51 protein-coding genes and 1 tRNA gene (1 of these 52 running past the window's edge) are annotated in these 56,365 nt (G+C 62.1%); 27 read left to right on the forward strand and 25 right to left on the reverse strand.

What is annotated here, in order from left to right; all coding sequences use genetic code 11:
• Window positions 1-128 precede the first annotated feature (128 nt).
• Window positions 129-1,445, forward strand: coding sequence for a tetratricopeptide repeat protein (locus tag LJE98_RS01655; RefSeq protein WP_229572986.1), 1,317 nt, complete (start codon window positions 129-131; stop codon window positions 1,443-1,445).
• 47 nt (window positions 1,446-1,492) lie between these two features.
• On the forward strand, window positions 1,493-1,975 hold the full coding sequence (locus tag LJE98_RS01660; protein ID WP_229572987.1) for a hypothetical protein: 483 nt from the start codon (window positions 1,493-1,495) through the stop codon (window positions 1,973-1,975).
• Between the two features lie 71 nt (window positions 1,976-2,046).
• On the opposite strand, the gene LJE98_RS01665 is transcribed toward LJE98_RS01660, so the two are convergent.
• A complete protein-coding gene (locus tag LJE98_RS01665) occupies window positions 2,047-2,847 on the reverse strand; it encodes an alpha/beta hydrolase family esterase (RefSeq protein WP_229572988.1) in 801 nt (266 codons plus the stop codon).
• Window positions 2,848-2,947: 100 nt separating this feature from the next.
• Here LJE98_RS01665 and LJE98_RS01670 point away from each other — a divergent pair, with 100 nt between their 5' ends.
• The 3 genes from LJE98_RS01670 to LJE98_RS01680 are packed head-to-tail and all read left to right on the forward strand — an operon-like array spanning window position 2,948 to window position 6,962.
• Complete coding sequence (locus tag LJE98_RS01670) at window positions 2,948-4,582, forward strand: thiamine pyrophosphate-binding protein (RefSeq protein ID WP_229572989.1); 1,635 nt, start codon at window positions 2,948-2,950, stop codon at window positions 4,580-4,582.
• On the forward strand, window positions 4,560-5,720 hold the full coding sequence (locus LJE98_RS01675; RefSeq protein WP_267498920.1) for an OpgC family protein: 1,161 nt from the start codon (window positions 4,560-4,562) through the stop codon (window positions 5,718-5,720). The genes LJE98_RS01670 and LJE98_RS01675 overlap by 23 nt, the downstream gene beginning before the upstream one ends.
• 30 nt (window positions 5,721-5,750) lie before the next feature.
• Window positions 5,751-6,962, forward strand: coding sequence for a CaiB/BaiF CoA transferase family protein (locus LJE98_RS01680; protein WP_229572991.1), 1,212 nt, complete (start codon window positions 5,751-5,753; stop codon window positions 6,960-6,962).
• 17 nt (window positions 6,963-6,979) lie between these two features.
• Here the strand turns inward: LJE98_RS01680 and LJE98_RS01685 are convergent, their stop codons facing one another.
• The 6 genes from LJE98_RS01685 to LJE98_RS01710 all read right to left on the reverse strand — a co-directional run bounded on the left by LJE98_RS01685 (window position 6,980) and on the right by LJE98_RS01710 (window position 11,247).
• A complete protein-coding gene (locus tag LJE98_RS01685; protein ID WP_229572992.1) occupies window positions 6,980-7,195 on the reverse strand; it encodes a hypothetical protein in 216 nt (71 codons plus the stop codon).
• Complete coding sequence (locus LJE98_RS01690) at window positions 7,192-7,965, reverse strand: hypothetical protein (RefSeq protein ID WP_229572993.1); 774 nt, start codon at window positions 7,963-7,965, stop codon at window positions 7,192-7,194. The genes LJE98_RS01685 and LJE98_RS01690 overlap by 4 nt, the downstream gene beginning before the upstream one ends.
• Window positions 7,962-9,062: a Rieske 2Fe-2S domain-containing protein gene (locus LJE98_RS01695; RefSeq protein WP_229572994.1), complete on the reverse strand. Its 1,101-nt coding sequence runs from the start codon at window positions 9,060-9,062 to the stop codon at window positions 7,962-7,964. The genes LJE98_RS01690 and LJE98_RS01695 overlap by 4 nt, the downstream gene beginning before the upstream one ends.
• 159 nt (window positions 9,063-9,221) lie before the next feature.
• Window positions 9,222-9,440 carry a hypothetical protein gene (locus LJE98_RS01700; protein ID WP_229572995.1) on the reverse strand — a complete coding sequence of 73 codons (219 nt, stop codon included), beginning with the start codon at window positions 9,438-9,440 and terminating at the stop codon, window positions 9,222-9,224.
• 10 nt (window positions 9,441-9,450) lie between these two features.
• Window positions 9,451-10,158 carry an SDR family NAD(P)-dependent oxidoreductase gene (locus tag LJE98_RS01705; RefSeq protein ID WP_229572996.1) on the reverse strand — a complete coding sequence of 236 codons (708 nt, stop codon included), beginning with the start codon at window positions 10,156-10,158 and terminating at the stop codon, window positions 9,451-9,453.
• Window positions 10,159-10,428: 270 nt separating this feature from the next.
• On the reverse strand, window positions 10,429-11,247 hold the full coding sequence (locus LJE98_RS01710) for a bifunctional allantoicase/(S)-ureidoglycine aminohydrolase (RefSeq protein WP_229572997.1): 819 nt from the start codon (window positions 11,245-11,247) through the stop codon (window positions 10,429-10,431).
• Between the two features lie 296 nt (window positions 11,248-11,543).
• Here LJE98_RS01710 and LJE98_RS01715 point away from each other — a divergent pair, with 296 nt between their 5' ends.
• Together LJE98_RS01715 and LJE98_RS01720 are read left to right on the forward strand one after the other, a co-directional pair.
• Window positions 11,544-12,287, forward strand: a complete 744-nt coding sequence (locus tag LJE98_RS01715; protein WP_229572998.1) for a cytochrome c oxidase assembly protein — start codon at window positions 11,544-11,546, stop codon at window positions 12,285-12,287.
• Window positions 12,287-12,787, forward strand: a complete 501-nt coding sequence (locus LJE98_RS01720; RefSeq protein ID WP_229572999.1) for a CopD family protein — start codon at window positions 12,287-12,289, stop codon at window positions 12,785-12,787. The genes LJE98_RS01715 and LJE98_RS01720 overlap by 1 nt, the downstream gene beginning before the upstream one ends.
• Here the strand turns inward: LJE98_RS01720 and LJE98_RS01725 are convergent.
• Complete coding sequence (locus LJE98_RS01725) at window positions 12,765-13,271, reverse strand: DUF2231 domain-containing protein (RefSeq protein ID WP_229573000.1); 507 nt, start codon at window positions 13,269-13,271, stop codon at window positions 12,765-12,767. The genes LJE98_RS01720 and LJE98_RS01725 overlap by 23 nt on opposite strands.
• 42 nt (window positions 13,272-13,313) lie before the next feature.
• Between LJE98_RS01725 and coxB the strand changes: the two genes are divergently transcribed.
• The 5 genes from coxB to LJE98_RS01750 all read left to right on the forward strand — a co-directional run bounded on the left by coxB (window position 13,314) and on the right by LJE98_RS01750 (window position 20,822).
• Window positions 13,314-14,012, forward strand: coding sequence for a cytochrome c oxidase subunit II (gene coxB, locus LJE98_RS01730; protein WP_229573001.1), 699 nt, complete (start codon window positions 13,314-13,316; stop codon window positions 14,010-14,012).
• Window positions 14,009-16,534: a cytochrome c oxidase subunit I gene (ctaD, locus tag LJE98_RS01735; protein ID WP_229573002.1), complete on the forward strand. Its 2,526-nt coding sequence runs from the start codon at window positions 14,009-14,011 to the stop codon at window positions 16,532-16,534. Before coxB ends, ctaD begins: the two co-directional genes overlap by 4 nt.
• A gap of 1 nt (window position 16,535) precedes the next feature.
• Entirely contained in the window at window positions 16,536-16,868 is a 333-nt protein-coding gene (locus LJE98_RS01740) for a hypothetical protein (RefSeq protein WP_229573003.1), read from the forward strand.
• A gap of 126 nt (window positions 16,869-16,994) precedes the next feature.
• Complete coding sequence (locus LJE98_RS01745; protein ID WP_229573004.1) at window positions 16,995-17,948, forward strand: FecR domain-containing protein; 954 nt, start codon at window positions 16,995-16,997, stop codon at window positions 17,946-17,948.
• Window positions 17,949-17,987: 39 nt separating this feature from the next.
• Window positions 17,988-20,822, forward strand: a complete 2,835-nt coding sequence (locus LJE98_RS01750; protein ID WP_229573005.1) for an EAL domain-containing protein — start codon at window positions 17,988-17,990, stop codon at window positions 20,820-20,822.
• Here the strand turns inward: LJE98_RS01750 and LJE98_RS01755 are convergent.
• Window positions 20,797-21,159: a YbaN family protein gene (locus tag LJE98_RS01755; protein ID WP_370660374.1), complete on the reverse strand. Its 363-nt coding sequence runs from the start codon at window positions 21,157-21,159 to the stop codon at window positions 20,797-20,799. The two genes, LJE98_RS01750 and LJE98_RS01755, sit on opposite strands and share 26 nt — an antisense overlap.
• A 166-nt stretch (window positions 21,160-21,325) precedes the next feature.
• Here LJE98_RS01755 and LJE98_RS01760 point away from each other — a divergent pair, with 166 nt between their 5' ends.
• From LJE98_RS01760 to aguB, 4 genes are all read left to right on the forward strand, one after another.
• On the forward strand, window positions 21,326-22,579 hold the full coding sequence (locus LJE98_RS01760) for an NAD(P)/FAD-dependent oxidoreductase (RefSeq protein WP_229573007.1): 1,254 nt from the start codon (window positions 21,326-21,328) through the stop codon (window positions 22,577-22,579).
• 285 nt (window positions 22,580-22,864) lie between these two features.
• A complete protein-coding gene (locus LJE98_RS01765) occupies window positions 22,865-24,223 on the forward strand; it encodes a glutamine synthetase family protein (protein WP_229573008.1) in 1,359 nt (452 codons plus the stop codon).
• A 10-nt stretch (window positions 24,224-24,233) separates the two neighbouring features.
• Entirely contained in the window at window positions 24,234-25,532 is a 1,299-nt protein-coding gene (locus LJE98_RS01770) for an NAD(P)/FAD-dependent oxidoreductase (RefSeq protein ID WP_229573009.1), read from the forward strand.
• Between the two features lie 11 nt (window positions 25,533-25,543).
• The gene (gene aguB / locus LJE98_RS01775; RefSeq protein ID WP_229573010.1) at window positions 25,544-26,413 is read left to right on the forward strand and encodes an N-carbamoylputrescine amidase; all 870 of its coding nucleotides are present in this window, start codon (window positions 25,544-25,546) and stop codon (window positions 26,411-26,413) included.
• A 7-nt stretch (window positions 26,414-26,420) separates the two neighbouring features.
• On the opposite strand, the gene LJE98_RS01780 is transcribed toward aguB, so the two are convergent.
• Window positions 26,421-26,786 carry a winged helix-turn-helix transcriptional regulator gene (locus LJE98_RS01780; RefSeq protein ID WP_229573011.1) on the reverse strand — a complete coding sequence of 122 codons (366 nt, stop codon included), beginning with the start codon at window positions 26,784-26,786 and terminating at the stop codon, window positions 26,421-26,423.
• Window positions 26,787-26,958: 172 nt separating this feature from the next.
• On the opposite strand from LJE98_RS01780, the gene LJE98_RS01785 reads away from it, so the two are divergent.
• On the forward strand, window positions 26,959-27,798 hold the full coding sequence (locus LJE98_RS01785) for an SDR family oxidoreductase (protein WP_229573012.1): 840 nt from the start codon (window positions 26,959-26,961) through the stop codon (window positions 27,796-27,798).
• A 30-nt stretch (window positions 27,799-27,828) separates the two neighbouring features.
• Here the strand turns inward: LJE98_RS01785 and LJE98_RS01790 are convergent, their stop codons facing one another.
• The 3 genes from LJE98_RS01790 to rirA form a co-directional block, all read right to left on the reverse strand.
• Window positions 27,829-28,377, reverse strand: coding sequence for a gluconokinase (locus LJE98_RS01790; protein ID WP_229573013.1), 549 nt, complete (start codon window positions 28,375-28,377; stop codon window positions 27,829-27,831).
• A gap of 50 nt (window positions 28,378-28,427) precedes the next feature.
• Complete coding sequence (locus LJE98_RS01795) at window positions 28,428-30,095, reverse strand: GMC family oxidoreductase (protein WP_229573014.1); 1,668 nt, start codon at window positions 30,093-30,095, stop codon at window positions 28,428-28,430.
• Window positions 30,096-30,278: 183 nt separating this feature from the next.
• Window positions 30,279-30,755 carry an iron-responsive transcriptional regulator RirA gene (gene rirA / locus LJE98_RS01800; RefSeq protein ID WP_229573015.1) on the reverse strand — a complete coding sequence of 159 codons (477 nt, stop codon included), beginning with the start codon at window positions 30,753-30,755 and terminating at the stop codon, window positions 30,279-30,281.
• A gap of 169 nt (window positions 30,756-30,924) precedes the next feature.
• Between rirA and LJE98_RS01805 the strand changes: the two genes are divergently transcribed.
• Window positions 30,925-31,962, forward strand: a complete 1,038-nt coding sequence (locus LJE98_RS01805) for a Fe(3+) ABC transporter substrate-binding protein (RefSeq protein ID WP_229573016.1) — start codon at window positions 30,925-30,927, stop codon at window positions 31,960-31,962.
• Window positions 31,963-32,066: 104 nt separating this feature from the next.
• On the opposite strand, the gene LJE98_RS01810 is transcribed toward LJE98_RS01805, so the two are convergent.
• From LJE98_RS01810 to LJE98_RS01825, 4 genes are all read right to left on the reverse strand, one after another.
• Complete coding sequence (locus tag LJE98_RS01810; protein WP_229573017.1) at window positions 32,067-33,125, reverse strand: M48 family metallopeptidase; 1,059 nt, start codon at window positions 33,123-33,125, stop codon at window positions 32,067-32,069.
• The gene (locus LJE98_RS01815) at window positions 33,115-34,182 is read right to left on the reverse strand and encodes a YjgN family protein (RefSeq protein ID WP_229573018.1); all 1,068 of its coding nucleotides are present in this window, start codon (window positions 34,180-34,182) and stop codon (window positions 33,115-33,117) included. Before LJE98_RS01815 ends, LJE98_RS01810 begins: the two co-directional genes overlap by 11 nt.
• Before the next feature lie 219 nt (window positions 34,183-34,401).
• Window positions 34,402-35,898: a CoA-acylating methylmalonate-semialdehyde dehydrogenase gene (locus tag LJE98_RS01820; protein ID WP_229573019.1), complete on the reverse strand. Its 1,497-nt coding sequence runs from the start codon at window positions 35,896-35,898 to the stop codon at window positions 34,402-34,404.
• A 106-nt stretch (window positions 35,899-36,004) separates the two neighbouring features.
• On the reverse strand, window positions 36,005-36,910 hold the full coding sequence (locus tag LJE98_RS01825) for an NAD(P)/FAD-dependent oxidoreductase (protein WP_229573020.1): 906 nt from the start codon (window positions 36,908-36,910) through the stop codon (window positions 36,005-36,007).
• A 131-nt stretch (window positions 36,911-37,041) separates the two neighbouring features.
• On the opposite strand from LJE98_RS01825, the gene LJE98_RS01830 reads away from it, so the two are divergent.
• The 4 genes from LJE98_RS01830 (at window position 37,042) to LJE98_RS01845 (ending at window position 40,380) form a co-directional block, all read left to right on the forward strand.
• Complete coding sequence (locus LJE98_RS01830; RefSeq protein WP_229573021.1) at window positions 37,042-37,503, forward strand: Rrf2 family transcriptional regulator; 462 nt, start codon at window positions 37,042-37,044, stop codon at window positions 37,501-37,503.
• A gap of 33 nt (window positions 37,504-37,536) precedes the next feature.
• Window positions 37,537-38,418 (forward strand): LysR family transcriptional regulator, encoded by an 882-nt coding sequence (locus LJE98_RS01835; protein ID WP_229573022.1) that lies wholly within the window; start codon window positions 37,537-37,539, stop codon window positions 38,416-38,418.
• A 94-nt stretch (window positions 38,419-38,512) separates the two neighbouring features.
• Window positions 38,513-39,118, forward strand: a complete 606-nt coding sequence (locus tag LJE98_RS01840; protein ID WP_229573023.1) for a HupE/UreJ family protein — start codon at window positions 38,513-38,515, stop codon at window positions 39,116-39,118.
• 158 nt (window positions 39,119-39,276) lie between these two features.
• Window positions 39,277-40,380: a branched-chain amino acid aminotransferase gene (locus LJE98_RS01845; protein WP_229573024.1), complete on the forward strand. Its 1,104-nt coding sequence runs from the start codon at window positions 39,277-39,279 to the stop codon at window positions 40,378-40,380.
• A 34-nt stretch (window positions 40,381-40,414) separates the two neighbouring features.
• Here the strand turns inward: LJE98_RS01845 and LJE98_RS01850 are convergent, their stop codons facing one another.
• The 3 genes from LJE98_RS01850 to LJE98_RS01860 all read right to left on the reverse strand — a co-directional run bounded on the left by LJE98_RS01850 (window position 40,415) and on the right by LJE98_RS01860 (window position 41,681).
• Window positions 40,415-40,780 carry a PilZ domain-containing protein gene (locus LJE98_RS01850; protein ID WP_229573025.1) on the reverse strand — a complete coding sequence of 122 codons (366 nt, stop codon included), beginning with the start codon at window positions 40,778-40,780 and terminating at the stop codon, window positions 40,415-40,417.
• 219 nt (window positions 40,781-40,999) lie between these two features.
• Window positions 41,000-41,076 (reverse strand) — tRNA-His (locus LJE98_RS01855).
• A 164-nt stretch (window positions 41,077-41,240) separates the two neighbouring features.
• Window positions 41,241-41,681 (reverse strand): phasin, encoded by a 441-nt coding sequence (locus LJE98_RS01860; RefSeq protein WP_229573026.1) that lies wholly within the window; start codon window positions 41,679-41,681, stop codon window positions 41,241-41,243.
• A 246-nt stretch (window positions 41,682-41,927) separates the two neighbouring features.
• Between LJE98_RS01860 and LJE98_RS01865 the strand changes: the two genes are divergently transcribed.
• From LJE98_RS01865 to LJE98_RS01875, 3 genes are all read left to right on the forward strand, one after another.
• Entirely contained in the window at window positions 41,928-45,656 is a 3,729-nt protein-coding gene (locus LJE98_RS01865) for an ATP-binding protein (RefSeq protein ID WP_229573027.1), read from the forward strand.
• A gap of 34 nt (window positions 45,657-45,690) precedes the next feature.
• A complete protein-coding gene (locus LJE98_RS01870) occupies window positions 45,691-46,332 on the forward strand; it encodes a LysE family translocator (protein WP_229573028.1) in 642 nt (213 codons plus the stop codon).
• 204 nt (window positions 46,333-46,536) lie between these two features.
• A complete protein-coding gene (locus LJE98_RS01875; RefSeq protein WP_229573873.1) occupies window positions 46,537-48,111 on the forward strand; it encodes an ABC transporter permease in 1,575 nt (524 codons plus the stop codon).
• 245 nt (window positions 48,112-48,356) lie between these two features.
• Here LJE98_RS01875 and LJE98_RS01880 read toward each other — a convergent pair whose 3' ends face one another.
• The gene (locus LJE98_RS01880) at window positions 48,357-50,309 is read right to left on the reverse strand and encodes an acetoacetate--CoA ligase (protein WP_420710096.1); all 1,953 of its coding nucleotides are present in this window, start codon (window positions 50,307-50,309) and stop codon (window positions 48,357-48,359) included.
• 150 nt (window positions 50,310-50,459) lie between these two features.
• Between LJE98_RS01880 and LJE98_RS01885 the strand changes: the two genes are divergently transcribed.
• On the forward strand, window positions 50,460-52,340 hold the full coding sequence (locus LJE98_RS01885; protein WP_229573030.1) for an AsmA family protein: 1,881 nt from the start codon (window positions 50,460-50,462) through the stop codon (window positions 52,338-52,340).
• Window positions 52,341-52,430: 90 nt separating this feature from the next.
• The gene (locus LJE98_RS01890; RefSeq protein WP_229573031.1) at window positions 52,431-52,673 is read left to right on the forward strand and encodes a DUF6460 domain-containing protein; all 243 of its coding nucleotides are present in this window, start codon (window positions 52,431-52,433) and stop codon (window positions 52,671-52,673) included.
• Between the two features lie 20 nt (window positions 52,674-52,693).
• Here LJE98_RS01890 and LJE98_RS01895 read toward each other — a convergent pair whose 3' ends face one another.
• From LJE98_RS01895 to LJE98_RS01910, 4 genes are all read right to left on the reverse strand, one after another.
• Window positions 52,694-53,515, reverse strand: coding sequence for an ABC transporter permease (locus LJE98_RS01895; protein ID WP_229573032.1), 822 nt, complete (start codon window positions 53,513-53,515; stop codon window positions 52,694-52,696).
• Between the two features lie 10 nt (window positions 53,516-53,525).
• Complete coding sequence (locus LJE98_RS01900; protein WP_229573033.1) at window positions 53,526-54,431, reverse strand: ABC transporter permease subunit; 906 nt, start codon at window positions 54,429-54,431, stop codon at window positions 53,526-53,528.
• 12 nt (window positions 54,432-54,443) lie between these two features.
• Window positions 54,444-55,598: an ABC transporter ATP-binding protein gene (locus LJE98_RS01905; protein WP_229573034.1), complete on the reverse strand. Its 1,155-nt coding sequence runs from the start codon at window positions 55,596-55,598 to the stop codon at window positions 54,444-54,446.
• Window positions 55,599-55,683: 85 nt separating this feature from the next.
• Window positions 55,684-56,365, reverse strand: the 3' portion of a protein-coding gene (locus LJE98_RS01910; RefSeq protein ID WP_229573035.1) for a polyamine ABC transporter substrate-binding protein. Its footprint extends 419 nt past the window's final position; only the last 682 of its 1,101 coding nucleotides appear in the window; the start codon falls outside the window, past its right edge — the gene reads right to left on this strand; it ends in the stop codon at window positions 55,684-55,686.

Raw genomic sequence — 56,365 nt, forward strand, 5'->3', positions numbered from 1 at the left:
GTCGGCGGGCTGAAGATCACCAGGACCCTGATCTCCGAGAGTGTTCGGGGACCCGTGGCCGACGAACTCCTGCAAACGCTTGGTCTCAAAGATCCGGATCGCGATGGTTCTTTCAAGGAGCCGAACGAATGAGACTAGATGCCTATAATTTATCGACGAGCACGGTAAGCTCAGACGCTGAAACGGCTTTCGAGGCGGCGGTCCATGGTCTCGCCGCCCATAGCCCAGACACCGGGGTCGCACTCCAGTCGACCCTCACGGCGGACCCCGATCACGTCGCAGCACTTGCGCTCAAGGGTTTTGCAAACCTCATTCTCGCGCGGTCTGAACTGGCAATGCCGGCGGCCGACGCACTGGCTGCGGCGCGAAAGGCCATGGCCTATCGTGATGGCGGAACACGGGACGAGCAGGTCCTGGTGCATGCGCTTGCGGCGGCCGTGGATGGCTCCTTCGCAACCGCCGCCCACCGGCTGGACGAGGGCTTTGCCGAGCGGCCGGCCACCTTTCTCCCGTTCAAGATTTCGCACGCCCTTCGCTTCATGCTGGGCGATGCCAGCGGAATGCTGTCGGCAAGCAACCGTGTGATGGAAGTCTGGAGCGACGACTTGCCGGCTGCCGGCTTCCTGCTCGGCTGTCATGCATTCGCACTCGAGGAGCATGGCTTCTATCAGGCCGCCGAAGCGGCCGGACAGCGCGCAGTTCGCCTGCAGCCGGATGATGCCTGGGGCCTGCATGCCGTGTCCCATGTCCACGAGATGCGCGGCGATACAGCAGCGGGCATAACCTGGCTTGAAGAGGGCCGGAGCGCCTGGTCTCGCTGCAACAACTTTGCCTTCCACATGGCCTGGCATCTGGCGCTCCTGCATCTGGAGCGCGGCGACCACGAACAGGTGCTGAAGATCTATGACGAAGAAGTGCGCCCGCAACAGACGGACGACTTCCGTGACGTGGCAAACGCAGTCTCGCTTCTGTGGCGACTCAATCAGACCGGTGTGGACGTCGGGACCCGATGGGCCGATCTGGCGGAGATTGCGCTGAAGCGGCGACATGATACGACGCTGGTGTTTGCCTCGCTGCATACACTGGCCGCTCTGGCCGCCCTTGGCGAATACACCGGCGTGCGCGACCTCATCAGCGGGCTGGAGGTGAAGGCCGCCGGCAACGGCGACCAGGCGCAGGTTGCCGCCAAGGTCGGATTGCCTCTGGCCCGCATCATCGCCGGGATGAGCACTGCGGCCGATCGGCAGAAGCTGGATCAGCTCGTCCTCGACATGCCGATGATCGGTGGCAGCAATGCCCAGCGCGACTTTTTCCTTCTCGCAGTCGCCAAGGCTGCGGGCACGAATGGTGACAGCGCGGGCTTCTCCCGGATCCGCGCCGTGCGCGGCCTGCTGCGCGCCGAAGATCGCCTGATCGGGTCGATCGAAATGCACAGAACACTCTGATTTTCCAGGCTGGACGCTATTTTCGCTCAACAAAGGGGGGAACGACAATGACCATGATCGAGACCGACAAGGCGCCTGTTCTGCCACGGCTTTCAGGGAGACTGCTGACCACCATCGTCATTGCTGGACTGGCTGCAGACATGACTTGGGAAATCTGGGCAAGAGGGATCACGCCGCTGCTCGTCGGCGGCCCGCTCGAACCGGCCGGGCTCATCCAGAGCGTGTTCGGCTTCCAGAACCGCTTTGCCGCCGAAATCATCCACGCGATCGTCGGGATCATCCTCTACCCGATCGGCTATCTGTTCATCGCGCGGCCGCTCCAGCGGATGATTTTCCCGCGTCTGCCTCTTTTCCTGACCGGGCTCGGTTTCGGGACAGGCCTGTGGATCTTCGCCCTCTATGTGATGGCGCACCTGATCGCCGGCTTCCCACCGTTTCTCGGCTTCATTCCTCTGACCTGGGTATCCCTGGTGGGCCATTGGCTCTTCGGGCTGATCGTTGCCTATGTCGTCTGGTTTCGTGAGCGCTAATCCTCGTGCCCGGGCAAGATCTTGAGACTGGACATTCCGCACACCGTTTCGGGGGCGTGCGGATTTGCGCCTCAGAAACCGATCTCCCGGAGAGCGACGTCAAGATGCTCCGGGCTGACCTGATGCCCGCCATCATGAATGCACAGCGCGACTTCACCGCGGTTGCAGTCAGGCGTCACCTCGCAGGGAATACCGCCGATGACCTTCTGGATAGTGGTCTCGGGCTTGCAAAGCTTCTGTTCGCGAATGATGGCCATGCTCTTGAATGTGTTCCCCTGTTGGAAACCCGAGCCGATGGCGCGGCCGCTCAAGGGAAATGTCTTGTCCGCCGAGCCGTGAATCTGCACCAGCGGCGGCATGTCCGCGACACAGTCCGTCGGGGCCGGCAGCGGATCCCAGAACACTCCGGAAAAGGTCACCGCGCCCGCGGTGCGGTTTCCCTGCTGGCACAGCGTGTACCAGGCCATAGAGGCGCCCTGGGAGAAGCCGCCGACAAGCGTGTTGGTCCGATCGAAGCCAAATCGCACCCCCAAATCATCGAAGACGTGACCGACGAAGCGCTTCTCGTCGCGAAAACGTCCAGGAGCGTTGGGATGAGACCATGTCCCGTTCAGTCCATCGACCGCCGCAAAGGCCAGCCCGCGGGCATGGGCGACGTCCACCAAGGCCCGATGCTGCATCTGCTTCTCGGCCGAACTCTTATATCCATGGAAGTACACCAGGACGCCTTTGGGCGAACCGGCCGACGGCATCTCGATCCTGTAGGAGCCGTCCTCCACGACGCAAGGGACGCTGTCTCCGCACTCGTCGGCGTGGGCCGCATGAGGCACGAGAAGCCCGGCCGCGATCAGCAGATACTGCGGAATAGTCACCTTGGCGCCTCCTGTCGAAACCCTTCATTTCCCGTACAGTCTTTGGTGGAGCGCTGCAATTTGGCGACGCTTCACGATAATGAGAGAGGCTTTTTGCCCAATGCCAGATGAAATCAGAACGACGCCGGCGCGCGTTGTCGAAGCGGTTGCAGCTACACTGCACGCATACGGAGTTCGCCACGCCTTCGGCATGCCGGGCGGTGAGGTCGTCACCTTGATCGACGGGCTGGAGAAGGCCGGGATCGCGTTCCATCTCGCTCGCCACGAGACGGCGGCAGCCTCGATGGCAGCGGGTGCTAGCCTCACCACCGGTACACCCGGCCTGCTCGTCACCACCGTCGGACCAGGCCTTGCCAATGCCGTGAACGGGATTGCGGACGCAGCGCAGGAGCATGTGCCGCTGGTCGTCATCTCCGGTATCGTCGATCGCGCGACACGCGCACGCTACACGCATCAGGTCATTGACCACGCCCAGCTTCTGCGGCCTTTGGTCAAGGCGAGTTTCGAGATCGAATGTGAAAGCGCCGGACCGACAGTTGCCCGCGCCCTCGCTCTTGCCCTGACAGAGCCGATGGGGCCGGTTCATCTCGATCTTTCCCCGGCTGTCGCGGCGATGATTGACCCCAATCCGAGGGTGATCACCCCAACCACCGTTCTGACACCTGCGGTTGGGGCAGCCGATCCGTCGATACTCATCCTGGCGGAGCATCTGGCAAAGGCCGAACGACCATTGATCTTGGCCGGCTTCGAGGCGGCCAGAGCCGATGCGGGGCCGCACATCCTGCGCCTCGCCGAGGCGATCGGTGCGCCGGTGGTGACGACCTACAAGGGCAAGGGACTGATCCCGGAAAGCCATCCCCTGGCGCTTGGCGGTGCGGGCCTGTCGCCGCTGGCGGACGCCATCATGCTCGACCTCATGCGGCGCGCCGATCTGATCCTGATGATCGGCTACGATCCCATCGAAATGCGTCTCGGTTGGCTAGACCCCGTGATCGATTCCGACAGGATCCTGGAGATCACGAATGCCGCGCCCGATCACGCCATGCATCACGCGGCCAACCGGCTCCTTGCCAATACTGCCGCTGCGACAGCGGCGCTGGCGGCGGCCGTCGAACCCCGACAATCCTGGCCTGACGGCGAGCACCTCAGCGCCAGGGATCGGGTGGCAGCGACCTTTGCGACGCGATCGGACTGGGGACCCCATGTCATCATCGACCTGCTCAACGAGGCCGCTGGCGCGGATGGGCTTGTGACGGTCGACAGTGGTGCGCACCGGATATTGCTGTCGCAGAAATGGATTGCCGAGCGCCCCTTGTCCCTGCTGCAGTCCGCCGGCTTCTGCACCATGGCGGCCGCGCTACCCTTGGCGATCGGCGCCAAGGTCGCCGATCCCGAACGCCGCGTCTTTGCCGTGATGGGCGATGGCGGGCTAGAGATGGGGATCGGGGAACTGGCTACATTGCGCGACAACGGCCATCCCGTCACTGTGGTCGTCTTCCAGGATCAAAGCCTGGCGCTCATCGCATTGAAGCAGTCCTCTGCGGGTCTTGCTTTCGCAGGCGTTTCGCTGGGAGAAACGGACTTTGCCACCATTGCAATGGGATTTGGTGGACACGGCGTTCGCGTCGAAACCGCCGACGATCTCCGCCGCGAGCTCGCTGCCGCAGACGGCCGGGCGAATTTCACTCTGATTTCATGCAAGTTTGATGCCGATGCTTACGAAAACGCATTCTGAACCGGCCGCCAGCTCCGACCTCCCGCCACGCATCAAGCGCCCCCGCGACCCCCGTCTCGACTTGTTTCGCGGGATCGGAATGCTGATCATACTGCTCGCGCATGTGCCGAACGACCATTGGGCCCTGTGGATCCCGGCGCGTTTCGGATTTTCGGATGCCACCGAAATGTTCGTCTTCCTGTCGGGCATGGCATCGGCGATTGCGTTCGGTCGCCTTTTCGACCGGGAGGGGATCGTCATGCTGTCGGCACGGGTGGTGCAGCGCATCTGGCAGATCTACTGGTCGCATATCTGCGTTTTCATCGTGGTCGCAACGCTGATGGCCGCCGCCGGCAACAAGCCGGACGGTACCTCCTACATACAGAGCCTCAATCTCGTCCGGCTGTTCACCGACCCCGCCCCGCTTCTTCCGGGACTGATGACCCTCACCTATGTGCCGAACTATTTCGACATCCTGCCCATGTATATGGTGATCCTGGCCCTCATGCCGCTCATGCTCTTGGCTGAGCGAGCGAACCGGTATCTGCCGATACTGCTGATGGTCATGCTTTGGCTGTCCGCTCAGTTTTCCCTGGTGCATTTTCCAGCGGAACCGTGGTCCGATCGCCGCTGGTTCTTCGACCCCTTCGGCTGGCAGCTCATCTTCTTCCTCGGCTTCTTTCTGATGCGCGGGACAATCGTTCCGCCGCCAGACAATCGATGGGTCATGGCTCTGGCCGTCGTGGTCGTTCTCGTGACCATCCCCTTCGCCTGGTACATGGTCCTCGACGCATCCGCATTCTTCCGGGATGCCGCTCAGGCCATCCGGCCTTTGACCAACAAGACCACGTTCGGTCTGTTGCGGCTCGTCCACTTCGTGGCACTCGCCTATATCGCCTTCCATGCCGTCGGCGTCGGGGGGCAGAGATTGATCCACCCGCGCGTCTATCCCGCCACGCGCGTGTTGATGAAAGTGGGGCAACAATCCCTGGCCGTCTTCACCACAGGCATGGTCGTCGCACAGATGATCGGCATCTGGCTCGATCATGTCGGACGCACGCCTGTGTGGATGGCGGTTGCCAATCTCACCGGCTTCGCCCTGCTCATCGGTACCGCTTATCTGGTGGCCTGGTTCAAGGCCGCGCCCTGGAAGGCATGACACGACATAGCATCTGAGAAGTTTGACACAATGAGCAAACAAGACACACAAGTTGCACCTGGCAGCCTTGAAGGACTGCGCGTGCTGGACCTGTCCCGCATTCTGGCTGGCCCGACGGCAACCCAGCTCATGGCCGATCTCGGCGCCGAGGTGATCAAGGTCGAAAAGCCCGGGAGCGGAGACGATACCCGCAGCTGGGGGCCACCCTTTCTGCCCGACGCCGATGGCAATGACAGCGACCTGAGCGCCTATTTCCTCTCTGCGAACCGGAACAAGAAATCGATCGCCATCGACATCACGTGCGAGGAAGGCGTTGCGTTGCTGCGCCGGCTGGTGGCCATTTCAGACGTCGTGGTCGAAAACTACAAGCCGGGAGACCTCGCGCGCCGCGGTATCGGCTATGAGGACCTGAGGCTCATCAAGCCCGACATCATCTGGTGCTCGATAACAGGATTTGGCCAGACGGGTCCGTATTCCGACCGCATCGGCTACGATTTCCTCATCCAGGCCATGGGCGGGATCATGAGCATTACCGGCGAACCGGAGGCAGCCGGGGGCAAACCCGTCAAGGTGGGCGTCGGGATCGCCGACGTCATGTGCGGCATGTATGCAACCGTCGGCGTTCTGGCGGCGCTCAGGCACCGCGACCGCACGGGACAAGGGCAGCATATCGACCTTGCTCTTTATGACAGTCAGGTCGCCTGGCTCATCAACGCAGCCACAAATCATCTGGTTTCAGGCCGCGTGCCCAAGGCTCTCGGCAATGCACATCCCAATATCGCGCCTTACCAGACATTTGCGGCATCCGATGAGTATCTGGCCGTTGCTGTCGGCAATGACCAGCAATTCGCACGCTTTGCCGAGGCAATAGGACTTGCAGAACTCGCCCTCGACGACCGGTTCAGGAGAAACCGGGACAGGCTCGCCAATCTTGAAGATCTGCAGGCCCTGATCCAGGCGGAAATTTCCAGGGATACCGCGCTGTCCTGGGAGCAGCGTCTGCTCGGCGCCGGTGTGCCGGCCGGCCGCGTCGCGACCATCGATACCGTCCTCACCGATCCCCATACGCTGGCGCGCGGAATGGTGGTGGAACTGCCGGGGGATGAGGCCGAGGATCCGGTTCGCCTTCTTGGAAATCCGCTCAAGATGTCGGTGACGCCTGTTCACTACCACACTCGCCCCCCGCATCTCGATGCCGACCGCGAGGCAGTCCTGCGACTTCTGGAACCAGACGCGGATTGAGCGGGAGCCCGCCTGCTTCAGCGCCTGGTCCAGACGCTGGCAATCCGCTCGGCCAGGGTCAAGGTTGCGAAAGCGGCGACGACATAGGCGATCACGGACAGATCCTGGAAGATCGTGCCGCGCAGGTAGATCGGGCCATTAGTCCACAGGATCCACAGGGACCAGACGAGGCCCGCAACGAAGACAAGGCCCAAGAGATGGCGCAAACGCGATGGCCGCGTATCCTCGCTCATGAGCCCACCCCAGGTCCGGCGGGCGTTTCGACCTTGAAGATCATGATATCGTCGCGCTGCTCGATCTCACCCTCGAGCTCGATCAGCAAACCCGTGTGATCGAGCAGTGCGCGCGGCAAGGGTCCTCCATCAGCGCCTGCCATCAGCAGGAAGTTGTGGCCTTCCACGGGCGAAGTCGTCACGAAAACGGGCGGCACGCCGCCGGTGATGCAGAGATTGGCGCAGGCCTTGTGCGCAAGCCCGGTTCCCGGCCGCATGGCACCGGCGTAACACTTGCCGTCGCAGATTTCGCCCGTCAGACGCCAGCGGCCAAGGGCGACCGGGGCTTGAGGCTGGACGGCACCTGCCGGTGGCTCCACGCCTGCCAGCCCGTTGCGGCCACCTACCAGCAGCATGTCAAGCTCACCGCGCTTGACGAAGATGCCGGAGACTTCGGCCCACTGCCCAGCGAGAGGATCAGCGGCGTTGGCGACACCCGTCTTTCCCTGCCCGGACAGCATGATGGCGCGTGGGCCTTTGCCATCCTGTGCGGGTACGCGCAGGATCGGATAGGGCAGCGTTTCCAGGACGCCAGCCAGACGCCCGCCCTTCAATTCGTCGACATAACCACCGGAGCCGGGATCCTGGGCCGAGAGCGAGAAGGCCAGTGACGCCGAGACAAGGCCCAGGAGGAAGAACACACTGACGAGAAGCGCACACTGCGCGATTTCCGGTGGGACCTTCTTCGCATAGCCAATGAAAAATCCGGGATCTGGCGGCCGAGGCATCATGGCGAAGTCCTTCTCGACGGCAGTGGTGGAGAGGCAGGGGGCAGCGCACCGTCGATCACGACGGGCTCGATCCTCGTCCCGAGCGGCACGGCGACCGGATCGACCAGGACACGCGCACCGGAGATCTTCACACGATATTTGCGCACTCTCTCCCTGAAGGGCGGCGGGGCGCAACCGTCCTCCAGACGATATTGATAGCCGTGCCAGGGGCAGGTTGCAAAACCCATGACCACCTTGCCCTCCCCGATCGGACCATTCTGGTGCGAGCACAGGTTGGAAAGCGCCGACAACTGGTTCTTGAACCGGAATACGGCAACCCGCTCCCCTCGAGGAAGCACGCCGACGATGGCCCGTCCCTCCTGAATGGCATCCAGTGCGCCGACATCCACCCAGCCAGTCTCTGCGTCGATCCGAGACGCTGCGTCATCGATCGCCATCTCCCGGCGCCCGGCAAGCAGATGGAGGACCGACAGAGCGGCGAGGCTTGCACTCAGGAACAAGGCCGTCATCGGGTTCGTCCCATCGATTGCCGTCCCCAGGCCCACATGCAATACGGCGGCTGCATAGGCCGCATAGATGCCCATATGCATGGCCTTCCAGACCGGAGGCGACAGGAAAGACAGCCAGAAGTCGTGGCTCGTTGCGGCCAGCACCAGCAGGATCACGAGAGCAAAGATGCCGAACAGTTCGAACGGAAAACCGGCAATGCTGCCGAAGCTCGTATTGCTGGTGAAAAGCGCCGTGAGTTTTGGCGTGGCGCTGAAGGCGAAATACCAGTCCAGCACGAACATGGCATGGGTAAAGGCGACCGCCGCCGTCATGACGCCAAGATGGCGCCGGTTGTAGAGCAATGGCAGAAAACGGGAGTCGAGCCTGGCGAGCGGACCGATGGCCAGCACCACGGTCAGCAAGAGAAAGGCCAGCGAGCCGAAGGCGCGCATGCGCAAGATCGGTGTATCAACCGCGCGGACGGAGGAAGAGAGAAGTGGCGCGAGCTTGAGATAAAGCAGGATGTAGGCGACCAACCCGCACAAGAGGATGGCGTCATAGATGAGCTTGTTGCGGTTCCAGCCGACGGGCTTGTATGCCGTGCTCATGACTGCTCCTGCCGGTCGCCGGCATCGAGCCGTATGGGTGGCGCGTCCCTCGAAAGCTTCGGTTTCGATATGAAGGCAATCGCCAGGGCAAGAGGCAGGGCGATCGCGAGCACAGTCCATATCCACCCATGAGCCTTGCGATGCGCGCGTTGCATCGGCCTAGCCTCCCCTGCTTCGGGCGAGCACAACCCATCGCCACACCACCAGAGGCCATAGGAGAACAATGCCCGGGATCAACAAGGGACGAAACGCATAGGCCCCCACGGCGGCATGATCGATCCGGTCGATACCGACAGACAGGAAAGCCACCGCCACGAGAAACCCCGGTGCGGCCCAGAGGAGAAGAAGAAAACGGACGGGGTCGGCGAACACATCCATGCCGATCACCTCACTCCAGTCCTGTTGCGGGAATGGCAGCGCCGGTCACCACGGCTGCTTCCGGTGAGATGAGGAAGGCAATCAGCCGGGCAATGGAATCGGGGGAGACCCAGTCTGCCACGTTGGCATTGGGCATGGCTGCGCGATTTTGCGGCGTATCAATCGTCCCGGGCAGGATGCAGTTGGCCGTGATGCGATTGCCGCGATGTTCGGCAGCAATGCTCTCCGTCAGCCTCAGCACCGCAGCCTTTGATGCAGCATAGGCGGCCTGATTGGCGCCCGCCTTCAATCCCGGGCCAGCCGCGATGTGCACGATGCGGCCATACCGGGCCGACTGCATGACGGGGAGTACAGCGACACTGGTGACAAGGGCAACCCGAGCGTTCAGGTTCATCATCTGATCAAACTGGGCAAGGGCATCGCCATCGACCGGCCCGGTCGCGAAACCGCCGACCGTGTTGACGAGGCCGTCGATCCCGCCGAAAGAATCGACTGCCGCCTCCGTCATTGCCTGGGCGATCGAGGGACTGCTGAGGTCGGCGCCCGCAAATGTCAGAATTTTCGCCTTTGACGGCAGCGATTCAACCAAGGCAGCCAGTACCTCTGGCGTTCGATCCACGCAGACCAGGTTTACGCCCTGTCCGGCAAGTCTTGTCGCTGTTGCGCGGCCCAGGTTTCCCCCGGCGCCGGTCACAATCACGCATGTGGGTTCTCGCATGACCTGAACTCCCCAAAGAGTGGCAGATAGACCGATGATGGTCGCGACGGCCTTATCTGTCCGTTAGACGCTCTTCGCCTGAAAGCGTTACAGGCAAGCAGGACAGAAAGTTTCCGTCAGCCCACCGACGAGCGCGCGCGCGCTCGCATCGCCGGGTGACCCGCTGCTCGCCGGTACCCTCGGCCTTGGGCATTGGGCGCCACCAGCATCCTTGCGCAAAGCCGTCCCGTTGACAACTTTAAGCCACTGCAACCTGAATACCGGTCTCGCTCACAAATCCGGATGGCGATTGACGTCCTTGTAGAGCAGGTAACGGAAGCGTCCCGGGCCACCGGCATAGCAGGCCTGGGGGCAGAAGGCGCGGAGCCACATGTAGTCGCCGGCCTCGACTTCCACCCAATCCTCGTTCAGGCGATAGACCGCCTTGCCCTCCAGCACATAAAGCCCGTGCTCCATGATGTGCGTTTCCATGAAGGGAATGACGGCGCCCGGCTCGAAGGTCACGATATTGAGGTGCATGTCGTAGCGTATGTCGGACGGATCGATGAAGCGCGTGGTCGCCCAGCGGCCCTCGGTCTCCGGCATGGCGTGCATCACGCAGTCGTCTTCATGGGTGAAGATGGCCGGCGGCGCTTCCAGGCCATCCACGACCTTGAAGGCCTTGCGGACCCAATGAAACCGGATTGGTGCCGCGCTGTCATTGCGGAAGGTCCATTTTTCGCCGGCGGGCAGATAGGCAAACGAGCCGGCGCGCAGTGGGTGATCGTGGCCGTCATAGGTGATTGCCCCCTCGCCTTCGACAACGAAGATCGCGGCCGAGGCCCGTGCATCCGGCTCGGGCCTGAGGCTGCCGCCACCGGGCTTCACTTCCATGATGTACTGGGCGAAGGTCTCGGCAAATCCGCTCAACGGCCGCGCGATGATCCAGGCCCTGGTTTCGTCCCAATGCGGCAGAATGCTGGTGACGATGTCGCTCATCACCGTCTTCGGGATGACCGCATAGGCTGTCTTGAACACGGCCTTGCTGGACAGGGTCTGGGTCTGCGGCGGAAGTCCGCCAAGCTGCGAATAATACTGGTTGCTGCTCATTGTGCGATTAACGTCTCGATTGCCTTGCGATTCTCCCATTCCTGCGGTGTCAGCGTCTTGATGTCAAACTGATCTCGCGCCCGCTGCGCGGTGGGCACCTGCAATTCGGGAAACGTCGAAGACCCCAGCTGAGACGCGTCGCCGTCAGCTTTGCCAAGCCTGCAGGAAATCCTGGCAGCCCGGCCCGATGGAACAAAAACGCCGCGTGGGTGTTGCGCCCCGAGTGGGGGTTCCACAAAAGGGGAAATCGTGTTCGGGGCAATCGGTTTTATCAATCCAGAATTGGAATGCTGCTGATGGATCTCGATATCTATTGCGGCCCCGCGCCGACACCTGACATTCTCTGGAGCGCGTGGAACTTCGATCCGCCCCTGCTGGCAGGTGTTGCTGCCATATTCCTCTTGCTGGTGATTTCGGCCAAGAGCCGGCGGCAAAGACTGGCGGCCTGGACATCGCTCGTGTTGATGCTGCTGGCATTTGTATCGCCACTGTGTGCGCTCGCTTCCGCGCTCTTTTCAGCCCGTGTCGCCCACCACGTGGTGCTCGTGACACTGCTTGCGCCGGCCATCATCCTTGCGATGCCAGCCGAGACCCTGCGCAGACCGCAGCTGCCGGCGCAGCTGTCGTTCATCACGCATACGGTCCTGATGTGGGTCTGGCATGCACCGGGTCCGTATCTCTTCGCGCTCGGCTCTCCCGCTGCCTACTGGCTGATGGAGCTTAGCCTGATCGGCTCCGCGCTCTGGCTGTGGATGGACATTCTTTCCCCGCGGCGCTCGGCGGGGGCAGCCATTGGCCTTCTGCTGGGCACGACGATCCAGATGGGCATGCTGGGCGCGCTCCTGACATTCTCGCGTGAACCGCTTTTTGCCTCCCATATGGACAGCACCCATGCCTTCGGGCTTTCCCCGCTGGCGGATCAGCAGCTGGCCGGTCTGCTCATGTGGGTTCCTGCCGCACTTCCCTATCTCGCTGCTGCCCTGCTCAGGCTGCGCAGCGTCTTCTCCGGACGAAGCTTCGACAGCAAGGCACCTCGCTGATGATTGTCCTGCTCAAATTCGTCCATATCACCGCGATTGCCATCTGGACGGCAGGGCTCATCAGCCTGCCGAGCCTCTATGTGCAGCGGGCCCATGTCGAAGACGACGATGCGCTCTACCGCATGCAGCGCATGACCCGTTTCGCCTTCGTCGCCCTCATCTCGCCAGCCGCCTTCATTGCGGTCGCAAGCGGCATTGCGCTCAGCTTTCTCCGCGACGTGTTTTCAGCCTGGTTTTCCTGGAAGCTCGGTTTCGTCGGCCTGCTGGCCATGTTCCATGTATTTTCCGGCCTCGTGGTCATCCGGCTCTTCCGTGAAGGCGAGGTCTATCCTCCATGGCGCTTCGTGCTGGCCACGGCCAGCTGTTGCGCGGTTGTGGTCGCCATCCTCGTCCTGGTTCTGGCCAAGCAGGCGCCCGCTCTCTCTCTTCCACCCATCATGTCGGAGCCGGGCGGCCTGCAGCGCCTGCTCAATCCGTTCAATCCTTGGGCGACACCATGAGGCCGATTCCGTGATCGAAGATCAGCTTGCCCCCGTGCCAGCCGGCGACGCCGGTCAGTACGGCTGCCAGACACGACAGCAGCAGACCGTGCGGCAGAACCGCATCCGGTTCGAGCAGCCTCAGCCCCCAGTTGGCGCCGGCCACCGAGATCAGGGTGACGGCCGCAATGGCATGGGCCCAGCTTGCGACGCGGGCACGAATGCCGGGCACGGCCAGAAGTTCGACGGTGCCGACGATGCCGGCTGCTACGCCCGCGACAAAGGCGGTTCCCGCTGTCCAGAGACCGACCCTGAGCCAAAATGGATCGGCGCTCCACCAGTAGAAGACGTCGACGGCGAGCGTGCCGAAGACGAGAGCAATGGGAAAATGCACGCTCATGGCATGCAACGGGTGCCCCGCCACGGCGATCGCCGAGGTCTTGTCCTTTTCCTCCAACTGCTCGATGACGGGGTTGGGCGTGCTGCTCTGCGACGTCTCGGCCATGAAAACTCTCCGTTTTCGATGAAAAGGCGCGGGATGTGGAGAATGTTCCACCACCCCATCTTCGCATCTGGCGCTCCACTCATTCTCGCCTCCTGTTCCGGCGACCTGTCGGCGCTCGATCCGGCCGGGCCCTATGCCGGCGCGATCGCCGATCTCTGGTGGATCATGCTGGCGGGCGCCATGGCGATCCTCACCCTTGTGATCGTGCTTTTCGGCCTCGTTCTCTTCCGCCCTGATTTCGGGCGCAGCCTTTCGGCCAAAGGCTGGATGATCGCCGGCGGCCTGTTCCTGCCGGTTCCCGTGCTTATCGCACTGATGACCTATGGCATGGCACAAGGCGAGTACCTGATCGGTGCCTGGCAGAATGAACCGGTGATGGCGCGCGTCGAGGCGCGCGGCGCCATGTGGCGCTGGGACTTCCGCTATCCGGATATCGGGGCGGACATGTCAACCACCGGGACGCTGCACATTCCCGCCGGGGGGGTCGTCGAAGTTCGCGTCACAAGCGCCGATGTCGTGCACAGCTTCTGGATCCCGCGTCTCGCCGGCAAGATCGACGCCGTCCCTGGCCATGAGACCGTACTGCGGATCAAGGCCGATGTGCCGGGGCGATATGCCGGAATCTGCGCGGAATATTGCGGCGCCGGCCATGCGGGCATGCGCTTCACGGTGGAGGCCCACGCGCCGGAGACCTACCGGCAGAAATTGAATGCGTTGACGGCGGAGGTGCCTGCATCATGATGGACAATAGGCCCGAAACCGGCTTCGAGACAGCAGGATCGCCGATCCGGCTGCACCGTCAGCTGAACGCCATCTGGGGATCGGGGCAAGGATTGCAGCGGCTGTCTGCGGTCAACCACACGATCGTCGGCATCCGTTTCATGGTCACCGCGCTCGTCTTCTTTGCCATCGGCGGCATTCTCGCCATGCTGATCCGCACGCAGCTTGCCTCGACGAACAGCACCTTTCTGGATGCCGCCCAATATGCGCAGGTCTTCACGATGCATGGCGTCATCATGATGTTCCTCTTCGCCATTCCCTTCTTCGAGGGGCTGGCGATCTATCTCCTGCCAAAGATGCTCGGCGCGCGCGATCTCGCATTCCCGCGCATGTCAGCCTATGGCTACTGGTGCTACCTCTTCGGCGGCTCCTTTCTCGTCGCAGCGCTCCTTTTCGGTATCGCGCCGGACGGCGGCTGGTTCATGTATACGCCGCTCTCATCTCGCCCCTATTCGCCGGGGATCAATGCCGATGTCTGGCTGCTCGGCATCACCTTCGTGGAAATTTCGGCGCTGTCTGCCGCCATCGAGATCACGGTGACCATCCTGAAGCTTCGGTCACCCGGCATGTCGCTCACGCGTATGCCGATCTTCGCCTGGTACATGCTTGTGGTGGCGGCGATGATGCTGATCGGCTTCCCGCCGCTGATCCTCGGCTCCATACTGCTCGAGGTCGAGCGGGCCTTCGACCTGCCTTTCTTCGATCCCACACGCGGTGGCGATCCGCTCTTGTGGCAGCACCTCTTCTGGCTGTTCGGGCATCCGGAAGTCTATATCATCTTCCTGCCGGCGGCCGGCGCGCTCTCGACCATCATCCCGGTGCTGTCGCGCACACGGCTCGAAGGCTACGGACTGATCGTGGCGGCGATCGTCGCCATGGCCTTCCTCTCCTTCGGCCTGTGGGTGCACCACATGTATACGGTGGGCATTCCGCATGTGGCGCTTTCCTTCTTCTCTGCCGCCAGCGCGCTGGTCGCCATTCCTACAGGCATCCAGATCTTCGCCTGGCTCGCGACCATGGCGCATGGGCGACCGCAGTTCTCGATCCCGATGCTGCATGTCTTCGGCTTCTTCTTCGTCTTCGTGCTCGGCGGCCTCACCGGAGTGATGCTCGCCATGGTGCCCTTCGATTGGCAGGCCCATGACACGCATTTCGTGGTCGCTCACCTGCATTACGTCCTGGTCGGCGGCTTTGTCTTTCCGATGATGGCTGCCGCCTATTACTGGCTGCCGCACATCACCGGACGGCAACCGGTGCAGCACCTGTCCAAACCGGCCTTCTGGCTGGTCTTCATCGGCTTCAACGTGACCTTCTTCGCCATGCATCTGACCGGGCTGCGCGGCATGCCCCGAAGGGTGTTCGAATACCCGCAGGAAGCCGGGTGGGAGGTCCTCAACTTCGTCTCCTCGGTCGGCGGCTTCGTCATGACGATCGGCTTTGCCCTGGTCGCCGTAGACCTGATCATGCTGGTGCGCTACGGCCGGCGCTTCCGCCGGGATCCCTGGAAGGCCGGAACGCTGGAATGGGCCACGCCGACGCCGGCAACGTCCTACAACTTCGGTTCGCTTCCGCGTATCGACGACCGCGCCGACGCCCTTGAACCAAGCGTGCTGGGGCCGGATCTGGCGGCGGGGCGGGGTTATCTCGGCTTCACGCGCAATGGCTGGATGGAAACACTGACCGTCGATATGGTGACGGGACGCCTCGACCATGTCGTCGTCCTGCCCCGCCCCACCTACCTGCCCCTGTGGACAGCGATTGCGACGGCTGCCTTCTTCGCCAGCCTGCTCGCCAAACTCTATTGGGCGACACCGATCGCACTTCTCGCCGTCATTGCTCTCTTCCTCCTCTGGACGCCGTCGACAGGATTGAAGCAGGACATCGGCCCCCTGGAGGTCGGACATGGCGAAAGAGCTTTGCATCACCAGGAGGTCGCCCAACCGCCCTCCTGGTGGGCGGTCGTCTTCGCGCTCGCGGCGGATGCCACGCTCTACACGTCGCTCATCTTCGGCGGCTTCTTCCTGTGGCTGTCCGCACCGAACTGGCCGCCACCGGATCTCGACTTCACCTTTGCCGGCCCGTCGATCATTGCAGGCATCGCCCTGCTGGGCGCGGCACTCTCGACCAGGCTCGCCGACGGCCGATCCGGCAAGACAGTCTTTGGCCTCGCAATTACGCTCGTGGCGCATCTGGTCACGGTCGGCGCCCTGTCCGTGGTCATGCTGTCGCTCCCGGCGCCGACCAGCCATGCAGCCCTGGCTTCGGCCCTGGCCGTCGCCGCCTATGTCACACTGCATGCAGGCATTGGCGCAGTGCTTGCTGGCTATGGATTGTGGCGTTGGCATGCGGGCTATATCTCGGTGCAGCGCAAGCTGGATCTTCGGATCGGCAGCCTCTGGCATGATTACACGGCTATCGCCGGTATCGTCGGCCTTGCCTTTCCTTTCGTCCTGCAGAGCCTGACCGGTGCGGGAGGGCGGTGAGATGCGTGTGTCCCCCTTCCTCCAGATCCTGACCGGCTTCATCATCTGGTCGGCGGCCTTTCTGTTGCTCTACGCAACCCAGGCAACCGGATGCCATCTGGGATGGCACGAGCTCGATATCGGCCCCGTCTCAGTCCTCCGATTGTTGCTGACCACAATCTTCGTCCTCGTCCTTGCGCTGCTTGGCGGACTTTTCTGGTCCGCGAGGCAGGTCAAGGACCGCTCAGCAGACACATCTGAAACGCTGACACAGATCGCGACGACGGTTCATATCGCGGCCATCGTCTCGACCCTGATCACCTTTTCCGGATTGTTCTGGCTCACCCTCTGCTGAGGAAGCCGCGCGGGCCTTGCCAGCATTTTCCTTTGGAAACTGGCGCATAGGACAATCTTAACCAAGTAAATTCAGGTAAATCTTAAGGACCAAATGCTCAGATACTCCCCCAAGGGAGAACCCATCATGCGCATCATCGTTTCTGCTTTCCTATGCCTTTTCATGACCTGCGTTGCCGCACCGGTTTGGGCGGCCAACCCGGAATGGAGGGCAGCACGGGCTACGGAGCAGGTGCGCTACACGCTCGACAAGACCACCTGGATCCCTCTGCGCAAGGGCATGTCCGTGCCGAATGACGCGTGGATCTCGACCGGGCCACGCGGACGCCTTCAACTCGTGCGGGGAACGGAGAGCATCGCCTTCCAGCCGAATACACTGGCCGCGATCTTCACCCGGGGTGACAATCAGAACCGAAAGACCGAGGTCGTCCAGCAGGTCGGCGAGATCAGCCTCGAAATCGAAAAGCGGTTGCAGCCACATACCACCATCCAGACTCCCTTTCTCGCTGCCGTCGTGAAGGGCACGCGCTTTACCGTGAAGGTCGGAAAGATCGATGCGGCCATCGCGGTCGATCGCGGGCTGGTGCAGGTGACCAGCTTCCGGAGCGGCGAACGCAGCAATCTCGGCGCGGGTCAGGGTGCGCGCGTGGATGCGTCCGGCATGACGGTTGCGGGGCTGTCGCAAAAACCAGCCATCACGCGCGTTGCTCCCTCCGCTCCCGCGCTCAGGGCATTCGGTGCGACCGCCACCACCACAGACAATCAGTCTGACACCGCCTCAACGAAGGGTATCAGCGCGTCCGACGGGAAGGCGGGTGGGAACAGCAACAGCGGCGGCAACGGAAATGGAAACGGGAACGGCAACGGGAACGGGAACGGGAACGGGAACGGAAACGGAAACGGAAACGGGAACGGGAACGGAAACGGGAACGGAAACGGGAACGGCAACGGCAACGGGAACGGCAACGGGAACGGAAACGGCAACGGAAACGGAAACGGGAACGGCAACGGGAACGGAAACGGCAACGGGAACGGAAACGGCAACGGGAACGGGAAGGACAAAGGCGATGACGATGACTGATGCCGGTTGTCCGCATCCCCTTCCACTTTCGGACGGCTCATGACGTCTGATCGCATCCCATTGCGCAGCAGCCTGTCTTCTCTGATCTCCCTGCGCATCGCCATGATCGCTCTGATCATAGGGCTTCCGTTCGCGCTCCCGTCGCTTTCCTTCGTTCGGCATCTCGACAACCAGTTGCTGGACTTCAGGGCCACTACGGCGCCGAGAAGTGCGACGGGCAACTTCGCCTTCGTTGCGATCGACACCAAGAGCCTGACACAGGTCGGGACCTGGCCTTGGCCCCGCGAGGTGCATGCAGAGCTGGTCGACAAGCTGGTCAGTGCCGGTGCCCGCGACATCTTCCTCGATATCGATTTCAGCACGCCGTCGAGGCCGGAAGGCGACGCGCGGCTCGCTCAGGCGCTCTCGGATGCCGGCGGCGGCGTGATCCTGCCGATGTTCCGTCAGCCGTTCGGTGCGCGCTCCGGCGATCCGCTGGCGCTGACGGCACCACTCCCGCTCCTTGCCGAGCATGCATGGCCGGCGCTGGTCGATGTGTCGCTCGATCCGGACGGGCTGATGCGTTCCTTCCCCGGCATGGAGATCATTGACGGCATTCCCACTCAATCCGCACCCGCCGTGCTTGCCGGCTACAGCAATGCCCGCACCGGCCGGCTGAAAATCGACTTCTCCATCCGGCCCGAGACGGTGCCGACCTATTCGGTTGCCGACGTCCTGTCCGGTGCCGTGACAGGCGAGAGCCTCAGGGACAGGTCGATTGTGGTCGGCGCCTATGCCACGGAGCTCAAAGACCAATTCGCTGTACCGGTCTATGGTATTCTAAGCGGCCCCATGCTGCATGTGCTGGCTGCAGAAACCCTGGTGCAGGACCGCCTGCTGACGCCCGTGCCCATCGAGCCGATCGCGCTTCTGCTGGCCGCACTGATCATCGCCTATGCGCTCACCCTGCGTCGCCTCCCGCTTGCCGTGCCGATCGCCGCGTCATTCGCCCTTCTGACGATCGCGGAGGCGGCGGTCTTCCTCCTGTACAAACACGAAGCGCTGGTGATTTACACGGCGACCTTGTGGATCATGCTCGCCTGCGGCCTGATCATGTTGATGGCCGAGAAGATCGACCTGAGCGGCTGGCTCGCCGAAATCGCGATCACCGAGAACCGCGATATCCGGCGCGTTCTCAAACGGGTGATCAATGACAGCGTCGATCCGGTGATCGTGCTCGACCAGAAACTTACCCTCCTCGACGCCAGCCAGACGACATCACGGATGCTGGAGCTGGACGAGCCGATCGCGCACGGCACGCATCTCGCGGAATTCGTTCCCGACGCCATTCTCGACGGCGTATTGCGGCTGGAAGCGAAGCATCTGGCGGAGCCTCATCGGGTGCATAGCGACCAGTTCGAAGTCGACCTGTCCGCACCGACGCGAAACCGGCACCTCGATGTGGTGATCACCATATCGCCCTTCGAGAGCCTCGGAGGTCAGGGGCTCTCGGCTGTCGGAACGCATGTGGTCTGCGTGACCCTGAGGGACGTCACGGCGCGCCGGCTCTACGCGGCCAAACTTGAGGAAATGAGCCGGATCGACGATCTGACCGGACTGCTCAACCGGCGGGGCCTCACCGACGCCATGGTCGAGACCGGGGGCGATTTCACAATCTTTGCCATTGACCTTCACCGGTTCAGCCATCTCAACGAGACACTCGGACGCCAGAAGGGCGACAGCGTCCTGCAGGCTGTTGCAGCCCGACTTCGCCGCAATCTGGGAATGAATGGGCTGGCCGCACGCATCGCGGGTGATGTCCTGTGTTTCGCGGCGCCGGGGTCCAGGACGCGCGAAGGGCTGGAGGAAACTGCTGAACAGTTGCTCGCCCTCTTCGACACACCCTTCGGCGTGGACGGGATCAAAATCCAGATCAACGTGCGGGTGGGCGCCTGCAGTGGCTCCTCCGATCTGGGCGATCCCGGCAAGTGGATCGAAGCGGCGGAATTCGCCTTGAGCGACGCCAAGCGCGTCGGCGGCAGTGGCTTTCGAGCCTATGAACCGGCATCGGCCTTGCGCCGGACCCGCTCGCGACTGCTGGAAGCGGAAATGCGCGGCGCCCTTGATCAGGGACAATTCTTCCTGCTCTATCAGCCGCAGGTCGCGCTGGCCTCCGGGCGCCTGATCGGAGCAGAAGCGCTCTTGCGCTGGCAGCATCCGACGCTCGGCATGATCTCGCCGGGCGAGTTCATCGGCATCGCAGAAGCGAACGGCTTCATCTGCGATCTCGGTCAGCACATGTTCAAGGAAGCCTGCCGCGCGGCCATGTCCTGGCCCGCGCATGTCAGCGTCGCCGTCAACATCTCACCGGTGCAGTTCCTGCGCGGCGACGTGCTTTCCGACATTCGACAAGCCCTGACCCTGAGCGGGCTGGCACCGCATCGTCTGCATGTCGAAATCACCGAGTCGATCTTCCTCGAACGGTCCGACGACCTCTTGCTGAAACTGGGTGCCCTGCATGCGCTCGGCGTGTCGATTGCGCTCGACGACTTCGGCACCGGCTATTCCTCGCTCAGCTACATCTCGAATCTGCCGCTCGACAAACTGAAGATAGACCAGTCCTTTGTTCGCGACATGGTGAGCGATCCATCTGCACAGGCCATTGTGCAGGCGGTCAGCACGCTTGCCCATGGCCTGGGGCTGAAGGTCGTATGTGAGGGGATCGAGAACGCCTTGCAGAGCGAAATGCTCGCCGCGATGGGCTGCGAGGAAGGACAGGGCTACCTTTTCGGGCGACCGCAATCGGCCCGGCAGATCCTCGAAGTGGCGGCAGCCCACTCGCTGTTGCCCGATCCCAAACTTTCCGGCATTACCGACCTGGCGCGGGCCGTGTAAGTACGAAGACTGCACAGACAAGAAGGATCACGCCGATCAACAGCTTAAGCCAAAGCTGCGGCGGTCCGAAAAACAGCACGATCCCGTAGCTCAGCGTCATCAGCGAGACCGAGGCGAGTTTTGCCCTTTGCGCGATCGCACCTTCCCTGCGCCAGTCGAGGAGAGGCTGACCATAGCGCGGATGGTCGATCAGCCATTGCTCGAAACGCGGTGAGGACCGCGCGAAGAGAGCTGCCGCAAGGATCATGAACGGGGTGGTCGGGAGCACCGGCAGGAAGACACCGATGACGCCGATCGCCACCATCAGCCAGGCACAGCCAAGAATGAGCAGGCGCATCGGGTTCCCTTCGCTGGCGGACATTGCATCCACCTGAGATATGGCATGATTCGGATCTGCCAAGGATTTTGAGGATTGTGGCAAATGCGGCGATTTTTCGTTTGCGCCGCAACAGGCTGAAATGCATCCTTGTCCCGTAATCACACCGTCAGGAAATACAACTCCCATGTCCAAGGTCACCATCGTGCTCGGCGCCGGTATCATCGGCGTTTCCACTGCCATCCATCTCGCCCGTCGCGGGCGGTCGGTGGTGCTGGTGGATCGCCGCAGTGCCGGCGAGGAGACCTCGTTCGGCAATGCCGGCCTGATCCAGCGCGAGGGCGTCGTGCCCTACGGCTTTCCGCAGCAACTCGGCATGCTGATCCGCTACGGCTTCAACAACCGCATCGACGCGCATTATCATGCAAGCGCGATGATGAAGCTCGTGCCCTTCCTCTCGCGCTACTGGTGGCATTCGAACAAGAGCCGCCATCAGGCGATCGCCAAGGCCTATGCACCGCTGATCGAAAACTCGATCAGCGAGCACCAGGACCTGATCCAGGCGGCCAAAGCCGAAAACCTGATCCGCAAGGACGGCTGGATGGAGATTTTCCGCACCACCGGCAAGCGCGACGCGGAACTGGCCGAAGCGGAGCGACTGGCGCGCGAATACGGCGTGAGCTACCGGGCCTTGAGCCGCGAGGATCTGGCGAAGGAAGAGCCGCATATTCGCGGCGATTTCGTCGGCGGGCTGAAGTGGAATGATCCGTGGTCGGTGACCGACCCGCAGGGACTGACCAAGGCCTATCTCACCTATTTCCAGTCCCTCGGCGGGCGCTTCGTCAAGGGCGATGCAACGACCCTGGAAACCGGAGCCTCCGGTCAGGGCTGGAAGGTCAAGACCGATGACGGCATGGTCGAAGGCGATGATGTGGTGCTCGCGCTCGGTCCCTGGTCGGAAGAGGTCACCCGCAAGTTCGGCTACCGTTTCCTGCTCGGCGTCAAGCGCGGCTATCACATGCATTATGCGCCAGAAGGCAATGCCGTTCTCAACAACTGGACGATGGATGCCGAGCGCGGCTATTTCCTCGCGCCGATGGCAAAGGGCATTCGCCTGACGACCGGCGCGGAGTTCGCAAATCGCGATGCGCCGAAGTCACCGGTCCAGCTGGCGCGGGCGGAAAAGGTGGCACGCGAGATCTTCCCGCTCGCCGAACGTCTCGACGCCGAGCCCTGGATGGGCGCGCGTCCCTGCACACCCGATATGATGCCGGTCATCGGCAAGGCGCCGCGTCATGAGGGCATGTGGTTCGCCTTCGGCCATGCCCATCACGGCCTCACACTCGGTCCGGTCACGGGTCGTCTGATCGCGGAAATGATGGATGGGGAGAAGACATTCATCGATACAAGTGCCTGGGGTCCGCAGCGTTTTCGCGCGTGACCGTCGAATTTTCGCCAGCCCTCTTCGCAGGGGGGCTGGCCTTTTTGACGCCGGGGTGGTAGTCAGAGCTCTTAATTTGATCAAATTGTTTCCCAACGGAAACAGGTCGGACACCAAGACGCATCGCCAGCATGCGGCCGGCCGGAGGGATCAGGAAGAAACGGGCAGTGGCATGCGCCGGTGTTTGATCCATAACGCGAAAAGTGTCTACCGTTAGCGGATAGGCATCTGCTCGCGCTTTACAGCGTGCTTCGAACCCGAACGACATCAGCCACACGGTGACCCATGGACATGGCCGAACAGGCCCGCGAATTCTTCGCGGCAAATCCCGATATTGAAGTACTCGAAGCCTTCGTCATTGACGTGAACGGCGTGCCCCGTGGCAAATGGATCCCGCGCGAGCGCGCCATCGACGTCTTGACCAAGGGCATGGCGATGCCGCGCTCGGTTTATGCGCTCGACGTCTGGGGCCGCGACGTCAACGCCGCAGGGCTTGCCGAAGGCACCGGCGATCCCGACGGCATCTGCTTTCCCGTGCCCGGCACACTGTCCCGAGTCACCTGGCTTTCGCGCCCCACCGCGCAGGTCCTTCTCCAGATGCACACCCAGGAAGGTGAGAGCTTCTATGCCGACCCGCGCCAGGTGCTCGGCCATGTGCTCGATCGCTTCAAGGCGGCCAAGCTGACGCCCGTCGTCGCGACCGAACTCGAATTTTACCTGATCGACCCGGTGCGGTCGGCACTCGACCCGGTGCGCCCGCCGAACACCCGTGACGGCCGCTGGCATACGGGCCAGACGCAGGTGCTGTCGATCTCCGAACTGCAGGACTTTGAAGAGGTCTTCCACGGCATTTCGACCGCCGCACGCGCGCAGAATGTGCCCGCGGATACAACGCTGCGCGAAAACGGCCCCGGCCAGTACGAAATCAACCTCAACCATGTGCCGGATGCGCTGGCGGCCGCCGACTATGCGGTATTGCTCAAGCGCATCGTCAAGGGCGTCGCTCGCGCCAACGACCTCGATGCGACTTTCATGGCCAAGCCCTATGGCATGCAGGCCGGCAGCGGCATGCATGTGCACTTCTCGATCCTGAACGACAAGGGCGAGAACATCTACGTCGGCAAGGATGGACCGTCAGATGCGCTGTTCCACTCGGTCGGCGGGCTTCTGGAAAACATGGGCGAGAGCATGGCGATCTTTGCGCCGCACCAGAATTCCTATCGCCGCCTGCGGCCGTCCGAGCATGCTCCGACCTATGCGTCCTGGGGCATAGACAACCGCTCGGCGGCAGTGCGTGTCATCACCGCTTCCAGGCCGGCCACCCGCATCGAGCATCGCGTCGCTGGCTCCGACACAAATCCCTATCTCGTCCTGGCGATGATCCTCTCTGCGGCACTTGCCGGCATGAAGGAAAAGCTTTCGCCGGGTGGTGCCATCACCGGTGACGAACACGCGGTGAATCACGAACCCCTGCCGACGAACTGGGACTATGCGCTGCAGCGGTTCACCAAGTCGAGCTTCGCCTATGCGGCGCTGGGGCCTAAATACAGAAGCCTCTATTCCGCCTGCAAATATCAGGAACTCTCCGAGTTTTCATTGCGTGTGACCGACGTCGAATACGACGCCTATATCCGGACCGTATGAGGTGATCCCCATGAACAAGTCGATCGGACCCAATCCCGGCCATGCGGCCTCCTATTATGCGGCCTCTGCCCGTGACAAGCGCGTGCGCCCGTCGCTGGACGGCGAACACACGGCCGATGTCTGCGTCATCGGCGCCGGCTTTACCGGCATCTCGGCAGCGCTTGAGCTGTCGGAAAAGGGCTATGCCGTCATCGTGCTCGAAGCCGATCGCATCGGTTTCGGTGCATCGGGCCGCAATGGCGGGCAGATCGTAAACGGCTATAGCCGCGATCTCGAAACAATCGCCAAACGCTATGGTCAGGACCGGGCGGATCGGCTGGGCGAGATGTCGCTCGAAGGTGGCCGGATCATTCGCGAGCGCGTCGCCAAATACGGGATCGAATGTGATCTCGTCGAGGGCGGCTTCTTCGCGGCTTTCACCGACAAGCAGGTGAAGGAGATGGCGGAGGTCCGGGCGCACTGGATGAAGCATGGCCATGACGGTCTGGAAATGGTGTCCAAGCCGGAGGTGGCGAAATATGCCAGGACCGACCGCTATGTCGGCGGCATGATCGACCGTCACGGCGGCCATATCCATCCGCTCGATCTCGTGCTCGGCGAGGCGGCTGCAGCCGAAAGCCTGGGCGCGAAGATCTTCGAGAACTCGAAGGTCGTGCATCTCGACACCGGCCCGCAGCCTTTCGTCTGCACTGAAGGCGGGATCGTCAAGGCCAAGCACATCCTGGTCTGCGGCAATGCCTATATGGCCGGCATTGCGTCGAAGGTGACCGAGAAAATGATGCCGGTCTCCAGCCAGGTCATGGCGACCGAGCCGCTGGATGCAAAGATGATCGAGGAGCTATTGCCGGCGAATTACTGTGTCGAGGATGCCAATTACGTCCTCGATTATTACCGTCGAACGGCCGACAACCGCCTGCTCTATGGCGGCGGCATCGGCTATGGCGGCCAGGACCCGAAAAACCTGACCGGCGTGATCCGGCCGAACATGCTGAAAACCTTCCCGCAGTTGAAGGACGTCAAGATCGACTTTGCCTGGAGCGGTAATTTCGCACTGACGCTGACGCGCATCCCGCATATGGGCAAGCTTTCCGACACGGTCTACTTCTCGCATGGCGACAGCGGCCATGGGGTGACGACCACCCATCTGCTCGGCAAGATCCTGGGCGAAGCCGTACATGGTCAGATGAGCCGCTTCGACGTCTGGTCGTCGCTGCAGGCCTATCCCTTCCCGGGCGGCCGCATGTTCCGCGTGCCATTCACGGCGCTCGGTGCCTGGTACTACGGTTTGCGCGACAAGCTCGGCGTTTGAGGAGAGAAGAGATGGCCCGTACAGTCACCGTCGCTGCGACCCAGATGGCCTGCAGCTGGGATCTTCCTGGCAACATCGCCCGGGCCGAGAAGCTCGTGCGCGAGGCAGCCGCCCAGGGCGCGCAGATCGTGCTGATCCAGGAGCTGTTCGAAACGCCCTATTTCTGCCAGGACCAGATTGCGGAATTCTTCGATCTGGCCAAGCCTGCGCATGACAATGCGCTGATCGAGCACTTCGCAGCACTTGCCGAAGAACTTGATGTGGTGATCCCCGTCAGCTTCTTTGAAAAGGCGGGGCAGACCTTCTTCAACAGTGTCGCCATCGTGGATGCCACCGGCGAGGTGCTCGGCATCTATCGCAAGAGCCACATTCCTGATGGTCCCGGCTATACCGAGAAGTTCTACTTCTCGCCCGGCGACACCGGTTTCGAGGTCTGGGAAACGCGGCATGCGGCGATCGGCGTCGGCATCTGCTGGGACCAGTGGTTCCCGGAAGCGGCGCGCGCCATGGCGCTGCAGGGGGCGGAGCTGCTTTTCTATCCGACCGCAATCGGCTCAGAGCCGCAGGATGCGAGCCTCGACAGCAGTGGGCACTGGCAGCGTGTGATGCAGGGCCATGCGGCCGCGAACATCATGCCGGTCATCGCGTCGAACCGCATCGGCAAGGAAGACGGCCGCAAGGGGACCTCGCTCACCTTTTACGGCTCGTCCTTCATCTGCGATCAGACCGGCGCGATGGTGGCGACGGCAGACCGGGAGACCGAGACCGTGCTGACGGCGACTTTCGATCTGGACGGCATCGCCCGGCAGCGCGCCAGCTGGGGCCTGTTTCGCGATCGTCGCCCCGAACTATACAGTCCGCTGATGGGCCATGAGGGTTAGTCAGCGCTTACGGCTTGCGTGCATCATAGGCCTGCTGCGCGGCTAGCACCGTATCCATGTGCTCTTCGGCCCAGTGGGCCAGCAGGTTGACCGTTTCCCCCAGCGTGCGCCCGAGCGGCGTCAGCGCATATTCCACCGTGACCGGAACAGTTGGAAACACTGTGCGTGATATCAGGCCGTCCCGTTCCAGCTTCTTCAGGGTCTGGGACAGGACCTTCTGCGATATGCCGGTAATATCCCGCCGCAGGTGATTGAAACGCACCGGCTCCCCGTCCAGCCGGTCGAGGATCAGCAGCGCCCATTTGTCGCCGAGCCGGTCCAGCACATGCCGTGTCGGGCAATTCTCCTGATAGACGTCATAGCCAAACTGCATATCCGTTGCTCCTGCGGCACTCATGGGGTCCCCCAAGGGGACATGCGGTTTCCGAAGGGAAACCATGTGACCTGAAAGTGCCTTCTTTCCCGATTTCTCTGAGTGCGTATATATCAATTCGTAAGCTGGTTTCCAAATGAAACCTTCACTCAGCGAATTAAGGGACAGCAAGATGCCGAAGAAAATCCTCGTATTGGGCGCCACTGGCAATGTAGGCAGCCATCTCGTCAAGACACTCGTTGCCAAGGGCGAGACGGTCAAGGCGGCCAGCCGCTCGGGCAAGGCGGTCAATGGCGCTGAAGGCGTCGCTTTCGATCTTGCCGACCCTTCCGGTTTTGCGCATGCTTTTGACGGCGTCGATCGCGCCTATATCATGCTGCCGGGCGGTAGCGTGGCGGTGAAAGACCTGCTTCTGCCGGTCGTCGAGGCCGCAATTGCCGGCAAGGTGAAGATCGTCTTCCAGAGTGTCCTGGGCGTCGATGCCGATGACAGCATCCCCTATCGCCAGATCGAGATCCTCATCGAGAAGTCCGGCGTGCCCTATGTCATCCTGCGTCCGAACTGGTTCTCGGATAATTTCCACACCTTCTGGAAAGCCGGCATCGGCCACGGCCAGATCGCGCTTCCGGCCGGCAACGGCAAATCGAGCTTCATCGATGCCCGTGACATTGCCGATAGTGCGGCAGCTGCCCTGACCTCAAGCCAGTTCGACGGCCGGGCCTTCAACCTCACCGGCCCGGAAGCCCTCGGCTATGCAGATGCAGCCACGATCCTCTCCGGCGCTATCGGCAGGCCCGTAACCTACAGCGCCATCAGCGACGACGCCTTTATCGGCATATTGACGGGTGTTGGCGTGCCCGCCGACTATGCCGGCTTCCTTGCCTCGATCTTCCATCCCGTGCGCGAAGGCTGGACGGCTTCAGTGACGCAGGATGTCGAAACGCTGACGGGCAAAGCCGCTCGTTCGCTTGCCACCTATGCCAGCGATTATGCTGCAGCCTTGAAAGCGTGAGTTTTCGGGAAGGCGCCGGAGCGGGTCGTCTCAGCCCTGATCCGGCGCCACCTGTTGTGCCAGACCATCAAGGGCCGCAGAGACGATAGCGCCGAGCGCCTGATCGATGGAGACCGTTAGCACGCCCGCTTCCCCTGTCGGCACTTCAAGTGTGGCCAGCTGGCTCTCGAGCAGGCCAAGCGGCATGAAATGACCTGTCCTGGCTCCCATGCGCTGATTGAGGAGATCGCGCGATCCCTCGAGATAGACAAAGGCGAGGCGTCCGCCTGTCGCGGCGCGCAGGTGGTCGCGGTAGATCTTCTTCAGCGCCGAACAGGAGACGACGATCCCCTCGCCGCGCGACAAGGCATCTGCCATGCGCTTGCCGATCACACTCAGCCAGGGCCAGCGATCCTCATCGGTCAGCGGCGTTCCCTCGGCCATCTTCTCGACATTGCTCGCGGGATGCAGTGCATCGCCCTCGATGAAGGGCAATCCAAGCCGCGACGCCAGCGCCTCGCCCACCGAGGACTTGCCGCAGCCGCTGACGCCCATGACGATGATGGCCTGCAGAGCGGCTGGCCCATTTTCTTGCGGCATTCTCTTCCTCTTCAAGCACCCTCACCCAAGGGCCGTGACAATAGGAAGGTTCAGGCGAAATGCAATCCGCTCTCGCTGGACGTCGCGTCTCTGGCCGCCGTCCGATCCCTGGCCGGCAGTCTTTCTGCCCGAATGGCTGCCGCAATCTTCTCCGCCATCATGATGACCGGGGCATTGGTATTGCCGCCGATCAGGCGCGGCATGACGGAAGCGTCGACAATGCGCAGCCCCTCGATGCCCATCACCTTCAGGGTCGGATCGACGACTGCACGATCATCGGAGCCCATGCGGCAGGTGCCGACGGGGTGGTAGATCGTGTCGGCCCGGGCACGGATGGCGGCGTCGAGTTCCATGTCAGACTGGCCGGCGGGATAGAGTTCCTCTCCACGATACTTGTTGAGTGCCGGGGCGGCCATGATGTCCGACATCATGCGCGCGCCCTTGCGCAGGGACACGAGGTCGCGCGGGTCAGACAGAAAGGCGGGGTCGATGAGCGGGGCCGCATAGGGATCGGCACTCGCCAGCCGCACGGTGCCGCGGGAATGAGGGCGCAGCACGCAGACATGGCAGGAATAACCATGCCCCCAATGCATCTTGCGCGCGTGGTCGTCGACCATGGCGACGACGAAATGCAGCTGGATGTCCGGCCGGTCGAGAGCCGGATCGGTTTTCAGGAAGGCACCCGATTCCGCGCAGGTCGACCGCAAATGTCCCATGCGCTCGGTGCGCCATTCGTTCGCGGCCCGGATCAGGTCGCCCGTCGCCATGATGCCCATGCCGAACATATCGGTGTCCGGCGAGCGGAAGATCATCGTATAATCGAGATGATCCTGCAGGTTGGCGCCCACGTCCGGGCGATCGAGCACGACAGAAATGCCGAGCGATTTGAGATGTTCTGCCGGGCCGATGCCCGAGAGCATCAGGATCTGCGGTGATTGCAGGGCGCCCGCCGACAGCAAGACTTCCCGGCTCGCCCGGACGACACGATCTTCCTTGCCCAGACGATAGGCGACGCCGACCGCCCTGCCCCGCTCGACAATGATGCGCGATACATGCGCCTCGGTAACCACTGTCAGATTGCGCCGCATCATCACGTCATGCAGATAGGCTGCGGCTGCCGAGCATCGCTCGCCGCGCTTCGGTCCGTTCCAGAATTGCGTCGCCTGGTAGACGCCGGCCCCGTCCTGTTGCGGACCGTTGAAATCCTCGTTCTGCCGATGGCCGTTCTGTTCGCAGGCCTTGAGGAAGGCCTGGTTGATCGGGCGCGTCCAGTTCTGATCGCAGACCTGCAGTGGACCACCGCGCCCATGCAGATCGTCTGCACCGCGAATATTGTCCTCTGACTTTCGAAACCAGGGCAGCACATCATTCCAGGACCAGCCGTCGCAGCCGAGTGCGGCCCAGTCGTCGTAGTCGCGACTGTTGCCGCGCACATAGAGCATGGCATTGACGAGGCTCGAGCCGCCAAGACCCCGCCCCCGCGGCTGGTAGCCCCTGCGACCATCGAGGCCCGGCTGCGGGACAGTCGAGAAGCGCCAGTTGCCGCTTTTGACATAGCCCGGAATGACGGCTGCAGCTGCCATCGGCACGCGGGCGAAGATGCCGTCTCCGCGACCTCCGGCTTCCAGCAGGCAGACAGTGACGGACGGATCCTCACTCAGGCGCGCCGCCAGCACCGAACCTGCCGAGCCGCCGCCGATGATCACGTAGTCGTACATGCTCTCTCCCCAGAGACCCCGGCAGCACGGCAATTCAGCCGTGACGCCATTAAGCAGACTTATATTGCCGTGGACGTAAGCGTAGCATAGCGGCGGAGGGACGCAAGGCGGGGGCAAACGCTTGTCTCGCAACGAAAAAACCCGCCTTGCGGCGGGTTGATCCAGGTTTCGACTGTCGCGTTGTCAGGCGGCCGGGGCGCGCCTCACATTGCGCGGCTCCAGATCGTCTATGCCCAGCAGGAAATTGATCTGCGGGCGCGCCTTGACCAGATCGTCGATCGTGTATTGCGAGAGCACGTCGAAGAATGCATTCAGCGCCTTGCGCAGAGCGGAGTTCAGCCCGCAGCTGTCGATCAGCGGACAATCGACGTCACCGTCGTCCTCGAAACATTCCGCCATGGCGAAGCTGTCCTCGGTGACCTTGACCACATCGAACAGCGTGATCTTCTCGGCGGGGCGCCCGAGGCGCACGCCACCGTTTCGGCCACGCACCGTCTCGACCAAACCGGCCTTGTTGAGGGGCTGCAGGATCTTGAAGAGGAAGAGCTCGGATACCCCATAAGCGCGCGCAATCTCCGGGATGCGGCTCAACTGGTCGGAATTGGCGGCGCAATACATCAGCATGCGCACGGCGTAATTTGTCTGCTTTGTCAAACGCATGCACGATTCCTCTGTTTTGTTGGCCTTATATAGCCGCTTTTGCAGTTTTGAACAATTCCAAAATACTCAAGTTCTGACCTCACGTGTTTGTGATTAAAGTCGAGTGCAATTGACAGCTTATCTCAATTCATGAATATGCGCCTCAACAATCATGACCAGGAGGCCCTACATGACCCATGCTCGCGCACTCGCACTCGGCGCCGTTTCGGCGCTCGCCCTTTCGGCCGGTGCTGCCTTCGCCGAAGGTGAAGTCAACATCTATTCCTACCGCCAGCCGGAGCTGATCCAGCCACTGATGGATGCCTTCACCAAGGAGACGGGCATCAAGACGAACGTGCTCTTCCTCGACAAGGGCCTCGTCGAGCGCATCACCGCCGAAGGCGCCAACTCCCCTGCCGACGTCATCCTGACGGTCGATATCGCGCGCCTCACGGAAGCCAAGGACGGCGGCGTGACACAGCCGCTGAACGACGACGACATCAACAGCCAGATTCCGGCCCAGTATCGCGATACCGATGGCAACTGGTTCGGCCTGACGACCCGTGGTCGTGTTCTCTACGCCTCCAAGGACCGCGTCTCCGAAGATGCGATCACCTATGAAGAGCTCGCCGATCCGAAGTGGAAGGGCCGCATCTGCATGCGTGACGGCCAGCACTCCTATAATATCGGCCTTTTCGCTTCGATGGTCGCCCATCACGGTGCTGACTACACCGAGAAGTGGCTGGCTGGCCTGAAGCAGAACCTCGTCAAGAAGCCTGATGGCAACGACCGCGCCCAGGCCAAGGCGATCCATGCGGGCGAGTGCGATCTCGGCCTTGCCAACACCTATTATCTCGGCCTGATGCAGACCAACGAAAAGGAGCCGGAAGAGAAGGAATGGGCCAAGTCCGTCAAGGTTCTCTTCCCGAATGCCGCTGATCGCGGGACCCATGTCAACATTTCCGGCATGGCGCTGACCAAGAATGCTCCGAACAAGGACAATGCCGTCAAGCTGATGGAATTCCTGGCCTCGGACGAAGCACAGACCATCTATGCCGAACAGGTCTTCGAATATCCGGTCGGCCCGAAGGCCAAGGCCTCCGACATCGTCACCGGTTTCGGCGCGATCAAGGCCGATACGCTGCCGCTCGTCGACATCGCGGCAAACCGCAAGACGGCTTCGGAACTGGTGGACAAGGTCGGCCTGAACGAAGGCCCGACGCAGTAAAGCGTCCGGCAAGAGAAAAAACAGCAGAAGGGGGCGGTCTCGACCGCCCCCTTCTCGCATTTCAAGACACCATATCGTCGTCTCGGTTTATCCGATGCTGGCGACTAGGACCCGCCTGATCCGACAGAGCGGGCGTGATCGTCGATTGCCTTGCGCCGCTCGGCCGTGCCCGGATGGGTGGACAGAAATGACGAATCCCCGCCGGTACCGAGCTTTTCCTCGAGTTGCGCAAAGAACTTGCCGATAGCCCGCGGGTCGCGTCCCGCCTTCGCCATAAGCTCGACCGAAATACGGTCCGCCTCGCTTTCCGCGTCGCGCGAGTGCGAGAGCGTCATCAGGGCTGCACCATTGGTCAGGATATCCTCGCCGGCAGCGCCAACATCGCCCGCGATCAGCATGATCAACCCGGCCATACCGGCGGCACGATAGAGCTGGCGCAGCGAATGATCCCGCTCGACATGGCCGATCTCATGCGCCAGCACCCCGATGACCATATCCATATCGCCATCCACCAGTTCGATGAGTTCATCGGTGATGACGAGCGTGCCATCCGGCAATGCGAAGGCATTGGGGCCGATGACACCGCCATGGCGGAAATTCAGATTGTAGCCCGCGCGCCCGCGCGACGCGTGATCGGCCATGCCGTTGAAGGCCGCGCGGATTTCGGCCTGCCGGGCATCCGGCAGCGTGCTGTCGTCGAAAACCGCCTGATCAAGCGAGAGCAAGGTGCCGCTTGCCATCCAATGGGTCACCGCCGGCGGTGTGACCAGCACGGCAAGTTCGACCAGCGCCGGCACCGCATAACGGTAGATCAGACCTGCAAACAGGAATACGGCGAGCACGAATGCAAGCAAACGCGGGTGAAAGCGTTCGAGTTCGTGGACAAAGCCGCTTTTCCCCTGTCGTTTCAGCCAGAGATCCACGGCGTCGTTGTCTTCGGTCTCGAACAAGGAACCATCGACAAAGCTGATCCTGCGGGGGATGCGGCCGACCCTTGCGGATATCTCCATGCGGGCCATGTCTCCGACAGAGACCGGATCGCCCCATGCCGCCAGCCGGACATAAAGCGTCTTGCCCTCCCCCAGCAAGTTTGCCGGCTCCGCGCGGCTCGAGCCCGGCGGATGCCAGCGGCCGGAGGCGATAGGCTTGTTGTCAGAAGCCAAAGTCGAACCCTTCGAGATCGAGATATTCGGCCGTCACGGCCGAGCCGGAATTCTGCATGGAGGCTACCACTTCGCCAAGCTCGCCATCGACCACGATGCCGGAATGCTCGATCACATAGCGGTGCTCGCGCACGGCCGCCCAGGGGCGCATGAGGCTGAGGGTGAGGACCGTGACAACGAGATTCGAAATGACGATCCAGAAGTAGCGCAGCCGGCCGAGATCGGAGAACAGGGTATGGCGGGTATCGAAGCGGGTGGCGTTCATCACCACGTTGCGGACCCCGATGCGGTAGAAAATCGCGGCCACGCCCCACAAAACGAGCGCGGGGACCAGTGCGCCGTAGATACCCAGAAGAAGATGCATTTCCGGATCCGTGCTCGCATCGGCGCCTTCCACCACGCTGTAATAGGCCATCACGCCGAGAAGGCCGGCGACGGCTGCACCCACCACCATCAGCAGGAAGGCCGGCAGCCAGACGCGATAGAGCGCGCCGATCTTCGGGTCGGTCTCAAAGGCGCGGCCACCGTAGCGCAGGTTGTTGAAGATGTAGCGATAGAGCCAGCGGCTGGCGAAAGGCGCCAGGATGCCGAGCGAGAAGAAGGCGATCAAGCCACCGAAGATGATCGCGACAAATGCAGCCCAGGTCTTGCCGACAAAGTCGAAGCGGATGTTGCGGTAGCTCGTGACCCGCGCGTTGAAACGCAGACTGCGCATGACGATCCAGGGCAGGAGGAAGAACATCAGCAGGGTCAGGATGCCGCCGGCGATCGGGCTGAGCGTCAGAAGCACATTGTAGGCGATGATATAGCCGAAGACGATTGCGCGGCCGATGAAGATCTGCATGCCGCGGGCGTGGTAGTCGAAGGAATGGCCGTCGACGAAGGAGTTGCCGTAGAAATAGCGGTTTCGACGCACTTTTGCCCAGGCCGAATAAATGCCCAGCGTGATGATGGTCAGCAGGATATTGACGATCCAGATGCCGAAATACTCACCGGCGCTGCCGCGAAACTCGCCGCGACGCAAAGCATCCGCTCGCCCGAAAACTGCCTGTTGCATGAAATGTCCTTCGTGAAATCAAATCGAGCACGCCGCTATCGCCGGCGACACGCGCCTGAACATTGATCACGAGACATCCGCGCACTCAAGTGCGTTGCGACACTCTCGAAGTCGATCTGGCCATGGGTGCAGGAGGCGTGGTGAGGTTCCCCGCACAAACAAAATCGCCACCCGGTCTTTCGACCGGGTGGCGCAATTCAGAGCCAGCGCTGTTGCTGCTTATTTCATGGTCGGCATGACGAATTCGGCGCCGTCCTTGATGCCCGACGGCCAACGGCTGGTGACCGTCTTGGTGCGGGTCCAGAACTTGATCGAGTCCGTGCCATGCTGGTTGAGATCCCCGAAGGACGAGGACTTCCAGCCGCCGAATGAGTGGTAGGCGAGCGGAACCGGGATCGGCACGTTGATGCCGACCATGCCGATGTTGATGCGCGAAGCGAAATCGCGGGCGGCGTCACCGTCGCGGGTGTAGATCGCGACGCCGTTGCCGTATTCGTGCTTCATCGGCAGGTCGAGGGCTTCCTCATAGGTCTTGGCGCGGACAACCGAGAGGACAGGGCCGAAGATTTCGGTCTTGTAGATGTCCATATCGGGCGTGACGTTGTCGAACAGGCAGCCGCCGACGAAGTAACCGTTCTCGTAACCCTGCAGCTTGAAATCGCGGCCATCGACGACGAGCTTGGCGCCGGCTTCGACGCCACTGTCGATCAGACCACGGATGCGCGCCTGGGCTTCCTTGGTGATGACGGGGCCAAGATCGGCCTTGTCATCGGTGTAGGGGCCGATGCGCAGGGATTCGACCATCGGGGTCAGTTTTTCGATCAGGCGATTGGCGGTTTCCTCGCCGACCGGAACAGCCACGGAGATTGCCATGCAGCGTTCGCCGGCCGAGCCGTATCCCGCGCCCATCAGAGCCTGGGCGGCCTGGTCGAGATCGGCGTCCGGCATGATGATCATGTGGTTCTTGGCGCCGCCAAAGCACTGGGCGCGCTTGCCGTTCATTGCAGCCGTGCCATAGACGTAGCGGGCAATCGGAGTCGAGCCGACGAAGGAGACGGCCGAGACGTCCGGGTGGGTGAGAATGCCATCGACGGCCGACTTGTCGCCATTGACGACGTTGAGAATGCCGGCGGGAAGGCCTGCCTCGATCATCAGTTCGGCGAGGCGGATCGGAACGGACGGATCGCGCTCCGACGGCTTCAGGATGAAGGCATTGCCGCAGGCGATGGCCGGGGCAAACATCCACATCGGGATCATCGCCGGGAAGTTGAACGGCGTGATGCCGGCGCCGATGCCAACCGCTTGCCGAATTGAATACATGTCGATGTTCGGGCCTGCCCCCTCGGTGAACTCGCTCTTCGACAGATGCGGAATACCGATGACGAATTCGCAGACTTCCAGGCCGCGGATGATGTCGCCCTTGGCGTCTTCAATGGTCTTGCCGTGTTCGCGCGACAGGATTTCCGCCAGCGCATCCATGTTGTCGTTCAAAAGGGCGACGAACTTCATGAAGACGCGGGCCCGGCGCTGCGGGTTGGTGGCGGCCCACTTTGCCTGAGCGGCCTTGGCGTTCTCAACGGCGGCGTTCAGCTCGTCGGCGCTGGCGAGCGAGACTTCGCCCTGCACTTCGCCGGTTGCCGGATTGTAGATGGGCTGCTTGCGGCCCGAGGTGCCGGCGACGTGCTTGCCGCCGATAAAATGACCTACCTGGTACATGGGTTTCCTCCTGAATTGTTGTGGAGGCAGTATGCGCTTTGATTTTCACAAATCAACACGATGATTTCCGCATCCGTTGTGCGCAGATTGAAGCAATCAGTCGATTTCACCTCCACAGGGACGCCTCCATCAGTGCGCGATGGGCGGAAACTCCAGCCATGACGCCGGACGCGCTGGCGAGCGTGGCATTGTGCATGGGAGTTGCCGCGTCGCCGGCGGCGAAAACGCCCGCCATGCTGGTGCAGCCCATCTCGACCTTGATATGAAAGCCTTGTGGCCCCTCCTCCAGTTCCAGGCCGAGCTGGGATGCCAGCGGCGAGGCGATGGACACTTTCGATTGGGCGAAGAGGGCATGCACTTCCACGATCCGGCCGTCCGCCAGCCGTACGGCTTCCAGCCCCTGTCCCTCGCCAATCAGTTCAACCACGCGTTCCGTCTCCATCGTGACACCACGGGCGACCAGCAGGGCCTGCTGCTCTTCGTCGAAGGTGACGCCGGGCTCAACGAACATGGTGGTCGGGCCCCAATCCGGCAAAAGCCCGCCCTGATGGGCCGCGAGCGGTGACGAGGCAAGGATGCCGATCGCGCGCCCGCCGATTTCGTAGCCATGGCAATAGGGGCAATGGAGGACCGTGCGGCCCCAGCGCTCGGCAAGTCCCGGGATCGACGGCAGGGTATCGGTGACGCCGAGGGCGAGCACGAGCACCTGCGCCTCGACGACACGGCCGTCAGCCATTTCGACCCTGAACCCGCCCAGGGAGCGCTCGGCACTCTGCGCCTCCCCTTCCAAAAGAGCAAAGTTCGGATAGCAGGCAAGCTGCTCCAGAGCCCGGCGGCGGATTTCTGATGGCGCCACTCCGTCCTGTCCGAGGAAGCCATGCGAGGCTTCCGCAAAGCGATTGCGCGGGAGCGCCGCATCGATCAGCAGAACCTTGCGGCGGGCGCGGGTGAGCTGCATGACAGCCGAGAGACCGGCGAAACTTCCACCCACGACGACAGCATCGTACTTCATGCGAGACCTCATGTAACTTTTGATGTTATGTATCTTGTTAAGTTACGTGAAGCGCGGCGTCAAGTCATGCCACTCGACTTGTTGCATGACGCGTGCTGCGCTACGGATCATGTCCCAATGGAGGAATGCCGATGCGCGGGGATAGCCGCCTTTCCCGTATGCTGCATGTGCTGATCCACCTCGGGCGCCGGAAGGAAGCGGCGACCTCCGAGGTGATCGCCCGGATGCTCAACACCAATCCCGTCGTCGTGCGTCGGACGATGGCGGGCTTGCGCGAGCGCGGCTATGTGCAATCCGAGAAGGGGCATGGCGGCGGATGGAAACTCACCAGGAGCTTGGATCAGATCAGCCTGCTTGATGTCTACGAGGCGCTTGAGCGGCCGGAGCTCTTCTGTCTCGTCAGCGCATCCGACCATGCGGGCTGCCTGGTCGAGATCTCGGTCAACGAGGCACTGGAAGATGCGCGACGGGAGGCGGAGGCCGTGCTGCTCTCGCGTTTCGCGACACTGAAGCTCTCGGATATCGCCGGCGACTTCGACAAGCGATTGGAGATGCTCGGTCTGGGCAGTGGCATGCAGGATTTCGACATCTGATGCCCGGCCCCTTGCAACGGAGGATGCCTTGCCATGAACTGGGATGACGTTCGCATCTTTCTGGCCGTCGCGCGAACCGGCCAGATCCTGGCCGCCTCGCGCCGTCTGGGGCTCAATCATGCCACGCTCTCGCGCCGCCTGACGGCGCTGGAAACAGCCTTGAAGACACGGCTCTTCATCCGCCGTACCAATGGCTGCGAGCTGACGGCCGAGGGCGAGGCTTTTCTTTCTTCCGCCGAGCGCATGGAAACGGAAATGCTGGAGGTGCAGGCCCGGCTGGGGCGAACCGATACGCAAGTGGCGGGCACGGTGCGCATCGGCGCACCCGATGGTTTCGGTGTCTTTTTTCTTGCCTCGCGCCTTGGGGCGTTGATCGAGCGGCATCCGGAACTCAAGATCCAGCTCGTGCCGGTGCCGCGTTCCTTTTCGCTGTCGCAGCGAGAGGCCGATATCGCGGTGACACTGGAACGTCCGGAGCAGGGACGGCTCGTCTCGTCGAAACTCGTCGATTACACGCTCGGGCTCTATGCCTCGAAATCCTATGCCGAAACGAACGGGCTTCCAGCAAGCCCGGAGGCGCTGAAGGCACATCGCCGGATCGGTTATGTCGAGGACCTGATCTTTACCCCGTCGCTCAATTTCACCGGCGAGGTGATGCGCGACTGGAATGCCGGTTTCGAGATTTCCTCGGCGATCGGCCAGACCGAAGCGGTGCTGGCCGGGGCCGGCATCGGCATCCTTCACAGCTATATCGCGCGCCAGCACGATAGCCTCGTGCGGGTGATGCCAGACATCACAATCCGGCGCGCCTACTGGACGACATTCCACGAAAGCGCCCGCGAACTTGTGCGGGTTCGAGCGGTCGTGCAATTCCTGCAGGATGCCGTGGAGCAGGATCGGGCGATCTTTGGCTGATGCACATCAGGGGGACCATCCTCCCGGCTGCGGCGCTTTTCTGCCGCGATCGGCGCGGATAGACTGCACAATCGCATCACCATTGGATATTCCCATGCGCCATCCCCTTGCCCGTCTCGGACTTCCTGCATTTCTGCTCGCGCTTTTCTCCGCCATGCCGGCCGGTGCCCATGTCATGGACGGGCCGCTTGGAGGTTTCGGTGCGGGTTTCGGGCATCCGCTCGCCGGTTTCGACCATCTGCTTGCCATGCTGGCGGTCGGCCTTTGGGGTGCGCAAATGGGCGGGCGCTCGGTCTGGACGCTGCCAGCAACCTTCCCGATGATCATGTGCGCCGGCGGGATCATCGGAATGACCGGCGTTCTGCCAGACCAGCCGATTGAATACGGGATTGCCGTTTCCGTCATCGTTCTCGGCGGCGCGATCGCTGCGGCCTGGCGGGCGCCCGAATGGGCCGCACTGGTGTTGATTTCAGCCTTCGCCCTTTTACATGGCTATCCGCATGGCGTCCTTGCCCCCCGGGCCAGCGACCCCGCCGCGTTCACCGTCGGTTTCGTCGTCTCCACCGGCGTCATCCACATCATCGGCATAGCGATCGGTGCCGCGCTCAAGCCGATGGGCGGTGGACGGCTGATCCAGGCGCTTGGTGCGGCCATTTCACTCGCCGGCCTTTGGTTCCTGTTCGGGCTCATCACGGGCTGAACAGCCTGCCGGCCTTGAGGCTCAAGCCTTTTGCTGCATCGCAGAAGCATGGTTTCTGTTGACAATTCCCGATCAAACCGCACAAACGACGACAGCGCCGCGGCCGTTCATCCGAGCGCGGCCAGCGAAACCGTGAACAGCTCAGGCACAGGCTCTCCATGACCACGAATACCGCACTCCTCGACTTCCAGATCGTCCCGAATGCCTCGCCCATGCCGGAGGCCGAGCGGCTGTCGGCTTTCGAAAACCTGGGCTTCGGAACGCTGTTCACCGACCATATGGCGGTGGTGCATTGGCATGTCGACAAGGGCTGGCACAGCCCGGAGGTTTCGGCCCGCAAGCCTTTCCAGATCGATCCGGCGGCAAGCGTGCTGCATTACGCCCAGGAAATCTTCGAAGGCATGAAGGCCTACAAGGGAGCGGACGGGCGCATCACGCTTTTCCGTCCCGAAGAAAACGCCCGTCGCTTCAACAGATCGGCCGAGCGCATGGCGATGCCCGACGTGCCGGAGGAGCTTTTCCTCAAGGCGGTCGAGGAACTGGTGAAAATCGATGCCAAATGGGTTCCGGAAGGCGAAGGCAGCCTCTACCTGCGTCCCTTCATGTTTGCGAGCGAAGCCTTTCTCGGCGTTCGCCCCTCGCGCGAATACATTTTCTGCGTCATCGCCTCGCCGGTCGGACCTTACTTCAAGGGTGGCAGCAAGCCGGTCACTCTCTGGGTCAGCGAACACTATACGCGTGCGGCGCCGGGCGGCACGGGAGCGGCCAAATGCGGCGGCAATTATGCAGCCAGCCTGCTTGCCCAGAAGGAAGCGGCAAGCCGCGGATGCGACCAGGTCGTATTCCTCGACGCCGCCGAACACAAGTGGATCGAGGAACTCGGCGGCATGAACGTCTTTTTCGTCATGGATGACGGCACGGTCGTGACACCGCCGCTGTCTGGCACGATCCTGCCGGGCATCACGCGCAATTCGATCATCACGCTTGCAAGCGACAATGGCCTTGATGTCATCGAACGCCCGTATTCCTTCGACGAATGGACGGCCGATGCCAAGAGCGGCAAGCTGCGCGAGGCCTTTGCCTGCGGCACGGCTGCTGTTGTGGCCGCAATCGGCACCGTACGGCATCCCGGCGGTGAATTCGTCATCGGCAATGCCGGCACCGGCATGGAAACGGAAAAGCTGCGCACCCAGCTGACCGGCATCCAGCGCGGCTCTGTTGCCGACACGCATGGCTGGGTAAAGGAAGTGGCCCGCGCCTGAGCGGCCAGCGGAGATCCAAGGCTTCGGGACCCCGTCACGGCAGCGTGGCGGGGTTTTTGCCTTTACGGGGAGAAGACCGCCGACCGGCCGCCTCGTCATCCGCTTGCGTTCTGTGAGAGACGCGTGAACCGAGGAGATTGCGCGCTGCAGCCGTTCGCCAATTGTGGATGCGGGCGCCGACAAGGTCGTCCCTGCGCCAGACGACTTCGGCGTGCAGGACATCAAAACGGTCGCTGTACATGATGAAATGTTCGGCTGCATCGAGCCTGAGGTCTTCAGCGAGAAGCAGCCTTATGCCCCTTGGACTCCAGTCGCAGATCCGGCCGCAGAAATGGCAGCCGAACAGGAGGATCAGCGAGTTCGACCCGCAGGACTGACGCACATAATCTCGACGCTCCATCAGACCTCCGTTGGGCAGGCGGCAGTCAGAGCATCAATTCGGGAAGAGGCAAAGCCTGGATTGCGGAAGTTGTCGCCGTCGGGTTAACGGCTTTGGTCGCATTCTACCGAAGGTGGCGCAAACAGAGACGCCGGAAAGACCTGACGTCGACCGAAACCTCGTCACCCATGTCCCGGGTACGAGATGTTACGCCTGTCTTCGGTATGGACAATGGAAAAATGGTACGGTTGGGGGGAATTGAACCTCCGACCTCAGGTGCCACAAACCTGCGCTCTAACCAACTGAGCTACAACCGCACATGACTGCGTCGCTGACGCCGTCGAGGGGTCACATACGAGCAGATGGATTTTTTTTCAAGCCCTTTCTGCGCATCGCGTAAAAAGGCTCGGGATAGGGAAAAGGCCGGGCTCGACGCCCGGCCCAAGATCCTTGGGAGGATTTTTCTGGTCGCGTCGGGCGATCAGGCGACCTTGAGCGAGGACATGGCCTTTTCAGCGGCTTCCTTGCCCGGCTTCGTCACAGTCTCGGTCACCTTCTTGGCGGTTTCCTGGATGGACTTGGCCTGTTCGATCGTCACTTCCGCCTGCTTGCGGATGAACGCGGTCTGCAACTCGACGAGTTCGGCAACCGACTTCACGCCGAGGAGCGCTTCCATGTGGGCGAGCGAAAGCTCGGTGTTGGTGCGCATGGCGTCGATGGCCTTGAGGCCGAGTTCAACCGTGCCGGCCTGGGCCGTCTGGACAGTGGCTTCCACGGTCTTCGTGGCTTCTTCCGTCGCGGTCTTCATCTTTGCATAGGCTTCCTTCGACTGGGCTGCGCCCTTTTCGGCGAAGTCACGGAAGCTTTCCTGCATCTTCGAGGGGTCAAAGGTCGAGAAAGAGAACATATCCTTGGTGTTCATAGCGTATTTCCTCTTGTCGCGGGATCTTGGAGACCCCTGTGTTTCATTCCTGAACCCCATATAGCATCGATTATTGTGCATTGCAATATCGTTGTGCGCTGCACAATTAGATTTTTTGCATGTTAATAATCCTGTCGGATTAACCTTATCGACCGAAAGGCGCCCCATTTTCTGGACCCGAGGGCACTGCCTAGCTATTAAAAATCTGTTAATTTACTCGCAGGCCATGAAGTGCAGGTCCCCAATATGCCCGCTCAATATCCGTTCATCGACGTCGCTGTGCACGACCTCATCCGTCCGCGCCTTGCGCGTGGCGAAGCGCTCGTGCTGTTTGCGCCGGGACTGGAGCGCGTGCTCTGGTGCAATGGCGCAGGGGCGCGCTTCTTCGGGGCCACCTCGATCTACGACTTCCTGGAGGAAGGGCCTCAGCGCAGCGACATCACCTTCCGCCAGATCGAGACTGCGGCGCGGCAGTTGGCCAATGTCGGAGACAGTCGCAATCTGATGCTGCGCATCACGGCCGGCTTCCAGAAAGTGCCTGTCACAGGGACGACGGAGTGTCTCGAGGTTCGCAGCGGCGAGGCGGTGATCCTGCTTGCCGTGCCCCCGATCAAGCCATCCAGCGGGACCGTGCAGCAACTCGCCCTGGACCTGATGAGCGGTTTCGACGATCCGGATACCCACATGGCCGTGCTCGACGGCGAAGGCCGCGTCGTTGCCAGTTCCGAGGGTTTCCCCGGTCTCGGCATGACGCCGCAGACTGCCCGCACGCTGGTCAATTTCGTCGATGCGGATGCCGGTCGGCTGGTCAAGCGGCCGATTCCGACCGCTCTCGGCCAATTGCCGGCGGCGATCGGCAAGATTTCGGATGAGCCGGCCCTGCATCTGCTCTTCGCAGTCGAGACGATCCTCGGCCAGATGGATCCGAGCACCGAGCTTGTCGATGAAGACGATGCCGATCTGCCTGCAACTGAGCCCATGCCCGTTCGCGCCGACGACACGGTCGAGGATATGCCCGAGACAGAGACAGAGACCGAGGCTGAGGCTGAGGCGTTCGAACCCGAACCGGCAGTGGCGGACGAGGCAACGCCCTCGCCTGCCGCACCGTTCGAAAGCGTGATCGCGGCGATCGGCGACATCGAGGAAATCGAGCCGGAAACAGTCGATCTCAGCGAGAGCGACGATATCAAGGAGACGCTGACCGCTCAGGGCGCCGAAGCGGATGATCATGCCGCCGCGCCTGAACCCGCACCGACTGCGGACCATGACGAGCCCATCTTTGAAACGACCCTGACAGACACCGAGGAGCCCCCTGCCGAACAAGCCCCGGTCGTTGAGGAGGCGCCTGCCGTTGCAGGACCGGCTCTCCCCCTGACGCCAGCCAGCGCTTCAATCGCTGATCGCTTCATCTTCAGCCAGGATCGCCGCGCGACCCGATTCGTCTGGAAGATCGACGCAGAGGGCCGGTTCAGCGAAGTATCCTCCGAATTCGCCCAGGCCGTCGGTCCGCGGGCCGCCGACATCAATGGCGTTGCCTTTTCCGATCTGGCAGCCCTTTTCAACCTCGACCCCGAAGGCAAGATCGGCGAATTGCTGAAGAAGCGGGATACCTGGTCCGGCAAGACGATCTACTGGCCCGTCGAAGGCACACGGCTGGTGGTCCCGGTCGATCTCGCGGCGCTTCCGACCTATACCCGCAACCGCGACTTCGATGGTTTCCGCGGATTCGGCATCGTGCGTGTAGCCGATGCACAGGAAGATCCGGATGCAATCGGCATGACCTTCCTGCGCGAAGAGCCGGGTGTGGACGAGCTGATCGAGCCCGTGGATGAGGTTGCCAGCAATCCCGACGAGGATCTGGTCGAATTTCTCACCGAACTCGCCGAAGGCGAGCGCCACCCGCCGGAAGACTTCGAGGAGGAGCAGATCGCCGAAGCCGGCGAGGATGTGCTCGACGCACTGCTGCATTCCGCTGAGGACGAGGATGAGACGCCTGAACCGGACACCGACGCCAACGATTTTGCGCCCGCTGCCGATGAGGAGGCGCCGGTGCCGCAGCCAGGCGGCTTCGAACCACCCGTCCTGCGGATCATGGAACCGCGCAAGCCGAGCCTGCCCGACAAGGTCGTGCAGTTGCAGGATCGTCGCACTCGCCAGCGCGACGCCCTGACACCGGGTGAACAGGCGGCCTTCCAGGAAATTGCGCGCAAGCTCGATCCGCTCGGGCTGCGTGCCAAGGTCGAACAATCGCTCACGCCGTCCGAACCGCCCGTTCTGCGCACCACCGAAAGCCTCCCCCCTGCCCCCGAGGCCCCCAAACCGCTGGATCCCGCGCCCCCAGTCGAAGCCGTTGAGCCGCCGGCATCCGAGCCGGATGTCGAGGCCACCCAGCCGGAACCGGCGAGCGATCGCCCGGCGCCCACGCGGGGACGCAGCCTGACCGCCGAGATCATCGACCTGATGCCGGTTGCTCTCCTCGTACATGTCGGTGACCGGCTGATCCATGCCAATCCCGAATTCTTCAGCCTGACGGGCTACAAGACGCTGGCCGAGCTCGACGAAGCCGGTGGCCTCGACTCGCTCATCCAGCGACAGGATCTCGAAACGCCCGGCGACGAAGCGGGCCAGGTCGTTGCGCTCTGCGCCGACGACCGGCTGCTGCCGGTGACGGCACGCCTGCAATCGGTGCGCTTCGAGGAGACGAGTGCGCTGATGCTGGCACTGATCGCCCAGCCGGAAGACCGTACACGCGCCGACACCCCCGCCGAGTCTCCGGCTGCCATGCCGGCGCCGGTCACCGCGTCGGGCGCATCAGGCGGCGCGACACCGGCCCAGGCGGCAGAACTCGCCCGCGTCAAGGTGGAGGTCGAGGAAATGCGCTCGATCCTGGAAACGGCGACCGACGGGGTCGTGATCCTCGATTCCGACGGCGATATCCGGTCGATGAACCGGGCGGCGAGTGCATTGTTCAACTTCGACGACATGGAAACGCGCGGCAAACCCTTCGTCATGCTGTTTGCCCATGAAAGCCAGAAGTCGATCCTTGACTATCTCAACGGGCTTTCGGGCCATGGCGTCGCCAGCGTTCTCAACGACGGGCGCGAAGTGATCGGACGCGAAGCCTCCGGCGGCTTCCTGCCCATGTTCATGACGATCGGGAAGCTGAATTCCTCGAACGGCTATTGTGCGGTGATCCGCGACATCACCCAGTGGAAGCGAACCGAAGAGGAACTGCGCAACGCCAAGCGCGCGGCCGAGACGGCGAACGCCCACAAGACCGACTTCCTCGCCCGCGTCAGCCACGAAATCCGGACACCGCTCAACGCGATCATCGGCTTTGCCGACATGATGGCGAACGAGCATTTCGGTCCCGTCGGCCATCCGCGCTACGGCGAATATGCGCATGACATCGTGCGCTCCGGACGGCATGTGCTCGACATCGTCAACGACCTGCTCGACATATCCAAGATCGAAGCCGGCGAGATGGAGCTGGACTTTTCCTCCGTCGGATTGAACGAGATGGTGCAGGCAGCGGTCTCGATCGTGCAGCCGCAGGCGAACGGCCAGCGGGTCATCATCCGCACCGCGCTGTCGCAGGCCGTGCCGAATGTCGTGGCCGACGGTCGCTCGATCAAGCAGATCGTGCTGAACATCCTCGCCAATGCGATCCGCTTCACGCCCTCCGGTGGCCAGATCATCGTCTCCACGGCCTATGAGCCAAACGGCAGCGTGGTTCTGCGGATCCGGGACACCGGCGTCGGCATGTCGCGCAGCGAGTTGGAGCAGGCGATGAAGCCTTTCCGCCAGGTCTCGACCGGCACCCCGCGCAGCCGCGGCGACGGCACCGGTCTCGGCCTGCCGCTGACAAAGGCCATGGTGGATGCCAACAGGGCACAGTTCGCCATCTCGTCGACGCCCAACGAGGGCACGCTGGTCGAGGTAATGTTCCCCTCGCCGCGCGTGCTCGCGGATTGAAACTGAGGCGCCGGAAGGTAGAGACAACACCGACATGGCCACCTTCAGCATGTCCGTCGGCATCATGGTTGCGATTGCGATCGGCGCGATGAGCCCCGGGCCGAGCTTCGTGCTCGTCTCGCGGATCTCGGTCAGCAATTCGCGCCTGCACGGGCTCGCAGCCGCCATCGGGATGGGCTTCGGCGGCGCCTTCTTCGCCATTCTCGCACTCGCGGGTCTCGTTGCGCTGCTGCAGCAGGTGGACTGGCTCTATCTCGTGCTGAAATGTGCAGGCGGGCTCTATCTCGCCTATCTCGGCATAGCGATCTGGCGCGGAGCGCGCGAACCGATTTCCGTCGTTCCAGCGGACGGACGCAGCAGGTTTGCCGTATCGCGTGCCTTTTTCCTTGGTATCGTCACACAGGTCAGCAATCCCAAGACTGCCGTCGTCTATGCCAGCATCTTCGCCGCCCTGATGCCGCAGGACTCGCCGCTGGCGCTGATCCTTGCTCTTCCTCCGCTGATCTTCCTCATCGAGGCCGGCTGGTATGCCATTGTGGCCCTGGTCTTTTCGACCCCTCGCTCGCAGCGGGCCTATCTCGGCGGCAAAGTCTGGGTGGACCGGCTGGCTGGCGCCGTGATCGGTGCGCTCGGTCTGCGGCTGATCGGGGAAAGCCTCGCTGTTCTTCGCCGATGACCGGAGGCGCGACGACAGCAGCGGTTTTCATCGCGTCGGCTTTCGGATAGAGGAAAGCCTTTGCCGCACCTCGCAAGGGCCGACCGCTTGTCCACTCGTCCTTACCCGGGCACAGCCCATTCCGTTTCGACCATCGGCACGCCGCTCAGCAAACGGCCCGGCTATGCGACCGTGGCCGCGCTGATCACGGCTGCAATCGTCTTCATGCCGATCGCGGCAATCTTCGTCATCGGCTTCTCGGCGGATCCGGACAACTGGCAGCACATGATGACCAATGTCATCCCGCGGGCTGGGATGCGCACCTTCTGGCTGCTGCTCTTCACAGGCCTGGTCACAGCCACGGTCGGAATCGGCTCCGCCTGGCTGGTCGCGTCCTGCGAATTCCCGTTGCGGCGGCTTCTCTCCCCGGCACTCGTCCTGCCGCTGGCCATTCCTTCCTATCTGGCGGCCTATGCGTTCGGCGAATTTCTCGACTTCACCGGCCCCGTGCAAACCGGATACCGGGCGCTGTTCGGCTTCACCTCTTCGCGCGACTACAGCTTTTTCGACGTGAAATCGCTTCCCGGTGCCGTGCTGGTCATGTCGGCCGTGCTTTACCCTTACGTCTATCTCGCTTGCCGCTCGATGTTCCTGATGCAGGGGCGCGCGGCCGCCGACGTCGCCCGGACCCTCGGGTCCAGCCCCTTGCGCGTCTTTGCCCGCATCCAGGTGCCGATGGCGCGGCCGGCGATCATGATCGGCCTGACGCTGGTCATGATGGAAACGCTGAACGATATCGGCGCGGTCGAATATCTCGGCGTGCAGACGCTCACCTTCTCGGTCTATGACACCTGGCTGAACCGCGGCAGCCTTGCGGGTGCAGCGCAGATCGCCTGCTTCATGCTTTTGATCGTCGCGGGACTTCTCGTTGTCGAACGGCGGGCGCGGCGACGCCAGCGCTTCAGCAGCCACAAGACGACGGCGATCGTGACCGATGCGGTGCGGCTGCGCCTTTCGGGCGCGAAGGCGGCGGTCGCAACCCTGTTCTGCCTCCTCCCGATCCTGGTCGGTTTCGTCGTGCCGGTTTTCGTGCTTGGCGGGTTTGCACTCCGACGGGTCGAAGACTTCCTTGAGCCCCGCCTCCTGGATGCGCTCTGGAAATCCACCCTGGTCTCGTCGGCGGCAGCCGTGATCACCGTGCTGCTCGCCTTCGTGCTCTCCTATGCGGCGCGGACGGATCGCTCGCGCCTGGCCGTGAGCGCCGGACGGCTCGCAGCGCTGGGCTATGGCATTCCCGGAACGGTGCTCGGCATCGGAGTCTTGATCCCGCTGGCGACTTTCGACAATGCGCTGGACGGCTGGATGCGCGAAAGCCTTGGCATTTCGACAGGTCTCATGCTCTCCGGTACCGGATTCGCGATCGTTTACGCCTATACGGTGCGCTTTCTCACCATGGCCGAGGGAACCGTCGATGCCGGGTTCCAGAAGCTTTCCCCCCATCTCGACATGGCAGCCCGCACCCTCGGGCGCTCGAGCCTGCAGACACTCCGCCAGGTGCTTCTGCCCAATCTGCGACCTGCCGTGCTGACAGCGGCACTGCTCGTCTTCATCGAGACGCTGAAGGAGCTATCGGCAACGATCCTGCTGCGTCCCTTCAACTTCAATACGCTGGCCACGCTCGTCTACGAAGACGCGTCGCGCGGCATGGCGCAGGACGCCTCCGTCGCGGCGATCATCATTATCGCTGCGGGTCTTATTCCGGTGATCCTTGTTTCGCGGTCGCTCGACGAGAAGCGCTGATCGCGCTGGCAAAAAAACAGGGCGGCCGAAGCCGCCCCAATCAATGCTGTCGAACCGGAGTGAAGGTGCAATCGACTTCTGGTCCGGGGCATTTTTTCCCGTCCTCGTCGCGTCTGATCACGCATCTCCAAGTTGACGACAGTGTTGCCGGCGGCCGGTTAAGGCTTTCTTACCGGCCACGCCCTGCAGCTACCCCACATTTGAGGTATTGTTCTGAAATTGCTGCCTTTCGGGACACTTTCCCGTCAGGAGCGCAGTGGTTCCAGGTTGGCGAAGAGGGAGAGAGCTTCCGGATTGGCGAGTGCTTCCTTGTTCTTGACCGGCCGGCCATGCACGACTTCGCGCACGGCGAGTTCAACGATCTTTCCGGATTTGGTGCGGGGGATATCCGCGACCTCTACGATCTTCGCCGGAACGTGACGCGGCGTGGCGCCGGTGCGGATCCTGGTCTTGATCTTCCTGTCGAGCTCTTCCGTCAGGCTGAGCCCGGAAGCGAGCCGAACAAAGAGAACGACACGAACGTCGTCTTCCCAGTCCTGACCGATGCAAAGGGCTTCGACCACTTCGTCCATCTGTTCGACCTGATTGTAGATCTCCGCCGTGCCGATGCGCACGCCGCCCGGGTTCAACGTCGCATCCGAGCGGCCGTGAATGACGATGCCGCCATGCTCGGTCCATTCGGCGAAATCGCCGTGGCACCAGATGTTGTCGAAGCGCTCGAAATAGGCAGCGCGGTATTTGGCGCCCTCCGGGTCGTTCCAGAACATCACGGGCATGGAAGGGAAAGCCTTGGTGCAGACCAGTTCGCCCTTTTCGCCGCGCACCGGCTTTCCGTCATCATTCCAGACGTCGATTGCGAGACCGAGGCCCGGACCCTGGATCTCTCCGCGCCAGACGGGCTTCAGCGGATTGCCGAGCACGAAGCAGGACACGATGTCGGTGCCGCCGGAAATGGAGGCGAGCTGGATGTCGTCGCGGATGCCCTCATAAACAAATGAGAAGCCTTCAGGCGAGAGCGGCGAGCCGGTCGAGGTCATCAGGCGCAGACTCGACAGGTCATGCGTGGTCTTGGGCGTCAGCCCCCCCTTGCGCACGGCGTCGATATATTTTGCAGACGTACCGAAGATCGCAAAACTCTCTTCGGCCGCATAGTCAAAGAGCACATTGCCGTCGGGATAGAAGGGCGAACCGTCATAGAGGCAGAGTGTCGCGCCGCATGCGAGGCCGGAGACCAGCCAGTTCCACATCATCCAGCCGCAGGTGGTGAAATAAAACAGCTTTTCGCCGGCCTGAAGACCGCAGTGGAAGCGATGCTCTTTCAGTTGCTGCAACAGTGTGCCACCGGCCGAATGCACAATGCACTTCGGCACACCCGTCGTGCCGGAAGAGAAGAGAATGTAGATCGGATGCGAGAATGGCAGTCTGCGGTATTCGATATCCCTGACCGAGAAATCCGCGATGAACTGATCGAAGCTGCGGCCATTCGGCAATCGTGCGAGAAGTGCTGCGGTGTCGCCGGCATACGGTACGACGAGGACGGGGACATCGAGCTTGGCGGCAACGGTGACGATCTTGTCCGCCACGTCCTGCCGCTTGCCATTGTACCAGTAACCATCGCAGGCGATGAAGAGCTTGGGTTCAATCTGACCAAAGCGATCGAGCACACCCTGGTCGCCAAAATCGGGGGAGCAGGAGGACCAGATGGCGCCGAGCGAGGTCGCAGCCAGCATCAGGGCCACAGTCTCGGGCATGTTCGGCATCATGGCTGCAATGCGGTCGCCTTCGCCGATGCCCATTGCAGCCAAGGCCTGTTGAAGGCGTGAGACGGTGGCTGTCAGGCGCGACCAGGACCAGCGGTCCGACACCTTGTTCTCTCCGCGGAAGACCAGCGCATCACCGTCTCCCGCATGGGCGAGGAGATTTTCGGCAAAGTTGATTTGCGCTTGCGGGAAGAACCGTGCCTTGAGCATGTCGCCATCATCGGCAAGCGCCACGTCCCCCTTCTCTCCCACCACGCCACAATAGTCCCAGACCGCCGACCAGAAGGACGCGCGGTCTTCGACAGACCAGTCGTAGAACGCATCATAATCCGCAAAGCTGTGGCCCTCGCGGGTGGCACACCACTCAATGAAATGGGTCAGGGGTTGCGACGCCATGAAGGCGTCGGAGGGTGTCCAAAGGGGTACCAGTTCAGTCATCATGCTCCTCCTCTTCTGCTTTTCCCTATAGCATACCGCACTGCGATACAAAGCCGGGAAACCGGTGCCGGGCTGTCCATTCGTTGCACGCGGGGTAGAATTCCTATATCCGCCACAAGTACTCGATGAAGCTCTTGGACACGGGCCAGAATGATATTCTCGCGACGCGCCGGACAATCTGAAAGCCCTGGAAGCGCCGGCCCCGGTCGGCGGACCCGACGGCTGATCAAACTCGTGCTCTCGATGGTCGTTTTCGGCGCGCTCGTCTCCGTTTCCCTGCGTGTCGCCGCTCCGCATCTGATTTCCAGTGCCGTCGTGCGATCGGCAATCGAATCGTCCATGGCACAATGGGCTGGACACCCCGTGTCGATCGAGGATGTCGCCCAACTGCGGTTCTGGCCACGCCCCGAAGTGACCCTCAAGGGCGTCAGCATTCGGCGTGCGGGCGACCACCCCGACGAGCCCTTCGTTGAAATCCAGAGCCTGTCCGCAGAATTCAGCCTCCTTTCGGCCGTGAGAGGCAAACCCGATTTCAACGACTTCCGGTTCGAGCAGCCGCAGATCCGGATTGAGCGCGATGTCGATGGACGGCTGGACTGGAGCGGTGACGGGCTGTTGAACGCGGCCGTGCGCGAAGCGCTGGCCACACAGACGACAGCAGCGTCCGACGGCGACACCAAGAAGACGGAAATCGGGTCCGTCGAAATCGTCGATGGCGAGATCACCCTGATCGATGCGCGGAGCGGCGCCAGGATCGTCGCCGACCGTATCAATGCCAAGATCGACTGGCCGCGCCTGGCGGCCCCTCTTTCCGGGCAGGCGACGTTCAATGTGCAAGACCGTGGCCTGTCGCTTTCCCTGCAGACCCCTACCCCCTTGCTTCTGCTCGGAGGCGCGGCGAGCCAGGTCGACATTTCCGCATCGCTTCCGGGTATGCGGGGGCAGCTCAAGGGGGTGATCGACCTCAACCGGAGCAGACTGGAACAAGCCGATGTCGATCTGAGCGTTTCGGATGTGCCGCAGGCGGCCTCCGTGTTCGGACTGCGTGTCGCCGGAACGGAGCAGTGGCAGACCGCTTCGTTGAAGGCGCAGGTGACGAATGCCGGAGACGAGTGGCGCTTCGACAATCTCGAATTCAAGATCAATGGCAGCCCCGGCGACGGCATCCTCACATTGAAGACGCGCAGCGGCGCGAAACCGCTGCTGATCGGAACGGTGGCGGTCGATCTCCTCAAGATCGACGACTTCCTTCAGGCCCTGTCCATCGACTTGGGCGATCGCGCCAATGTGCGACTGCCGAGCCTCACCCGATGGGTGGATTTCGACATGCGGGTGTCCGCCGCGACTGCCACTGCTGGCAATTTCCAACTGACCGATCTCGGTGCCAGCCTGACCGGTGGCGGCGACGCGCTGAAGCTGGTGATCGGGGACACGCGGTTCATGGGGGGAGCGCTTTCGGCGCGCCTGAGCGTGAGTGGCCATGGTGTCGATCAAGGCGTCGAAATCGCCGTGATGATGGATCGGATCGATCTCGGGTCGCTGGTATCCCGGCTTTCGCCCGGGAGCCTCTCGCTCAAGGGGACCGGCTCACTGACGCTTGATGCCAAGCTTGCCGGGCCCGGATGGCAACGCAATGTCGATGCCATGTCGGGCAGACTCGACATCCGCGCAGACAATGGCGAAATCGGCGGGCTGAATGCGGAGGGACTGCGGCGCATGTCGACCGACCGGGCCTATTTCCAGCTGAGCGCGGCCGGTGCCGGGGAGTTCGACTACCGAAGCCTCGACATGTCCGTCCACTTCTCGGAGGGTTCGGCGGAAGTGGAGAAGGCCCGGATCGTGGGCGAACGGGACACTCTCGTTCTGTCCGGCATCATCCCTTACAGCCGTCAGGCTCTGGCGCTGACGGGAGAGCTCTCAGAAGTGGCCCCCAAGGCAAAAACGGCAGTGCCTTTGCGCTTCTTTATCGGTGGCTCGTGGCATGACCCCGTCATCTCGCCGATTCCGCCTCTTCCGGCCGCAGGTCAATAAAGGTCTCACCTAATCCTTGCCCGCTGTTTCATTCGAGACTGCAAATACTAGAATGGAACGAGTCGGGACGCCGGGGGGGGGGGACGACAGGTGCAGACATTGCTATCAGGCTTCATCAAATTGGCGCTGGCCTCGCTGCTGGCAGGCAGTCTTCTGTCCTTCTTCGGCATAACGCCGAGGGCCGCGCTCGACACGCTGGGCGTGACGGCGGAGGATCTGCATAACGGCATCGTGTCTGCCTTTGCCTGGGCAGCACCCCGGATGCTGATAGGCGCCGTCGTCATCTTGCCTATCTGGCTGGTCACCTATCTGCTGATGCCGCCCCGGGGCTGAGCGGGCGGCTCCCGTGCCGATCAGGCCGTGGTGCCGCGCGCCGCGACATGCTCGTCCCGCTGCCGCTGGAGTTCCCGCTGCTTTGTGCCGACAGATGCGATGATCACCCCGATGGTGACGATGCCGATCAGGATGGTGCAGATGGCATTGATTTCGGGTGTGACCCCCAGGCGTACCTGTGAATAGATCTTGATCGGCAGCGTCGTCGCACCCGGCCCTGTTGTGAAGCTCGCGATCACGAGATCGTCCAGCGAGAGCGTGAAGGCCAGCATCCAGCCGGATATGACGGCGGGCAGGATGAGAGGCAGGGTGACCTTGAAGAAGGTCTTGACCGGCGGGCAGCCGAGGTCCTGGGCTGCCTCTTCGAGGCTCGTGTCGAAGGTGAGCAGGCGCGACTGCACGACGATCGCCACGTAGCACATGGTGAAGGTCGTGTGTGCGATGACGACGGTCATCAGACCCCGGTCGACGCCGATCGCCACGAAGAGCAGAAGCAGTGACAGGCCCGTGATGACCTCAGGCATGACGAGCGGCGCATAGACCATGCCCGAAAACAGCAAGCGTCCCTTGAAGCGTGTAAAGCGGACAAGTGTCAGCGCGGCGAGCGTCCCGAGGACCGTGCCGAGCGAAGCACTCAGGAGGCCGACCTGTAGCGTGACCCAGGCCGCGCTCATCAGCCCGGCATTGCGCCACATCTCGCCGTACCATTTCAGCGAAAAGCCGCCCCAGACCGTCACCAGCTTCGACTCGTTGAAGGAGTAGATCACCAGGATCAGGATCGGGATGTATAGAAAGGCGAAACCGAGTGTCAGGATCGTCGCGTCAAATTTTCCGGGTCTCATCGGCCCATCCTCACGCTTTCTGCTGCTGATTCTGGAAGATGGCGATGGGCACGACCAGAATGAGAAGCAGCAGGACGGCAACGGCGGAGGCGAGCGGCCAGTCGCGATTGCCGAAGAACTCGGTCCACAACGTCTTGCCGATCATCAGCGTGTTGGCACCACCGAGAAGATCGGGAATGACGAATTCGCCCGTGATCGGGATGAAGCAGATCATCGATCCGGCGATGACACCCGGGATCGACAGCGGGAAGGTGATCTTCCAGAAGGCCTTCCAGGGTGGGCAACCGAGATCGCTCGCGGCTTCAAGAAGGGTGCCATCCATCTTTTCGAGAGCGGAATAGAGCGGCAGCACCATGAAGGGCAGGTAGGAATAGACGATGCCGATAAAGACCGCGATCTCGGTGCGGAAGATCTGCACCTGACTGCCTTCGTCCATCAGGCCCAACGATTGGAGTAGCACCGTCAGTAGCCCCTCGGGCTTCAGGATGCCGATCCAGGCATAGACGCGGATCAGGAAGGAAGTCCAGAAGGGCAGGATGACCAGCATGACCAGGGTCGGGCGAATGCTGACAGAGGCTCGCGCCATGGCGAGCGCCATCGGATAACCGATGAGCAGCAGGAGGAAGGTGGAAATCAGCGCGATGCGCAGCGACGAGACATACGAGTTGAAATAGAGAGAGTCCTCCGTGAGGAAGACATAGTTGTCAAAGTCGAGTTGGCTGATGAAATCGCCGATCACCGCGAAGCCTTCCAGCACCGGCCGGTAGGGCGGCATGGCGATTGCCGTGTCGGACAGCGAGATCTTCAAGATGATCAGGAAGGGCGTCAGGAAGAAGAGTATCATCCACAGATAGGGGATGATCACGACCAGCCATTTTGCGGACCCGGATCTGGAGGCGGCGATACTGTCGGCCATGGGGCATCCTCCTCAGCGTGTCAGGACAAGGCCGGCATCGGCCGGCCAGGAGAGCCAGACCATGTCGCCATAGGTGATCGGTCGATCGACGAGCCGCGAGACATTGGCCTGAGCGGCCCGGAACATGCGGCCATCATCCAGGCGCACAATGAAGACCGAGAAGTCACCCAGATAACCGATGTCCAGGACCTCACCATGCAGCGTGTTGGCGGTCGACGTCTCGGGCTGGGTGGACGAAATCTGCACCTTTTCCGGCCGGACGGCGAAGGCGACGCTGTCGCCCCCTGTCGCATCGCAGGCCTGTTCGACGATGATCTTTACGCCGTCGCTGTCGATGTGCACCAGTTCGGCCGGTCCCTCGCCTTGCTTGGATTCCACCTTGGCTTCGAGAATGTTGATGTCGCCGATGAAGTCAGCGACATAACGCGAATTCGGCGCCTCGTAGATCTCGGCGGGTGTTGCCACCTGGACGAGAATGCCCTTGTCCATAACGGCAATGCGATCGGACACTGTCATCGCCTCTTCCTGGTCATGGGTGACGATCAGGAAGGTCAGGCCGAGCTTGGTCTGGATGTCCATCAGTTCGAACTGGGTTTCCTCGCGCAGCTTGCGATCAAGCGCGCCGAGCGGTTCGTCGAGCAACAGGACCTTGGGGCGCTTGGCGATTGAACGGGCGAGCGCGACGCGCTGGCGCTGGCCACCCGAGAGCTGGTTGGGTTTGCGCTTGGCGAACTGCTCCAGCTTCACCAGTTTCAGCATTTCCTGGACGCGGGCCTCGATCTCGCCCTTCGACATGTTGTCCTGCTCCAGGCCAAAGGCGATGTTCTTTTCGACCGACATGTGCGGGAAGAGCGCATAGGACTGGAACATCATGTTGGTAGGACGCTTGTAGGGCGGCACGCCGGAGAGATCCTGCCCCTGCAGAAGGATGCGACCTGAGCTCGGCTTTTCAAAGCCGGCCAGCATGCGCATGAGCGTGGTCTTGCCACAGCCGGACGGCCCGAGCAGCGAAAAGAACTCTCGCTCGTAGATATCGAGGCTCAGATTATCGACCGCAACGAAATCGCCGAACCGCTTGGTGACGTTTTCGAAGCGGATGAAAGGAACGGCATTCGCATCGGTCCAAGGAGAAAATTTGTGCTTAACAGGCCCCAGTGTCTTCGCCATTACCCGATCCCAGCCGTTTTTCTTGTTACCCAGAGCATGATGAAAATCGCCGGGCGCTTGGGGCGCCCGGCGATTTCGTGTCCGGTCAGCTACCGGTCTTGATCTGTGTCCAGACCCGGTTCAACACACGCTGCTCGCGTGGGCCGTAAGGCGAGATGGTGAAGAGCTTGGACATGACGTCTTCCGGCGGATAGACGGCCGGGTTGTCCTTGACCTCTGGATCCAGAAGCTCCTGGGCGGCCAGGTTGCCATTCGCATACTGCACGTAGTTGGAGGCTTTGGCGATCACGTCGGGGCGCATCAGGAAGTTGATGAACTCATGGGCTTCGGCGACGTTCTTGGCATCCGCAGGGATCGCCATGTTGTCGAACCACATATAGGTGCCTTCCTTCGGGATCACATAGTTGATCTCGACGCCGTTCTCGGCTTCCTCGGCGCGGGCCTTGGCCTGCAGAATATCGCCTGACCAGCCGATCGTGACGCAGACGTCGCCATTGGCGAGATCGTCAATATAGGCGGACGAGTTAAAGGTGCGCACCGAAGGGCGGATCTTCATATAGACTTCGCCACCCGCTTCCAGATCAGCGGCTTCCTTGCTGTCGGGATCCTTGCCGATATAGTTCATGGCGATGGCGAAGGTCTCGTCGGATGCGTCGAGGATGTTCACACCGCAGGCCTTCAGTTTTTCGGCGTTTTCCGGCTTGAAGATGGTATCCCAGCTATCGACGGTGAAATCGGCGCCCAGCGCTTCCTTGACCTTGGCGACA

This window comes from Rhizobium sp. 'Codium 1' (assembly GCF_020889605.1).
GTDB classification, from domain to species: Bacteria; Pseudomonadota; Alphaproteobacteria; order Rhizobiales; family Rhizobiaceae; genus Allorhizobium; species Allorhizobium algae.

What these genes read in the sequence shown, in the direction of transcription:
- LJE98_RS01655 (WP_229572986.1), top strand. Translation starts at nt 129, where the DNA reads ATGAGACTAGATGCCTATAATTTATCGACGAGCACGGTAAGCTCAGAC.
- LJE98_RS01660 (WP_229572987.1), top strand. Translation starts at nt 1,493, where the DNA reads ATGACCATGATCGAGACCGACAAGGCGCCTGTTCTGCCACGGCTTTCA.
- LJE98_RS01670 (WP_229572989.1), top strand. Translation starts at nt 2,948, where the DNA reads ATGCCAGATGAAATCAGAACGACGCCGGCGCGCGTTGTCGAAGCGGTT.
- LJE98_RS01675 (WP_267498920.1), top strand. Translation starts at nt 4,560, where the DNA reads ATGCTTACGAAAACGCATTCTGAACCGGCCGCCAGCTCCGACCTCCCG.
- LJE98_RS01680 (WP_229572991.1), top strand. Translation starts at nt 5,751, where the DNA reads ATGAGCAAACAAGACACACAAGTTGCACCTGGCAGCCTTGAAGGACTG.
- LJE98_RS01685 (WP_229572992.1), bottom strand. Translation starts at nt 7,195, where the DNA reads ATGAGCGAGGATACGCGGCCATCGCGTTTGCGCCATCTCTTGGGCCTT.
- LJE98_RS01690 (WP_229572993.1), bottom strand. Translation starts at nt 7,965, where the DNA reads ATGATGCCTCGGCCGCCAGATCCCGGATTTTTCATTGGCTATGCGAAG.
- LJE98_RS01695 (WP_229572994.1), bottom strand. Translation starts at nt 9,062, where the DNA reads ATGAGCACGGCATACAAGCCCGTCGGCTGGAACCGCAACAAGCTCATC.
- LJE98_RS01700 (WP_229572995.1), bottom strand. Translation starts at nt 9,440, where the DNA reads ATGGATGTGTTCGCCGACCCCGTCCGTTTTCTTCTTCTCCTCTGGGCC.
- LJE98_RS01705 (WP_229572996.1), bottom strand. Translation starts at nt 10,158, where the DNA reads ATGCGAGAACCCACATGCGTGATTGTGACCGGCGCCGGGGGAAACCTG.
- LJE98_RS01710 (WP_229572997.1), bottom strand. Translation starts at nt 11,247, where the DNA reads ATGAGCAGCAACCAGTATTATTCGCAGCTTGGCGGACTTCCGCCGCAG.
- LJE98_RS01715 (WP_229572998.1), top strand. Translation starts at nt 11,544, where the DNA reads ATGGATCTCGATATCTATTGCGGCCCCGCGCCGACACCTGACATTCTC.
- LJE98_RS01720 (WP_229572999.1), top strand. Translation starts at nt 12,287, where the DNA reads ATGATTGTCCTGCTCAAATTCGTCCATATCACCGCGATTGCCATCTGG.
- LJE98_RS01725 (WP_229573000.1), bottom strand. Translation starts at nt 13,271, where the DNA reads ATGGCCGAGACGTCGCAGAGCAGCACGCCCAACCCCGTCATCGAGCAG.
- coxB (WP_229573001.1), top strand. Translation starts at nt 13,314, where the DNA reads ATGTTCCACCACCCCATCTTCGCATCTGGCGCTCCACTCATTCTCGCC.
- ctaD (WP_229573002.1), top strand. Translation starts at nt 14,009, where the DNA reads ATGATGGACAATAGGCCCGAAACCGGCTTCGAGACAGCAGGATCGCCG.
- LJE98_RS01740 (WP_229573003.1), top strand. Translation starts at nt 16,536, where the DNA reads ATGCGTGTGTCCCCCTTCCTCCAGATCCTGACCGGCTTCATCATCTGG.
- LJE98_RS01745 (WP_229573004.1), top strand. Translation starts at nt 16,995, where the DNA reads ATGCGCATCATCGTTTCTGCTTTCCTATGCCTTTTCATGACCTGCGTT.
- LJE98_RS01750 (WP_229573005.1), top strand. Translation starts at nt 17,988, where the DNA reads ATGACGTCTGATCGCATCCCATTGCGCAGCAGCCTGTCTTCTCTGATC.
- LJE98_RS01755 (WP_370660374.1), bottom strand. Translation starts at nt 21,159, where the DNA reads ATGCGCCTGCTCATTCTTGGCTGTGCCTGGCTGATGGTGGCGATCGGC.
- LJE98_RS01760 (WP_229573007.1), top strand. Translation starts at nt 21,326, where the DNA reads ATGTCCAAGGTCACCATCGTGCTCGGCGCCGGTATCATCGGCGTTTCC.
- LJE98_RS01765 (WP_229573008.1), top strand. Translation starts at nt 22,865, where the DNA reads ATGGACATGGCCGAACAGGCCCGCGAATTCTTCGCGGCAAATCCCGAT.
- LJE98_RS01770 (WP_229573009.1), top strand. Translation starts at nt 24,234, where the DNA reads ATGAACAAGTCGATCGGACCCAATCCCGGCCATGCGGCCTCCTATTAT.
- aguB (WP_229573010.1), top strand. Translation starts at nt 25,544, where the DNA reads ATGGCCCGTACAGTCACCGTCGCTGCGACCCAGATGGCCTGCAGCTGG.
- LJE98_RS01780 (WP_229573011.1), bottom strand. Translation starts at nt 26,786, where the DNA reads ATGCAGTTTGGCTATGACGTCTATCAGGAGAATTGCCCGACACGGCAT.
- LJE98_RS01785 (WP_229573012.1), top strand. Translation starts at nt 26,959, where the DNA reads ATGCCGAAGAAAATCCTCGTATTGGGCGCCACTGGCAATGTAGGCAGC.
- LJE98_RS01790 (WP_229573013.1), bottom strand. Translation starts at nt 28,377, where the DNA reads ATGCCGCAAGAAAATGGGCCAGCCGCTCTGCAGGCCATCATCGTCATG.
- LJE98_RS01795 (WP_229573014.1), bottom strand. Translation starts at nt 30,095, where the DNA reads ATGTACGACTACGTGATCATCGGCGGCGGCTCGGCAGGTTCGGTGCTG.
- rirA (WP_229573015.1), bottom strand. Translation starts at nt 30,755, where the DNA reads ATGCGTTTGACAAAGCAGACAAATTACGCCGTGCGCATGCTGATGTAT.
- LJE98_RS01805 (WP_229573016.1), top strand. Translation starts at nt 30,925, where the DNA reads ATGACCCATGCTCGCGCACTCGCACTCGGCGCCGTTTCGGCGCTCGCC.
- LJE98_RS01815 (WP_229573018.1), bottom strand. Translation starts at nt 34,182, where the DNA reads ATGCAACAGGCAGTTTTCGGGCGAGCGGATGCTTTGCGTCGCGGCGAG.
- LJE98_RS01820 (WP_229573019.1), bottom strand. Translation starts at nt 35,898, where the DNA reads ATGTACCAGGTAGGTCATTTTATCGGCGGCAAGCACGTCGCCGGCACC.
- LJE98_RS01825 (WP_229573020.1), bottom strand. Translation starts at nt 36,910, where the DNA reads ATGAAGTACGATGCTGTCGTCGTGGGTGGAAGTTTCGCCGGTCTCTCG.
- LJE98_RS01830 (WP_229573021.1), top strand. Translation starts at nt 37,042, where the DNA reads ATGCGCGGGGATAGCCGCCTTTCCCGTATGCTGCATGTGCTGATCCAC.
- LJE98_RS01835 (WP_229573022.1), top strand. Translation starts at nt 37,537, where the DNA reads ATGAACTGGGATGACGTTCGCATCTTTCTGGCCGTCGCGCGAACCGGC.
- LJE98_RS01840 (WP_229573023.1), top strand. Translation starts at nt 38,513, where the DNA reads ATGCGCCATCCCCTTGCCCGTCTCGGACTTCCTGCATTTCTGCTCGCG.
- LJE98_RS01845 (WP_229573024.1), top strand. Translation starts at nt 39,277, where the DNA reads ATGACCACGAATACCGCACTCCTCGACTTCCAGATCGTCCCGAATGCC.
- LJE98_RS01850 (WP_229573025.1), bottom strand. Translation starts at nt 40,780, where the DNA reads ATGGAGCGTCGAGATTATGTGCGTCAGTCCTGCGGGTCGAACTCGCTG.
- LJE98_RS01860 (WP_229573026.1), bottom strand. Translation starts at nt 41,681, where the DNA reads ATGAACACCAAGGATATGTTCTCTTTCTCGACCTTTGACCCCTCGAAG.
- LJE98_RS01865 (WP_229573027.1), top strand. Translation starts at nt 41,928, where the DNA reads ATGCCCGCTCAATATCCGTTCATCGACGTCGCTGTGCACGACCTCATC.
- LJE98_RS01870 (WP_229573028.1), top strand. Translation starts at nt 45,691, where the DNA reads ATGGCCACCTTCAGCATGTCCGTCGGCATCATGGTTGCGATTGCGATC.
- LJE98_RS01875 (WP_229573873.1), top strand. Translation starts at nt 46,537, where the DNA reads ATGCCGATCGCGGCAATCTTCGTCATCGGCTTCTCGGCGGATCCGGAC.
- LJE98_RS01880 (WP_420710096.1), bottom strand. Translation starts at nt 50,309, where the DNA reads ATGACTGAACTGGTACCCCTTTGGACACCCTCCGACGCCTTCATGGCG.
- LJE98_RS01885 (WP_229573030.1), top strand. Translation starts at nt 50,460, where the DNA reads ATGATATTCTCGCGACGCGCCGGACAATCTGAAAGCCCTGGAAGCGCC.
- LJE98_RS01895 (WP_229573032.1), bottom strand. Translation starts at nt 53,515, where the DNA reads ATGAGACCCGGAAAATTTGACGCGACGATCCTGACACTCGGTTTCGCC.
- LJE98_RS01900 (WP_229573033.1), bottom strand. Translation starts at nt 54,431, where the DNA reads ATGGCCGACAGTATCGCCGCCTCCAGATCCGGGTCCGCAAAATGGCTG.
- LJE98_RS01905 (WP_229573034.1), bottom strand. Translation starts at nt 55,598, where the DNA reads ATGGCGAAGACACTGGGGCCTGTTAAGCACAAATTTTCTCCTTGGACC.